General features: G+C 39.8%; 55 protein-coding genes, 1 tRNA gene and 1 pseudogene (1 of these 57 only partly in view). 45 read left to right on the top strand and 12 right to left on the bottom strand.

The genetic code is table 11. The features are described from left to right. From nusG to IC612_RS09765, 8 genes are all read left to right on the top strand, one after another. On the top strand, nt 1-472 hold the 3' portion of the coding sequence (nusG, locus tag IC612_RS09800) for a transcription termination/antitermination protein NusG (RefSeq protein WP_194740012.1). The gene continues 74 nt to the left of window position 1, outside the view; 472 of the gene's 546 nt are visible here — the last part of the coding sequence; its start codon lies beyond the left edge, outside the window; its stop codon occupies nt 470-472. A gap of 206 nt (nt 473-678) precedes the next feature. Continuing rightward, entirely contained in the window at nt 679-1,122 is a 444-nt protein-coding gene (rplK, locus tag IC612_RS09795) for a 50S ribosomal protein L11 (protein WP_194740011.1), read from the top strand. An 11-nt stretch (nt 1,123-1,133) separates the two neighbouring features. Further along, nucleotides 1,134-1,826: a 50S ribosomal protein L1 gene (gene rplA, locus IC612_RS09790; protein WP_194740010.1), complete on the top strand. Its 693-nt coding sequence runs from the start codon at nt 1,134-1,136 to the stop codon at nt 1,824-1,826. A 12-nt stretch (nt 1,827-1,838) separates the two neighbouring features. Further along, entirely contained in the window at nt 1,839-2,411 is a 573-nt protein-coding gene (rplJ, locus tag IC612_RS09785) for a 50S ribosomal protein L10 (RefSeq protein ID WP_194740009.1), read from the top strand. Between the two features lie 48 nt (nt 2,412-2,459). Continuing rightward, nucleotides 2,460-2,828: a 50S ribosomal protein L7/L12 gene (gene rplL / locus IC612_RS09780; RefSeq protein WP_194740008.1), complete on the top strand. Its 369-nt coding sequence runs from the start codon at nt 2,460-2,462 to the stop codon at nt 2,826-2,828. Between the two features lie 407 nt (nt 2,829-3,235). Further along, nucleotides 3,236-7,072: a DNA-directed RNA polymerase subunit beta gene (rpoB, locus tag IC612_RS09775; RefSeq protein ID WP_194740007.1), complete on the top strand. Its 3,837-nt coding sequence runs from the start codon at nt 3,236-3,238 to the stop codon at nt 7,070-7,072. Between the two features lie 68 nt (nt 7,073-7,140). Further along, a complete protein-coding gene (rpoC, locus tag IC612_RS09770) occupies nt 7,141-11,406 on the top strand; it encodes a DNA-directed RNA polymerase subunit beta' (RefSeq protein WP_194740006.1) in 4,266 nt (1,421 codons plus the stop codon). An 81-nt stretch (nt 11,407-11,487) separates the two neighbouring features. Then, nucleotides 11,488-11,793, top strand: a complete 306-nt coding sequence (locus IC612_RS09765) for a DUF3467 domain-containing protein (RefSeq protein WP_194740005.1) — start codon at nt 11,488-11,490, stop codon at nt 11,791-11,793. A gap of 87 nt (nt 11,794-11,880) precedes the next feature. Here IC612_RS09765 and IC612_RS09760 read toward each other — a convergent pair whose 3' ends face one another. Genes IC612_RS09760 through IC612_RS09740 form a run of 5 tightly spaced genes read right to left on the bottom strand, consistent with a single transcriptional unit; the run spans nt 11,881 to nt 15,774 of the window. Further along, nucleotides 11,881-12,486 (bottom strand): fumarylacetoacetate hydrolase family protein, encoded by a 606-nt coding sequence (locus IC612_RS09760; protein WP_194740004.1) that lies wholly within the window; start codon nt 12,484-12,486, stop codon nt 11,881-11,883. 5 nt (nt 12,487-12,491) lie between these two features. Beyond that, nucleotides 12,492-13,256 (bottom strand): 3'-5' exonuclease, encoded by a 765-nt coding sequence (locus IC612_RS09755; RefSeq protein ID WP_194740022.1) that lies wholly within the window; start codon nt 13,254-13,256, stop codon nt 12,492-12,494. Between the two features lie 10 nt (nt 13,257-13,266). Beyond that, on the bottom strand, nt 13,267-13,977 hold the full coding sequence (locus IC612_RS09750; RefSeq protein WP_194740021.1) for a CDP-alcohol phosphatidyltransferase family protein: 711 nt from the start codon (nt 13,975-13,977) through the stop codon (nt 13,267-13,269). Then, nucleotides 13,977-14,888, bottom strand: a complete 912-nt coding sequence (locus tag IC612_RS09745; RefSeq protein WP_194740003.1) for a lysylphosphatidylglycerol synthase transmembrane domain-containing protein — start codon at nt 14,886-14,888, stop codon at nt 13,977-13,979. Before IC612_RS09745 ends, IC612_RS09750 begins: the two co-directional genes overlap by 1 nt. Further along, complete coding sequence (locus tag IC612_RS09740; RefSeq protein WP_194740002.1) at nt 14,821-15,774, bottom strand: glycosyltransferase family 2 protein; 954 nt, start codon at nt 15,772-15,774, stop codon at nt 14,821-14,823. The genes IC612_RS09745 and IC612_RS09740 overlap by 68 nt, the downstream gene beginning before the upstream one ends. Before the next feature lie 67 nt (nt 15,775-15,841). Here IC612_RS09740 and IC612_RS09735 point away from each other — a divergent pair, with 67 nt between their 5' ends. The 9 genes from IC612_RS09735 (at nt 15,842) to IC612_RS09695 (ending at nt 26,058) form a co-directional block, all read left to right on the top strand. Beyond that, a complete protein-coding gene (locus IC612_RS09735) occupies nt 15,842-17,458 on the top strand; it encodes an ArnT family glycosyltransferase (protein WP_194740001.1) in 1,617 nt (538 codons plus the stop codon). Nucleotides 17,459-17,598: 140 nt separating this feature from the next. Beyond that, nucleotides 17,599-18,018, top strand: a complete 420-nt coding sequence (locus IC612_RS09730) for a DUF2147 domain-containing protein (protein ID WP_194740000.1) — start codon at nt 17,599-17,601, stop codon at nt 18,016-18,018. A 153-nt stretch (nt 18,019-18,171) separates the two neighbouring features. Then, nucleotides 18,172-19,155 carry a pyruvate dehydrogenase complex E1 component subunit beta gene (locus tag IC612_RS09725; protein ID WP_194739999.1) on the top strand — a complete coding sequence of 328 codons (984 nt, stop codon included), beginning with the start codon at nt 18,172-18,174 and terminating at the stop codon, nt 19,153-19,155. 93 nt (nt 19,156-19,248) lie between these two features. Continuing rightward, nucleotides 19,249-21,231, top strand: coding sequence for a KUP/HAK/KT family potassium transporter (locus tag IC612_RS09720; RefSeq protein ID WP_194739998.1), 1,983 nt, complete (start codon nt 19,249-19,251; stop codon nt 21,229-21,231). A 74-nt stretch (nt 21,232-21,305) separates the two neighbouring features. Next, a complete protein-coding gene (locus tag IC612_RS09715; RefSeq protein WP_194739997.1) occupies nt 21,306-21,782 on the top strand; it encodes a Fur family transcriptional regulator in 477 nt (158 codons plus the stop codon). Further along, nucleotides 21,779-23,518 carry an OstA-like protein gene (locus IC612_RS09710; RefSeq protein WP_194739996.1) on the top strand — a complete coding sequence of 580 codons (1,740 nt, stop codon included), beginning with the start codon at nt 21,779-21,781 and terminating at the stop codon, nt 23,516-23,518. Before IC612_RS09715 ends, IC612_RS09710 begins: the two co-directional genes overlap by 4 nt. Before the next feature lie 15 nt (nt 23,519-23,533). Next, entirely contained in the window at nt 23,534-24,712 is a 1,179-nt protein-coding gene (locus IC612_RS09705) for an aspartate aminotransferase family protein (RefSeq protein ID WP_194739995.1), read from the top strand. An 84-nt stretch (nt 24,713-24,796) separates the two neighbouring features. Beyond that, on the top strand, nt 24,797-25,183 hold the full coding sequence (locus IC612_RS09700) for an START-like domain-containing protein (protein ID WP_194739994.1): 387 nt from the start codon (nt 24,797-24,799) through the stop codon (nt 25,181-25,183). A gap of 86 nt (nt 25,184-25,269) precedes the next feature. Continuing rightward, nucleotides 25,270-26,058: an aminotransferase class IV gene (locus IC612_RS09695; protein ID WP_194739993.1), complete on the top strand. Its 789-nt coding sequence runs from the start codon at nt 25,270-25,272 to the stop codon at nt 26,056-26,058. A gap of 33 nt (nt 26,059-26,091) precedes the next feature. Here the strand turns inward: IC612_RS09695 and IC612_RS09690 are convergent, their stop codons facing one another. Further along, a complete protein-coding gene (locus IC612_RS09690; protein ID WP_194739992.1) occupies nt 26,092-26,640 on the bottom strand; it encodes a YqgE/AlgH family protein in 549 nt (182 codons plus the stop codon). Nucleotides 26,641-26,659: 19 nt separating this feature from the next. On the opposite strand from IC612_RS09690, the gene pdxH reads away from it, so the two are divergent. Next, nucleotides 26,660-27,304, top strand: a complete 645-nt coding sequence (gene pdxH / locus IC612_RS09685; RefSeq protein WP_194739991.1) for a pyridoxamine 5'-phosphate oxidase — start codon at nt 26,660-26,662, stop codon at nt 27,302-27,304. A 50-nt stretch (nt 27,305-27,354) separates the two neighbouring features. On the opposite strand, the gene IC612_RS09680 is transcribed toward pdxH, so the two are convergent. Continuing rightward, nucleotides 27,355-27,645, bottom strand: coding sequence for an HU family DNA-binding protein (locus tag IC612_RS09680; protein WP_194739990.1), 291 nt, complete (start codon nt 27,643-27,645; stop codon nt 27,355-27,357). A 405-nt stretch (nt 27,646-28,050) separates the two neighbouring features. On the opposite strand from IC612_RS09680, the gene panD reads away from it, so the two are divergent. Both panD and IC612_RS09670 read left to right on the top strand, forming a co-directional pair. Further along, nucleotides 28,051-28,401, top strand: coding sequence for an aspartate 1-decarboxylase (gene panD, locus IC612_RS09675; RefSeq protein WP_194739989.1), 351 nt, complete (start codon nt 28,051-28,053; stop codon nt 28,399-28,401). Nucleotides 28,402-28,405: 4 nt separating this feature from the next. After that, a complete protein-coding gene (locus tag IC612_RS09670) occupies nt 28,406-29,455 on the top strand; it encodes a lysylphosphatidylglycerol synthase transmembrane domain-containing protein (RefSeq protein ID WP_194739988.1) in 1,050 nt (349 codons plus the stop codon). A 3-nt stretch (nt 29,456-29,458) separates the two neighbouring features. On the opposite strand, the gene IC612_RS09665 is transcribed toward IC612_RS09670, so the two are convergent. Then, on the bottom strand, nt 29,459-31,477 hold the full coding sequence (locus tag IC612_RS09665; protein WP_194739987.1) for a M3 family metallopeptidase: 2,019 nt from the start codon (nt 31,475-31,477) through the stop codon (nt 29,459-29,461). Between the two features lie 154 nt (nt 31,478-31,631). On the opposite strand from IC612_RS09665, the gene IC612_RS09660 reads away from it, so the two are divergent. From IC612_RS09660 to IC612_RS09650, 3 genes are all read left to right on the top strand, one after another. After that, on the top strand, nt 31,632-32,513 hold the full coding sequence (locus tag IC612_RS09660; protein WP_194739986.1) for an SDR family oxidoreductase: 882 nt from the start codon (nt 31,632-31,634) through the stop codon (nt 32,511-32,513). Nucleotides 32,514-32,582: 69 nt separating this feature from the next. Next, on the top strand, nt 32,583-33,782 hold the full coding sequence (gene fabV, locus IC612_RS09655) for an enoyl-ACP reductase FabV (RefSeq protein WP_194739985.1): 1,200 nt from the start codon (nt 32,583-32,585) through the stop codon (nt 33,780-33,782). A gap of 89 nt (nt 33,783-33,871) precedes the next feature. Beyond that, a complete protein-coding gene (locus tag IC612_RS09650) occupies nt 33,872-34,633 on the top strand; it encodes an endonuclease/exonuclease/phosphatase family protein (RefSeq protein ID WP_228512967.1) in 762 nt (253 codons plus the stop codon). A 96-nt stretch (nt 34,634-34,729) separates the two neighbouring features. On the opposite strand, the gene clpB is transcribed toward IC612_RS09650, so the two are convergent. Further along, a complete protein-coding gene (gene clpB / locus IC612_RS09645) occupies nt 34,730-37,321 on the bottom strand; it encodes an ATP-dependent chaperone ClpB (RefSeq protein WP_194739983.1) in 2,592 nt (863 codons plus the stop codon). Between the two features lie 279 nt (nt 37,322-37,600). Between clpB and IC612_RS09640 the strand changes: the two genes are divergently transcribed. The 16 genes from IC612_RS09640 to IC612_RS09565 all read left to right on the top strand — a co-directional run bounded on the left by IC612_RS09640 (nt 37,601) and on the right by IC612_RS09565 (nt 50,992). Then, nucleotides 37,601-38,683, top strand: coding sequence for an FAD-binding oxidoreductase (locus tag IC612_RS09640; RefSeq protein WP_194739982.1), 1,083 nt, complete (start codon nt 37,601-37,603; stop codon nt 38,681-38,683). A gap of 12 nt (nt 38,684-38,695) precedes the next feature. After that, nucleotides 38,696-38,953: a hypothetical protein gene (locus tag IC612_RS09635; protein WP_194739981.1), complete on the top strand. Its 258-nt coding sequence runs from the start codon at nt 38,696-38,698 to the stop codon at nt 38,951-38,953. Next, nucleotides 38,950-39,897 (top strand): 1,2-phenylacetyl-CoA epoxidase subunit PaaA, encoded by a 948-nt coding sequence (gene paaA, locus IC612_RS09630; protein ID WP_194739980.1) that lies wholly within the window; start codon nt 38,950-38,952, stop codon nt 39,895-39,897. The genes IC612_RS09635 and paaA overlap by 4 nt, the downstream gene beginning before the upstream one ends. A gap of 7 nt (nt 39,898-39,904) precedes the next feature. After that, nucleotides 39,905-40,186 carry a 1,2-phenylacetyl-CoA epoxidase subunit PaaB gene (paaB, locus tag IC612_RS09625; RefSeq protein WP_194739979.1) on the top strand — a complete coding sequence of 94 codons (282 nt, stop codon included), beginning with the start codon at nt 39,905-39,907 and terminating at the stop codon, nt 40,184-40,186. A 3-nt stretch (nt 40,187-40,189) separates the two neighbouring features. Next, nucleotides 40,190-40,948: a 1,2-phenylacetyl-CoA epoxidase subunit PaaC gene (gene paaC, locus IC612_RS09620; RefSeq protein WP_194739978.1), complete on the top strand. Its 759-nt coding sequence runs from the start codon at nt 40,190-40,192 to the stop codon at nt 40,946-40,948. Nucleotides 40,949-40,964: 16 nt separating this feature from the next. Beyond that, nucleotides 40,965-41,423: a 1,2-phenylacetyl-CoA epoxidase subunit PaaD gene (gene paaD / locus IC612_RS09615; protein ID WP_194739977.1), complete on the top strand. Its 459-nt coding sequence runs from the start codon at nt 40,965-40,967 to the stop codon at nt 41,421-41,423. A 39-nt stretch (nt 41,424-41,462) separates the two neighbouring features. Further along, nucleotides 41,463-42,263 (top strand): enoyl-CoA hydratase-related protein, encoded by an 801-nt coding sequence (locus IC612_RS09610; RefSeq protein ID WP_194740020.1) that lies wholly within the window; start codon nt 41,463-41,465, stop codon nt 42,261-42,263. A gap of 1 nt (nt 42,264) precedes the next feature. Continuing rightward, a complete protein-coding gene (locus tag IC612_RS09605) occupies nt 42,265-43,419 on the top strand; it encodes a 3-hydroxyacyl-CoA dehydrogenase NAD-binding domain-containing protein (protein WP_194739976.1) in 1,155 nt (384 codons plus the stop codon). A gap of 5 nt (nt 43,420-43,424) precedes the next feature. Further along, on the top strand, nt 43,425-43,850 hold the full coding sequence (locus IC612_RS09600) for a PaaI family thioesterase (protein ID WP_194739975.1): 426 nt from the start codon (nt 43,425-43,427) through the stop codon (nt 43,848-43,850). A 5-nt stretch (nt 43,851-43,855) separates the two neighbouring features. Then, nucleotides 43,856-46,351, top strand: a complete 2,496-nt coding sequence (paaZ, locus tag IC612_RS09595; protein ID WP_194739974.1) for a phenylacetic acid degradation bifunctional protein PaaZ — start codon at nt 43,856-43,858, stop codon at nt 46,349-46,351. Nucleotides 46,352-46,360: 9 nt separating this feature from the next. Next, complete coding sequence (locus IC612_RS09590) at nt 46,361-47,062, top strand: uracil-DNA glycosylase family protein (protein WP_194739973.1); 702 nt, start codon at nt 46,361-46,363, stop codon at nt 47,060-47,062. A 16-nt stretch (nt 47,063-47,078) separates the two neighbouring features. Continuing rightward, the gene (locus tag IC612_RS09585; RefSeq protein WP_194739972.1) at nt 47,079-48,350 is read left to right on the top strand and encodes a glycoside hydrolase family 5 protein; all 1,272 of its coding nucleotides are present in this window, start codon (nt 47,079-47,081) and stop codon (nt 48,348-48,350) included. A gap of 6 nt (nt 48,351-48,356) precedes the next feature. After that, nucleotides 48,357-49,118 carry an enoyl-CoA hydratase/isomerase family protein gene (locus IC612_RS09580; RefSeq protein ID WP_194739971.1) on the top strand — a complete coding sequence of 254 codons (762 nt, stop codon included), beginning with the start codon at nt 48,357-48,359 and terminating at the stop codon, nt 49,116-49,118. Between the two features lie 46 nt (nt 49,119-49,164). Further along, nucleotides 49,165-49,779 (top strand): hypothetical protein, encoded by a 615-nt coding sequence (locus IC612_RS09575; RefSeq protein ID WP_194739970.1) that lies wholly within the window; start codon nt 49,165-49,167, stop codon nt 49,777-49,779. Nucleotides 49,780-49,789: 10 nt separating this feature from the next. Next, nucleotides 49,790-50,080: a winged helix-turn-helix domain-containing protein gene (locus tag IC612_RS09570; RefSeq protein WP_194739969.1), complete on the top strand. Its 291-nt coding sequence runs from the start codon at nt 49,790-49,792 to the stop codon at nt 50,078-50,080. Between the two features lie 411 nt (nt 50,081-50,491). Continuing rightward, complete coding sequence (locus IC612_RS09565; protein WP_194739968.1) at nt 50,492-50,992, top strand: hypothetical protein; 501 nt, start codon at nt 50,492-50,494, stop codon at nt 50,990-50,992. Between the two features lie 50 nt (nt 50,993-51,042). Here IC612_RS09565 and dtd read toward each other — a convergent pair whose 3' ends face one another. Both dtd and IC612_RS09555 read right to left on the bottom strand, forming a co-directional pair. Continuing rightward, nucleotides 51,043-51,492, bottom strand: a complete 450-nt coding sequence (gene dtd / locus IC612_RS09560; RefSeq protein ID WP_194739967.1) for a D-aminoacyl-tRNA deacylase — start codon at nt 51,490-51,492, stop codon at nt 51,043-51,045. 3 nt (nt 51,493-51,495) lie between these two features. Then, the gene (locus IC612_RS09555) at nt 51,496-51,936 is read right to left on the bottom strand and encodes a Rieske (2Fe-2S) protein (RefSeq protein ID WP_194739966.1); all 441 of its coding nucleotides are present in this window, start codon (nt 51,934-51,936) and stop codon (nt 51,496-51,498) included. A 100-nt stretch (nt 51,937-52,036) separates the two neighbouring features. Here IC612_RS09555 and greA point away from each other — a divergent pair, with 100 nt between their 5' ends. From greA to IC612_RS09530, 5 genes are all read left to right on the top strand, one after another. After that, the gene (greA, locus tag IC612_RS09550; protein ID WP_194739965.1) at nt 52,037-52,507 is read left to right on the top strand and encodes a transcription elongation factor GreA; all 471 of its coding nucleotides are present in this window, start codon (nt 52,037-52,039) and stop codon (nt 52,505-52,507) included. Beyond that, a complete protein-coding gene (locus tag IC612_RS09545; RefSeq protein ID WP_194739964.1) occupies nt 52,508-52,897 on the top strand; it encodes an HIT family protein in 390 nt (129 codons plus the stop codon). Between the two features lie 60 nt (nt 52,898-52,957). Continuing rightward, on the top strand, nt 52,958-54,142 hold the full coding sequence (clpX, locus tag IC612_RS09540; RefSeq protein WP_194739963.1) for an ATP-dependent Clp protease ATP-binding subunit ClpX: 1,185 nt from the start codon (nt 52,958-52,960) through the stop codon (nt 54,140-54,142). A gap of 15 nt (nt 54,143-54,157) precedes the next feature. Continuing rightward, nucleotides 54,158-55,444: a TlpA family protein disulfide reductase gene (locus IC612_RS09535; protein WP_194739962.1), complete on the top strand. Its 1,287-nt coding sequence runs from the start codon at nt 54,158-54,160 to the stop codon at nt 55,442-55,444. A gap of 44 nt (nt 55,445-55,488) precedes the next feature. Further along, nucleotides 55,489-55,562 (top strand) — tRNA-Met (locus tag IC612_RS09530). Nucleotides 55,563-55,828: 266 nt separating this feature from the next. Here the strand turns inward: IC612_RS09530 and IC612_RS10030 are convergent. After that, nucleotides 55,829-56,008, bottom strand: a pseudogene (locus tag IC612_RS10030) (PRTRC system ThiF family protein); the annotation flags it as partial. Nucleotides 56,009-56,093: 85 nt separating this feature from the next. Between IC612_RS10030 and IC612_RS09525 the strand changes: the two are divergent. Beyond that, a protein-coding gene (locus IC612_RS09525; protein ID WP_228512965.1) for an IS3 family transposase occupies nt 56,094-57,180 on the top strand; the annotation gives its coding sequence in 2 pieces (ribosomal slippage) (nt 56,094-56,355 and nt 56,355-57,180; 1,088 coding nt annotated over the 2 pieces). This gene is flagged as partial in the annotation.

The following is a 57,180-nucleotide window of genomic DNA, read 5'->3' as shown; positions in this document are numbered from 1 at the left end:
TGAAATTCAGAGACTTGGGTTTGATCAATATGTAACGCAGGTAGTAATTCCTATGGAAAAAGTCATTCAATTGAAGAATGGCAAGAAAGTTCCAAAAGAAAGGCCTTATTATCCGGGGTATTTGATGTTGGAAGCTAATTTAACAGGTGAAGTTCCACACGTTATCAAAAATATCCCAGGAGTTATTTCTTTTTTGAGTTTGACCAAAGGAGGGGATCCTGTACCAATGCGTAAATCCGAAGTAGACCGTATGCTTGGTAGAATGGATGAGCTTTCCGAATATGCTACTGAGATGGCAATTCCATATGTAGTTGGAGAAAGTGTGAAAGTAATCGATGGACCTTTTAACGGATTCAATGGTACTGTTGAAAAGATTCTAGAAGATAAGAAGAAAGTAGAAGTGTCTGTTATGATCTTTGGTCGCAAGACTCCAATGGAGTTAAATTTTATGCAAGTGGAGAAAGTTGTGTAGTAAGCGATTGAGAACAAACTAATATGCCGTCTTTTTAAGACGGTTTTTTTATGTAAAGTTTTTGATTTTTAGTTAATTGTATTGTTAATTAAAAAAAATGTTATAATTTTGCAAACCGAAATACCGCTGTGTGAGGTGAGATAAACAAGCGGTATGAATAATAATGCTTCCAAACTCATTCATTATTCAAATTAAAAAAAAATAAAATGGCTAAAAAAGTCTTTAAAATGGTAAAACTTCAGGTGAAGGGTGGCGCTGCTAATCCTTCTCCTCCAGTAGGTCCTGCTTTAGGTTCCGCTGGTGTGAACATCATGGAGTTTTGTAAACAATTTAATGGTAGAACTCAGGACAAGCCAGGACAAGTGTTACCTGTAGTAATTACAGTTTTCGAAGATAAATCGTTTGAATTTGTCATCAAAACACCTCCTGTCGCTATTCAACTTCTTGAGGCTGCCAAGTTAAAAGGTGGTTCTGGAGAACCTAACCGTAACAAGGTTGGCGCTGTATCATGGGATCAGGTGAAGAAAATTGCAGAAGATAAAATGACCGATCTTAACTGTTTCACGATTGACGCTGCTCTATCTATGGTTGCTGGAACTGCAAGATCTATGGGAATTAGAGTAACTGGAGCTAAACCAACTAACGCTTAAATCTGATTGAAATGGCAAAATTGACTAAGAAACAAAAGGAAGCTTTAAGTAAAGTTGAGAAGGGAAGAATCTATAACCTTGAAGAGGGTTCTGCTTTAGTAAAGGAAGTAAATACCGCGAAGTTCGACGCTTCTGTGGACATTGCTGTTCGCCTTGGTGTTGATCCTCGTAAAGCTAATCAGATGGTTCGTGGTGTAGTTTCTCTACCACACGGTACTGGAAAAGATGTTAAAGTACTTGCTCTTGTAACTCCTGATAAAGAAGCTGAAGCTAAAGCTGCTGGAGCAGATTATGTTGGTCTTGACGAGTATCTTGACAAGATTAAGAGCGGTTGGACTGATGTAGATGTAATTGTAACTATGCCGGCTGTAATGGGAAAATTAGGTCCTTTGGGTAGAATATTAGGTCCAAGAGGTCTAATGCCAAATCCAAAATCTGGAACCGTTACTATGGAAGTAGGTAAAGCAGTATCTGAGGTAAAATCAGGTAAAATCGACTTTAAAGTAGACAAATACGGTATTATTCACGCAGCTATTGGTAAAGTGTCGTTCGATGCTGAAAAGATCAAGGAGAACGCTCAGGAACTTATCCAGACCCTTATCAAGCTTAAGCCTACAGCAGCAAAGGGCACCTACGTGAAGAGTATTTATCTATCTTCTACTATGAGTCCTGGAATTGCTATTGATTCTAAATCTGTAAACTAAAATCTGTACAAAATGACTAAAGAAGATAAAGTATTAGTAATACAAGAAATTAAAGATATGCTTCAGGACGCTAAAGTAGTCTATGTTGCAGATCTTGAAGGCTTGAATGCTGCGAAGTCATCAGATTTCAGAAGACAGGCTTTTAAAAACAATATCAAAGTTAAGGTAGTAAAAAACACCCTTCTCCAAAAAGCAATGGAGGGCATGGATGTAGATTACTCTGAAATGTTTGAGTCGTTCAAGGGGAATTCTGCACTTATGATTTCCGAAACCGCGAACGGACCTGCTAAATTAATTAGAGATTTCAGAAAGAAAGAAGAGAAGCCTGCATTGAAAGCTGCTTACCTTCAGGAGACTATTTATGTTGGTGACAACAATCTTGAAGCCCTTGCAAATATCAAGTCCAAGGAAGAAATGCTTGGAGAAATCATCGGACTTCTTCAATCTCCAATCCAAAGATTGGTATCTGCACTTCAGAACAGACCTGATGCAACAGAAGGATCTGAGCAAACTGAGACTGCTGCTGAACAGCCGTCTACAGAGGATGCTGCAGGAGAATCTGCAGAAACAACCTCTGCTGAATAATACACACTCAAAAAATTATAATCGTTCAACATTTAAAACATTATCACAATGTCAGATTTAAAAAACTTAGCTGAAACGCTAGTAAACCTAACAGTAAAAGACGTAAATGAATTAGCTGCAATCCTTAAGGATGAGTACGGAATCGAGCCAGCTGCTGCGGCAGTTGTAGTTTCTGGTGGTGGCGCTGGAGAAGCTGCTGAAGAGAAAACAGAATTCGACGTAATCCTTAAATCTGCAGGTGCTTCTAAGCTAGCCGTAGTTAAATTAGTTAAAGATTTAACAGGTGCAGGTCTTAAAGAAGCTAAAGATATGGTTGATGGAGCTCCTGCTGCAATTAAGGAGGGAATATCCAAAGACGAAGCTGAGGCACTTAAGAAGCAACTTGAAGAAGCTGGAGCTGAAGTAGAATTGAAGTAATTCATTTCGCACGTTCTATATTAATCGCTAGGCTAACGCCTGGCGATTTTTTTGTTGTAGTCACACCTAGGGGGGAGTAACTAAGGGGCTTGTGAAATTAAATTATAAGTCGTACATTTGCAGTCCTTTGAAGTTATCCGTTGTTCAAAACTTTTAAATAGACTTGTAATGCGTCATTATCTATGATAATGAGGCAATTTTTGTTTTGTTCCAGGACAACTTCTAAGCGTTGTAAGAATATTTTGCACTACTCCGTGAAAAGATATACCGGTGTTGCAGTAGGAAAAGACGCCTAAGTAGACAGAATCTTATTGTAACGGATAACACTTTCTTCTATTTATTTCACTCTTTTTCTAATATTTTTAAAATCAAAATATTTTTAACCAACCTATTTTTTTTATTACTTTATGAGTAAATCTAAAGCAACAAAAAGCACCGTAGAGATTAAGGCCACAGAGCGGATTAATTTTGCGGAGTCCAAGGGTAGAGTGGTGTCTCCGGATTTTCTTGACGTGCAAATTGCATCGTTTAAGGAATTTTTCCAACTAGATACGCTGCCTGAATCAAGATTGAATGAAGGTCTTTATAAGACTTTTCAGGAAAACTTTCCAATTACCGATTCTAGGAATCAGTTTGTATTGGAATTTATTGACTACTTGGTTGATTCTCCACGCTATTCCATCGATGAATGTGTTGAGCGAGGATTAACATATTCTGTGCCTTTAAAGGCCAGACTAAAATTGTATTGTACAGATCCGGAACATGAAGATTTCCAGACAGTTATTCAAGACGTTTATTTGGGACCTGTACCTTACATGACTCCTTCAGGATCCTTTATTATAAATGGAGCAGAACGTGTAATAGTTACTCAGTTGCACCGATCTCCTGGTGTATTCTTTGGACAGACCTATCACGCGAATGGAACCAAACTTTATTACTCAAGAATTATTCCTTTCAAAGGGTCTTGGATGGAGTTTACCACGGATATCAATAATGTAATGTATGCATATATTGATCGTAAAAAGAAACTTCCTTTAACGACACTATTAAGAGCAATTGGATACGAGTCGGATAAGGATATCCTTCAAATTTTTGATCTAGCTGAAGAGGTGAAGGTGTCTAAAGCTGCTTTGAAAAAAGTGGAAGGACGTACTTTAGCTGCCAGAGTGCTAAACTCATGGTTTGAAGATTTCGTAGACGAAGATACTGGCGAGGTAGTATCGGTAGAGAGAAACGAGATTATATTAGAGCGCGAAACGGTCCTTGAAAAGGAGCATATCGATATTATACTTGATGCAGGTGTTAAAACAATTCTAATCCACAAGGAAAATTCAAATGAGTTTTCAATAATCCAGAATACTTTACTGAAAGACCCTACCAACTCTGAAATCGAAGCGGTAGAGTACATCTACAGACAGTTAAGGAATGCAGATCCACCCGATACAGAGACAGCGAGAGGTATTATTGATAAATTATTCTTCTCTGAGCAAAGGTACTCTTTAGGAGAGGTAGGACGTTACCGACTCAATAAGAAACTAGGACTTAACATTCCTGAAGATACAGAAGTATTAACCAAGGAAGATATTATAGCGATTGTAAGACACTTGATCGAACTTGCGAATTCTAAGACGGAGGTGGATGACATTGACCACTTATCCAATAGAAGGATCAAAACCGTTGGTGAGCAATTGGCGGGACAGTTTGGAGTAGGTTTGTCGCGTATTGCTAGAACTATTCGTGAAAGAATGAATGTGCGCGATAATGAGATATTTACTCCTACGGATCTAGTAAATGCTAAAACATTAACTTCAGTTATAAACTCTTTCTTTGGTACCAATCAGCTATCTCAGTTTATGGACCAAACCAATCCACTGTCGGAGATTACGCACAAACGTAGATTATCCGCATTAGGACCTGGAGGTCTCTCAAGAGAGCGTGCAGGGTTTGAAGTACGTGACGTTCACCATACACATTATGGTAGAATTTGTCCAATTGAAACCCCTGAAGGTCCAAACATTGGTCTTATTTCGTCATTGGGTATTTATGCCAAGATTAATAGTTTAGGATTTATTGAGACACCATACCGTAAGGTAGAAAATGGGAAGGTTGACCTTCAGTCCGAACCAATTTACTTAAACGCAGAGGATGAAGAAGATAAGGTGATTGCTCAGGCGAACATTGATTTAAATACAGATGGTACAATTCAGACTGAAAGAGTAATTGCCCGTTTAGATGGTGATTACCCAGTAGTGGAACCTTCAGAAGTAAATCTAATCGACGTAGCTCCGAATCAGATTTCAGGTATCTCTGCTTCGTTAATTCCATTCCTAGAGCACGATGATGCTAACCGTGCCTTAATGGGATCCAACATGATGCGTCAGGCAGTACCATTATTGAAGCCGGAAGCACCAGTAGTTGGTACCGGCCTTGAAAAGCAAGTAGCTAAAGATTCGCGTATTCTAATTAATGCAGAAGGACCGGGAGTTGTAGAATATGTAGACGCTGACCGAATTGTTATCAAGTACGAAAGAAGCGAAGATGCTGATCTAGTAAGTTTTGAGAGTGCTACCAAAACCTATAAGCTCACGAAATTCCGTAAAACAAACCAAAGTACTACCATTACTTTACGTCCAAACGTTCGCGTAGGAGATAGAGTTGAGGAAGGACAAGTACTATGTGACGGTTATGCTACAGAAAATGGTGAGCTTGCTTTAGGACGAAACTTGACAGTGGCATTCATGCCTTGGAAAGGTTACAACTTTGAGGATGCAATCGTTATAAATGAAAAAGTTGTAAGAGAGGATTGGTTCACATCTATTCACGTGGACGAGTATTCTCTTGAAGTAAGAGATACCAAACTAGGTATGGAGGAACTTACTGCGGATATCCCGAACGTTTCTGAGGAAGCAACTAAAGACCTTGATGAGAACGGGATGATTCGCATTGGAGCAGAAGTGAAGCCCGGAGACATTATGATTGGTAAGATTACACCTAAAGGTGAGTCTGACCCTACTCCTGAAGAAAAACTTCTTAGAGCAATCTTCGGAGATAAGGCAGGTGATGTAAAAGACGCCTCTTTAAAAGCCGATTCTTCCCTTCGCGGAGTTGTTATTAATAAGAAACTGTTCTCCAGAAATATCAAGGATAAGAAGAAAAGAGCAGAAGAAAAATTAAGACTTGAAGAGATAGAGAACAGCTACAAAGAGAAATTCACTGAATTGCGTAATACACTAATTGAAAAATTAGGAATACTAGTAAATGGTAAAACGTCCCAAGGTGTAAACAATGATCTCAACGAGGAAATAATTGGGAAAGGAGTTAAATTCTCCACTAAGCTTTTACAAAGCGTTGAGGATTATGTAAATGTAAGTGGTGCGGATTGGACTGTTGATTCGGAAAAGAACGAGTTAATTAAGCAATTAATCCACAACTATAAAATCAAGTACAACGACATTGCAGGTATAAAAAACCGTGAAAAGTTTGCTATCTCCATCGGAGATGAGCTTCCTGCGGGAATTATGAAACTTGCTAAAGTCTATATTGCCAAGAAGAGAAAACTCAATGTGGGCGATAAGATGGCAGGACGTCACGGAAACAAGGGTATCGTTTCACGTATAGTGCGTGAAGAAGATATGCCATTCCTAGAGGATGGAACTCCAGTAGATATTGTGCTAAACCCACTAGGGGTACCTTCCAGGATGAATATTGGTCAGATTTACGAGACTGTATTAGGATGGGCAGGGAAAAAGCTTGGTCTTAAATTCGCTACTCCAATTTTTGATGGTGCGTCGCTCGATGATATTACTAAGTATACCGATGAGGCAGGACTTCCTCGCTATGGAAGCACCTACCTGTACGATGGTGGTACTGGAGAACGTTTTGCCCAGCCTGCGACCGTAGGAGTTATTTACATGCTTAAGTTGGGGCATATGGTAGACGATAAAATGCACGCTAGATCCATTGGACCGTACTCTCTTATTACACAGCAACCATTGGGAGGAAAGGCTCAATTTGGTGGTCAAAGATTCGGAGAGATGGAAGTGTGGGCACTGGAAGCTTTCGGTGCATCAAATATTCTAAGAGAGATTCTAACAGTGAAATCGGATGATGTTATTGGACGTGCGAAAACGTACGAAGCAATCGCTAAAGGTGAGGCAATGCCTGAACCAGGAATTCCGGAATCATTTAACGTTTTACTCCATGAATTGCAGGGATTAGGTCTGGATATAAGACTTGAAGAATAATTTTACAGATTATGATGGAATTACCTTCCAGAAGTAAAATTTAACATCCTAAATCTAAAATCTAACAAATGTCAAATAAAAATAAATCAAGTAGATTTAATAAAATCACTATCGGACTTGCAAGCCCGGAGTCTATACTTCAGGAATCAAGAGGAGAAATCCTAAAGCCCGAGACTATCAATTACCGGACGCACAAGCCTGAGCGTGATGGGTTATTTTGTGAAAAAATCTTTGGGCCTATTAAAGACTACGAATGTGCTTGTGGTAAGTACAAGCGTATTCGATATAAAGGTATTGTCTGCGACCGTTGTGGTGTAGAAGTTACAGAGAAAAAAGTACGAAGAGAAAGAATCGGGCATATTAATCTTGTAGTGCCAGTGGCTCATATCTGGTATTTCCGTTCTTTACCGAACAAGATTGGATACTTACTTGGATTACCTTCCAAGAAGCTTGACATGATTATCTACTATGAGAGATACGTTGTGATCCAACAAGGAATTGCTAAGAAAGCCGACGGTTCAGATTTCGATACAATGGAGTTCCTAACAGAAGAGGAATACCTTGATGTTATGGAGACCTTACCAGTGGAAAACCAGTATCTTGACGATTCTGACCCAAATAAGTTTATTGCTAAGATGGGAGCGGAAGCTGTTGAAGAATTGCTGCGTCGTATTGACTTAGATGCTTTGTCTTTTGACTTACGTCACAAAGCGCACAACGAAGGCTCTAAACAGAGAAGAACGGAAGCATTAAAACGTCTTAATGTAGTAGAAGCATTGCGAGGTGCAAATACCAGGATGATTAATAAGCCGGAATGGATGGTTATGCGTGTTCTACCTGTGATTCCACCTGAGCTTAGACCACTTGTTCCACTAGATGGAGGACGTTTTGCAACTTCTGATTTGAACGATCTTTACCGTAGGGTAATTATTCGTAATAATAGACTGAAGAGGCTTCTGGAAATTAAAGCGCCAGAAGTAATCTTACGAAACGAAAAAAGAATGCTGCAGGAAGCAGTGGATTCATTATTCGATAACACGCGTAAATCTTCTGCAGTTAAGTCCGAATCTAATCGTCCATTGAAATCCTTATCGGATTCCCTGAAAGGGAAACAAGGGCGTTTCCGTCAAAACTTGCTTGGTAAAAGGGTTGACTATTCCGCACGTTCCGTAATTGTAGTGGGACCCAACCTTCAATTGCATGAATGTGGACTTCCAAAGGACATGGCAGCTGAATTATACAAGCCATTTATAATAAGGAAGTTAATTGAAAGAGGAATTGTTAAAACAGTAAAGTCTGCAAAACGTATCATTGACCGGAAGGAACCAGTGGTATATGATATATTGGAGAATGTAATGAAAGGTCACCCAGTTTTGTTAAACCGGGCACCTACACTTCACAGATTAGGTATTCAGGCTTTCCAACCAAAAATGATTGAAGGTAAGGCAATCCAGCTTCACCCACTTGTTACCACGGCATTTAATGCCGACTTTGACGGTGACCAGATGGCAGTACACCTCCCATTGGGGCCAGAAGCCATTCTCGAAGCTCAGTTGCTAATGCTTGGTTCGCAAAATATTCTTAACCCTGCAAACGGATCACCAATTACTGTTCCTTCGCAGGACATGGTATTGGGACTGTATTTTATGACCAAAGAAGCTTCTTCAACTGACGAAGTTAAAATAAAAGGTGAAGGTTTGGCTTTCTATTCTCCTGAGGAAGCTGAAATTGCGTACAATGAAGGTAAAGTAAGCTTAAATGCCAAAGTTCGTTGTCGCCTTCCAGTTAAGGAAAATGGTGAGTTAGTTGTTAAGCTCATTGAAACTACAGTAGGTAGAATACTGTTCAACCAAATTGTACCTAAGAAAGTTGGCTTTGTTAATGAATTACTTACTAAGAAGTCACTTCGAAACGTTATTGGTCGCATACTAGCTGATACGGATTTCCCTACTACAGTGAAATTCCTTGATGATATGAAAGACCTTGGATACTCTAATGCATTCAAGGGAGGATTGTCCTTCTCGCTTGGAGACATCGTAATCCCAGCGGAGAAAAAGACCATGATAGCTCAAGCAGTGGAAAGTGTTGATGAAATTAGAGCCAATTACAACATGGGTCTAATTACTGATACTGAGCGTTATAATCAGGTTATTGACGTTTGGACTAATACCAATGCAGGTTTAACAGAGATGATCATGAGCCGAATGAAGACCGATCAAGGTGGGTTTAATTCAGTTTATATGATGCTTGATTCCGGTGCAAGGGGTTCTAAGGAACAGATTAGACAGTTATCCGGTATGAGAGGTTTGATGGCTAAGCCTCAAAAAGCTGGATCTACTGGTGCTGAAATTATTGAAAACCCAATTGTAGCAAACTTTAAGGAGGGACTTTCCATTTTGGAGTACTTCATTTCTACCCACGGTGCTCGTAAAGGTCTTGCGGATACGGCTCTTAAAACTGCGGATGCAGGTTATTTGACACGTAGACTTGTGGACGTTGCCCAGGACGTTATTGTGACGGAAACAGATTGTGGAACGCTCAGAGGAACTGAAGTTGCAGCATTGAAAAAGAACGATGAGATTGTTGAACGAATTTCGGAGAGAATTCTCGGTCGTGTATCCTTACACGATGTGTACCACCCAGAGACCGACGATCTAATCGTTAATGCAGATGAAATTATCGTTGAAGCTGTTGCTAAGGAGATCGAAGATGCAGGTATAGAAGCCGTTGAAGTGCGCTCGCCTCTAACGTGTGAAGCCAAAAGGGGAATTTGCGCAAAATGTTACGGACGTAACCTGGCCACGGGGAAACCAATCCATATGGGTGAGGCTGTAGGAGTTATTGCTGCGCAATCCATTGGGGAACCTGGGACCCAGCTAACCTTAAGAACTTTCCACCAAGGTGGTACTGCTGGTAACGTCTCAGAAAATCCTTCCATAGTTGCCAAAAGAGACGGTATTGTTGAAATGGATGAAGTTCGTACAGTAACTTCAGAGAATGAATTTGGTGAAACACATGAAGTTGTTGTTTCTAGATCTACAGAATTTAGATTAGTAGCGGACAATGAGCTTAGAACACCATTAATGATTGCTAATTTACCGTACGGTGCATCTCTTTCTGTAAAACCAGGAGATAAGGTGAAGAAAGGTGATCTGATTGCTAAATGGGATCCATATAATGCAGTAATTATCGCAGAGTCTGCTGGTAAGGTAGAATATGAAGATATTATTCAAGGTGTATCATTCCAGTTAGAAATTGACGAACAAACCGGATTTGAGGAAAAAGTAATCACAGAATCAAGAAATAAGAAGGCCGTACCTACCCTTAGAGTTGTAGATACTAAAGGTGAGGAACTCAAAGCATATAACCTGCCGGTAGGAGCTCACTTAATGGTAAATGACGGAGAAAAGATTAAGGCTGGAAAAGTTCTAATTAAGATTCCAAGAAAATCTGCAAAAGCAGGGGACATCACCGGTGGTCTTCCAAGGGTGACTGAATTATTTGAAGCCAGAAATCCTTCAAATCCTGCGGTAGTAACTGAAATCGACGGTGTGGTATCCTACGGTAAGATTAAGAGAGGTAATCGCGAACTTATTGTGGAGGCTAAAACGGGTGAAAGACGTATTTACCTAGTAAAGCTCTCCAATCAGATTTTAGTTCAGGAAAATGACTTTGTTCGTGCGGGCTCTCCATTGTCTGACGGATCAGTAACGCCAGACGATATTCTTAAAATCAAGGGACCGACTGCAGTTCAGGAATACTTAGTGAATGAAATCCAAGAGGTATATAGACTTCAGGGGGTGAAAATTGACGATAAACATTTCGAGATAATTGTTCGTCAGATGATGACTAAAGTCGAGATTGTGGACGGTGGAGATACCCAATTCTTGGAAGGTGCCTTAGAGCATAAGTATGACTTCTTGGAGGAGAACAACCGAATATTTGGGCTGAAAGTAGTTACTGACGCCGGCGATTCGAAAGAATTCAAGCCAGGTCAGATGATTAATGCAAGAGAACTAAGAGATGAAAATTCCAAACTAAAGAGAGAGGATCTTCAGCTTGTTGAAGTTCGTGAAGCACTTCCAGCTACTGCTACTCCAGTGCTACAAGGTATTACCCGTGCTGCACTTCAGACCAAATCGTTTATGTCAGCCGCTTCCTTCCAGGAAACAACCAAAGTACTTAATGAAGCTGCGGTTTCAGGTAAGGTAGATGAGCTGAATGGTTTGAAAGAGAACGTAATTGTTGGTCATAGAATTCCAGCCGGTACCGGTCTCAGAGAGTATCAAAATGTGATTGTCGGCTCGAAAAAAGAGTTTGAAGATTTAAATTAATACCAATTAGAATATTTGGGTTTGCAAGGAAACATTAACTTTGTAGACCCAAGATTCTTATAAACTTATAAATAACAGAAAATGGAAAACAACCAGAATCCACAAGATGGAAACCTAAACATTAATTTGAATGAAATGGTAGCAGCGGGCGTATATTGTAACCTAGCACTTGTAAACCATTCTCCTTCAGAATTTGTACTTGATTTTATTCAATTAATGCCAGGAGTACAACAGGCGAATGTGCGTTCAAGAGTAATTCTTGCTCCACTTCATGCCAAGAGAGTACTTACTGCACTTCAGCAGAATATTGCCAATTATGAGCAACAATTCGGAGAAATTAAAGAAGTAGAGCCTTTTGTAGTTGGTCAAAATAATGTGCAAGCTTAAAAAAAATAAGCTTTGATTTAAAAAAAAAATCTGACAGCAATGAACTGCCCCCAAAAAGTTAGACACTTTTTAGGGGCATTTTTTTATTTAATGAACTACAATATCAAGTAATTTTTTATCTTCTAAATATCCTTGCAGTCGGTCGCCTTCTGCGACTTTACCAACACCTGCCGGTGTTCCGGTAAATATAATATCTCCCACTTTTAATGTAAAATAGCGAGAAACAAATGCAATGATGTCCTTAATAGCAAAGAGCATTTGCGTGGTGTTACCCCTTTGCACCACGTTTTTATTTTTCTCCAAATGGAATTCGAGATTTTCTACTTTAAAATCGTTTTTGGGTAAAAATTCACTTAAAACTGCCGAACCGTCAAAGCCTTTCGACAGCTCCCATGGCAGTCCTTTGTTTTTTAATTTAGCTTGCAAATCACGTGCAGTAAAATCAATTCCTAATCCTATATTTTCGTAATGCTTGTCTGCATTTTCTGGTGTAATATATCTTCCCGTCTTACTTATCTTGACAATAAGTTCAAGTTCATAGTGCACATCTTGCGAGAAGTCCGGTAAGTAAAAATCCCGCCCTTTAAGCACCGCAGTGTCGGGTTTCAAAAATATTACTGGATCTTCAGGTACTTCATTTCCAAGTTCCTTAGCGTGCAAAGCATAATTTCTTCCGATGCATATGAGCTTCATATTAATTAAAATTTAGATTTTAAGTAGATTCCTGTTAGTACTTTTTTAGTATATAAGGGGAAATCCGCATTTTGTATCCATCCATAATACCCAGGATCTTTTTTGAATACATCCCGGACTGCTTGATTCTTATATTTTCCGAAAGAGAAGATCTCCTCACCTTGTTCATTGAAAGATACCATTCCGGCTAAATCAGCGCTCTTTTGGTGGTATGAGAATTCGCTCAAATGTCCAATTTCATTTGGCAAATCCTGATAATGAGCTACCTGAGCATCTAAGACCTCAAATGTTGCAAGTACATCATATTCAGCATCATGCGCATTTTCCATTTTTTTTCCACAATAAAATTCGTATGCTGCGCCCAGAGTTCTCGGCTCCATCTTATGGTAAATAACCTGGGCGTCTACCAAACGAAACTTGGAAAGGTCAAAATCAATCCCAGTCCGCAAAAGTTCTTCTGCAAGCAGAGGAACATCAAATTTATTAGAATTAAAACCTGCAAGGTCACATCCGGCGATCATCTCCATTATTTTTCCCGCGATTTCACCAAAAGTAGGACAATCTTTTACCTGTTCATCGTTAATTCCATGCACCGCCGTTGCTGCCGACGGAATGGGTATTTGGGGATTCACAAGCCAGGTGCGGGTTTCCCGCGAAGCGTCTGGATTTACTTTCATGACGCATATTTGCACTATTCTGTCTTTCGCTACATTTATTCCCGTAGTTTCCAGATCAAATACACAAAGAGGTTTATGAAGTTTTAAATTCATCATTTAAATATTAGTTGAATTGACGTTGGAAAACAAGGGATACCAATACGTAATAGACCACACTTAAGGGTATCCCTGCTAATCCAAACATAAAGATTAATAACACACACCCAGCGAGCAAAACTAATTTGGGGATATTGTCCTTTATTCGTAGACTCTTAAATTTTAAGGCAATCATTTTTATAGGGCTTACCAGCAGATAGGAACTTAATAGTGTTATAAATACTAAGTATGCAGCATTATCTGTTATAACCATTGCATCGTCTTGGTATGCAAGATGTGCAAGTGAAAAGATCAATAGTGTATTTGTAGGTGTATTTAAGCCCTTGAAATAATAAGCCTGTTCCGTGTCGATATTAAAAATAGCTAACCTAAGGCATGAGAATAGCGTGATCAAAAGTCCAATATATTTTACTTCAAAAGGTAGTTCGACGTTTAAGAATTGGTGTTGGAATGGACTTAACATTAAGTACATAGCAATGCCAGGCACCACGCCGAAACTTACCATATCGGCTAAAGAGTCCAACTGTATACCAAGGGCAGAGTCAGCCTTTAGAAGCCGTGCTACAAAACCATCGAAAAAGTCCATTACCAATGAAACTATCAGGCAGATGGCTGCAAGTGTGTAATTTCCGTCTAAGAGGGCTATCACACAAACCGTTCCGGCACCAAGATTTAGTAGTGTTAAAAGGTTGGCTAAATTATTCTTGATAAATAACATCATTTTAGCTTTTGTTTTAGAGGAGATTTGAAATGGTAATATAATCCAAAAATGCTGACGGACGCAGTAATAAATGTAAAAAGCAAGGAAGCTGCTATGCTAGCTTGAGGATCAATTTGGAAATACTGGCTGGTTTCAAGAAAAAGCACTTCCCTTGCACCAATTCCTGCGAACGATATTAGACTTAATATAGAACTTGAGAGAAACAGCACACAGTACTCAACGTACTTATCATCGATACCCAAACCTTTCGCTAGAACAATAAAACTTCCCGCCTGAAGCACCTGGATACAAATCGAAAGCACGAACGCTTTAACATGGAGTAATGTTTGGGTTGTAGAAAATCTGTTGAAGTATTTTAATAAATAAGCTAAAAAAAAGAGCACGAGACCGAAAACAATCAGATACGATCTTAGAGTAGGCACTATAAATGCTACACCCACACCAATCAATACCAAAATTGCTGTAAAGCCGTTGAAACGGTCCATTAGTAATGCAAAACCTGACTTTTTTATTCCGTAGCCAAGATGTTGTTTCAGTGAATATACTTTGTACGCATCGCCACCAATTCCTCCGGGAATAAAAAAGTTATAGAACATACCAACCAAATACAACTTTGCATTGGTCCAATAATCAAGTCTAATTCCGTTGCTTTCAAAGTAAATGTTTAATCTAGCAGTGGAAAGTAACTGTGATAAAAGAAAAAGAAATGTACTAAGAATCAAATAGAATAACGAAATTTCTGACCATAAAGATAATAGCTGCTCTGTAGAAATATTGGATATTGCATAGTAGAGTAGTACCACACTAACTACGATCTTAGCGAATCCAATTAACTTCTTTTTAAACGGCTTGCTCTCCAAAGCGACTGATTTTACGGATATTAAACGGTCTTTTACTTTGAGATTCATAATAGGTCTTCATCAACATATCAACTATGATTCCTGTGGTAAAGAATTGAATTCCCATAAATACGAGAAGGACTCCTAGTATAAGAAGGGGGCGCGTTCCGATTTCATTACCCATTATCTTAAGAATAAATAAATAGGCATTAATAAACATCCCTAAAGTAAATGCCGCCATTCCAATGTTTCCAAACAAATATATGGGCTTGGATAAATAACGCTGATTGAAGAGAACTAGCAGTAAGTCATTAATTACTTTGAACGTCCGGTTCATTCCGTATTTGGACTCCCCAAACTGACGTGCATGGTGCTTTACAGGCATTTCAGTAATTCGTGCACCGTTTAGATGCGCTAATAAACTTATAAACCTGTGATTTTCTCCATAAAGATTTAGTTCTTTTGCCGTATCACGGGTGAATACTTTTAGAGCACATCCCTGGTCCGAAATCTGGAGCTTGGTGCTGTGTTTAATTATGAAATTGGCTATCCTTGAGGGCACAGTGCGTAATGAAGAATCTTTTCTTTTTGCACGTTTTCCAACAACCAGGTCGTAATCTCCCTGCTCCAAAAGATTTACCATTGCAGGAATGTCAGATGGATCATTCTGCAAATCACCATCAAGGGTTATAATATAATCTCCTTTCGCTATATCAATGCCAGCCATCATAGCACTGCTCTGCCCATAGTTTTTCTTCAATTCCACAAGAATAACATGGGGGTCATTCTTGGATTTTATTTCTTTTACGGTGCCATCGGTTGAAAAATCATCAATCAAAATAAGTTCGTAAGGGTAGTTATGAAGTACCTCATTAATCCTATCTATTAGTAACGAAGCATTGCCCTGTTCGTTATACATCGGGATAATCAGTGAATAGAATTTATCGGAATTCATAAAATGCCTTTATATTGTTATTTTTGCAAAGATTGTCATGCAAAAATACGAAAAAACAACCACCTTGATGCGCAACAACCCATTTCTCAGCTCACGTCAACTTTGGACCCTCTACATCGGAATCGGACTTATTTACATACTAGGAACGATGGTGCCCTTGATGCAAAACGATTCGGCTCAACATGCATCAATGGCTATGCGAATGACACTTACCGGAGATTATCTTAATCTATTCAAGGGGGAGAACGCTTATTTGGATAAGCCCCATATGCATTTTTGGCTATCCGCATTAGCTATGGAAGTGTTTGGCGTAAACCACATAGCCTATCGCCTACCCGCAATTATATCTTTGGCAATAGGAGCAGTCGCAACCAAGAAATTATTTGATGTCCTTTATCCGCAGCGCCATATAGGGCAAGTGGCTAGTCTAGTGTTTCTTTGCTCTCAATCTATAATTCTGTCAGGTCACGATGTTAGAACGGACGCGGTATTGACGGGGTTTGTTATATTGTCTGTCTATCTCTTTGTTCAATTTTTACAGCGGGGAAAATGGTACTATGGGTTTGTGGCAGGTCTGAGTGCAGCCATCTCTTTTGATGCAAAGGGATTGATGCCGGTGGTGATTATAGGTATAGCAGTTTTATCATACCTCACCTATAGTCGAAAGTGGAGCATTTTCTTTTCTAAAAGGATGATTTATATTGTATCTGGATTCGCTTTGGGCATTGCACCGGTCCTCTATGCCTACTACTCTCAGTTTGGCGCAAAGGGAATAGAATTTATATTGATAGGACAAAGCCTGGGTAGGTTGGATGGAAGTGATTTTGGATCCACGCATTCGGATCCATTCTTTTTCTTTCATGCTTTATTATGGGTGTTTCTTCCGCTCTCTGTTCCCTTGTACTTCGCGGTGTATTTCAGAACTGCAGAGTTGGTTCGCAGTAGATTTAGCATGATTAATTCGCGTGAAGTATTAACGATAGGTTCTTTCTGGGGGGTTATGCTTTTGTTTAGCCTTTCTTCCTTCAAATTGCCTCATTATTTAAACGGTCTTTTACCACTATTATCCATTCTAGTTGTCGCTTATTTATCAGAAGAAAAGACAAAGGGTATTCTAAAGTTTTTAAAGGGTATACAAATATTCGTTGTGATAATCGCTCTACTACTTGTACTAGTTCTACTGCTTGCGTTTACGGGTGTGGTAAGTTGGTTTTTACTAATTCTTGTGGCACTTAGTTTTCTCCTTGTGGCTATTGGTCTTAGGGATTCAAAGGGCGAAGCAGGAAAGATTCTATGGATAGCGTTAATCGGCTCGGTTTCTTTGAACATGTTTCTAAATAGTCATTTTTATCCTATACTTACTCAGTATCAAGGAAGCTATACTCTAGCTCAGTGGGTAAATAGAAAAGAAATGTCAAAAGACAATATTGTAATGTTAGAGGGAAGTGAGTCGTGGGCATTTGATTTTTATACTTCTAGAAATACTCCTAGAATTTCTCCCGAATCCCTCGAGGCGGGGCAGTGGGTAGTGTTGCATGAATCTTCACTGCTTAATTTGAAGCGTTCTTACAAAATAATAAGAGCTGAAAATGACTTTAGAATTACCAGATTGAGTGCTAAGTTTATAAATCCCCAGAGAAGAGCGGAGCAGCTTTCCAAAATGATAATTGTTGAGATTTTATAATGTTCAAAACTGTTTAATAGCTAGTACTGGAGTAAAGTACTGAAATTGATATGGAATGGATAATTAAACATTTGGCGTTTAACATTTTTTATTTACTTTTATCCAAAGTATAGATTAATTAATATTAGAAATAAAATTGTATGAAAAAAATGCTATTTGCCTTTGCGGCACTGTTAATTTCAAGTTTATCTTTTGCACAAATTGAAGGCAAATGGAAAACAATAGACGATGAGACGGGCCAGGCCAAATCCATTGTGGAAGTGTTCAAGAAATCCAATGGGCAGTATTATGGAAAGATTACGCAGCTGATGGCAAAGCCAGAAAACGAGACCTGTGTGAAGTGTACCGACGATAGAAAAAATAAGCCGCTTATAGGTTTAGAGATTATCCGTGGACTAAAGAAATCCGGAAATGAGTTTACAGGAGGAACCATAACCGATCCCAAAACAGGTAAAACATATAAATGTACAATTACAAGGGATGGAAATAAGTTAAATGTGCGTGGTTATGTAGGTTTTTCTCTTATTGGTCGTACACAGACCTGGCATAAAGTAAACTAGATGATTCTCTTATTTATACTTTGAATAATGAATGCACCGTAGGGTGCATTTTTTTTATGACATGAATCATTTTCCAGGAGGCTTTAGATTCTTTCTCTATTAAGTTTTCAATTATATTGTTTAAATTTGTAGACCTAAAAAATACACTTTAAAATGGCAGAATATACTTTTCGCGAAGTAATTGCCCAGGCAATGAGCGAGGAAATGCGTAAGGACGAATCCATATTTCTTATGGGTGAGGAAGTTGCGGAGTACAATGGAGCATATAAAGCTTCCAAAGGGATGCTAACTGAATTTGGTCCAAAAAGAATTATTGACACTCCAATTGCTGAGCTTGGTTTTACGGGTATTTCTGTTGGTGCGGCAATGAATGGAAACCGCCCTATAGTGGAGTTCATGACATTTAATTTTTCGTTGGTCGGTATTGACCAAATTATAAATAATGCTGCAAAAATCCGACAAATGAGTGGAGGGCAATGGAATTGCCCAATAGTATTTAGAGGTCCAACGGCCTCTGCGGGTCAGTTAGGTGCTACGCACTCACAGGCGTTTGAAAGTTGGTATGCCAACTGCCCTGGTCTTAAAGTAGTGGTTCCATCTAATCCTTACGATGCTAAGGGACTTTTAAAATCAGCTATACAGGACAATGATCCTGTAATCTTTATGGAGTCGGAGCAGATGTATGGTGATAAGATGGAAATTCCTGACGAAGAGTATTACATCCCAATCGGCAAGGCAGATATAAAAAAGGAGGGAACGGATGTCACATTAGTTTCTTTCGGAAAGATTATGAAATTGGCTATGCAGGCAGCAGAAGATTTAGAGAAGGAAGGTATTTCTGTGGAAGTTATAGATCTGAGAACTGTACGGCCTTTAGACTATGAAACCGTTTTAGGATCAGTAAAAAAGACCAATCGATTGGTAGTATTGGAGGAAGCGTGGCCGTTTGGTTCTGTAGCTTCTGAAATCACCTACATGGTACAACAGAAAGCTTTTGATTATTTGGATGCTCCCGTGAAGCGAATCACTACGCCTGACGCCCCTGCTCCTTATTCGGCAGCATTGTTCTCAGAGTGGTTCCCTAAACTTGAAAAAGTTAAGGAAGAGCTTAAAAAAGCGATGTATATTAAGGCTTAATATAGATAAAAACTCTCGAAAGAGAGTTTTTTTATTTATAAATAGTTTCATAGTACACTGTTCTAAGGACTAACTTTGCCGAAATTTTCATTCATGCCACGTAACTCAACTGCGCACTCCTTTGATATAAAAAAACTTTCTTTTGTTGGTGTGCTTGTCTCGCTGGGAATTGTATTTGGTGACATTGGAACCTCACCACTTTACGTGATGAAGGCTATTGTGGGAGCATTCCAAGATACACCTCAGCTTCATTTAGAGGAATATATTGAAGGTGCGCTTTCCTGCATCATCTGGACTCTTACATTACAAACTACAGTCAAATATGTACTCATTGCTTTGCGCGCTGATAATAAAGGAGAAGGTGGTATACTGGCATTGTATTCCTTAGTGAAGAAGTTAAAAAAGCCTTGGCTTTATGTTGTAGCATTAATCGGTGCAGCTACTTTGGTGGCAGATAGTGTGATAACACCTTCACTTACGGTGATGTCGGCCGTGGAAGGACTTAAGATTTACCAGCCGGAGACACCTGTAGTCTTAATTACCTGCATTATCCTGCTTGTAGTTTTCGTCGTACAGCAATTTGGAACGAGTTTTATTGGTAAGTTTTTTGGGCCTATTATGGTGTTGTGGTTTGTCGCCCTGGGTGGATTTGGACTTATACATATAACCTCTCATTTGGAAATTCTAAAGGCCTTTAATCCTTATTATGCCTATCAATTAATAACACAGTCTCCCTCCGCTCTTATAATTATGGGGGCAGTATTTCTTTGTACCACTGGTGCGGAAGCTCTTTATTCTGACTTAGGACACTGCGGAAAGCAGAACATTCGTGTGAGTTGGATTTTTGTGAAAGTTATGCTCATTCTGAATTATTTGGGACAAGGCGCCTGGCTTTTGGATAACTTAGATTTGGCACGCTCTGGTATGAATCCCTTTTTTGGCATTATGCCCTCTTATCTAGTTATTCCAGGTGTATTGTTGGCAACGTTAGCAGCTATTATTGCCAGTCAGGCAGTAATTACAGGTTCCTTTACCATGTTTTCTGAGGCGATGTCCATTAACTTCTGGCCCAATCAGAAGATTGATTACCCGTCAGGGGTAAAGGGACAGATGTATATCCCTCGCATCAACTGGACGCTACTGATCATGTGTATTATGGTGGTGCTCTATTTTAAAGAATCAGGAAAGATGGAAGCTGCATACGGGCTGACAATTACAATCACCATGTTAATGACCACCTTGTTGCTTTTATTTTGGTTTCAAAGAAAGCGGGTGCACTGGATATTTGTACTCGGTTTTGCTTTGGTATACCTCTCTATTGAACTTGGTTTTTTCTATGCCAATGTTATTAAATTTTTCGAGGGAGGGTGGTTAACAGTTGTACTTGGTGGTTTTATAGGAATTTGTATGTATGCGTGGTATAACGGCCGACTTATCAAAAATAAATTCATCAAGTTTGTCAAATTGGATAAATATGCTCCGGTGATAAAGGATATGAAGCTAGATGAAACTATTCCCAAGTATGCAACTAATCTTGCATTTCTTTCCAGGGCTAAAAGACAAGATGAATTGGAGGCCAAAATTATATACAGTATAATCCGAAAACAGCCTAAACGAGCGGATCATTATTTTATTCTAAACATTGTAAACCAGGAAGATCCCTATACGTTTAATTACAGTGTGGAAGAAATTGTTCCTGGTACCATTTTTAGAATCAACTTTTATCTTGGCTTTAAAATCGACCGAAGAATTAATGATTATTTCGACCAGGTTCTAGAAGACTTAATGCAGCAAGATGTTATTCCCTCCCGGAGTGCCCATCCTTCATTACGTATGCATAACATTCCACCTGATTTGATGTATATTATTATTGATAACACATACATTAATGACACCTTATTAAGTGTCAAGGAGAAGATAACTCTTAATATCTATAACTTCGTAAAATATATCGGTAGCGATGACTTTAAAGCTTGGGGTGTTTCCCCTCATAATGTTGTTGTTGAATCAGCACCTTTGCTGGATCAGGAAATAATTGTAAAAAAGATACAACAAGTTGCATTTATTAAAACCTGAGTGGCATTTGGTCCGCTTCTTGGCTAACTGTCACTATCGATTAAATTTAATAAATTTGTAGTTAAAATCAATTGATGAACAACCAACAGGGACAATCCAATAATCAGGTAATAAGAGAAGTACTAAGGCAATACCTCCAGGAGAAGGGTTTTAGAAATACACCTGAACGCTATACAATTCTGGAAGAGATTTACGGAATGGAGCACCACTTTAATGTGGATGATCTGTACCTCTTAATGATGCAGAAAAAATACCATGTGTCCAAAGCGACCATATACAATACGATAGAAATATTTTTGGATGCAGGACTAATTAGAAAACATCAGTTCGGCGAAAAAACACTTACTTCCTCGTCGTATGAAAAATCGTACTTTGACAAACAGCATGATCATTTGGTCATCTATAAGAAAGGTTCAGATAAGGAGATAGAAGAAATAATTGAATTTTGCGACCCAAGGATCCAAGGAATTAAGGAAGCCATCGAAAACGCTTTCGGAGTGAATATTGATTCGCATTCATTGTATTTCTATGGAACTAAGAAGGACGAATGAAAAATATCTTCTTATTAATATGTGTTCTTTCGATAGGATTTTATTCTGCGCAGATTAAGACGCAGCCAACTACCCCTTTAACAAAAGATCCATTTTTTAACAATCAAAGTAAGACACCGCAAAATCCTGCAGAGCAGGTGGAGTTGGTTCATTCGGACCTTTTTCAGGTGGATAAAGAACGTTTTCAGGGTAATCCTTTTTTTTCGGGTAATGTGAAATTTTCACATAAAGGTTCTATTTTAACAGCTAATGAAGTCGTACTATATAAGGAGCAGAATTTCATTCGCGCGGTTGGAAATGTGCGGTTGGAAAATGCAGATGGTTCGGTAATTACAGCCCAGGAAATGGAATACGATGGAAATACAGAGAGAGGTATTGCCCGTAAAGATGTAGTGCTTACTGATCCAAAACAAACTATTTCAACACAAACCTTATACTACGATCGTCGCACTAACGAAGCCTATTTTAATACCGGCGGTACTATTCGTAGCGATGGAAATACAATGTATACCAATTCCGCTACGTACGATATATCGTCTAAAATGATAGATTTTAGAGGCAATGTAAGAATTGATAATCCAGAGTATACAGTAGAGGGTATTAATATTAAGCAAAACCAAAATACCAATACGGCTGAATTTTTTGGCCCTACCACCATTAGAAATAAAAAAAATCCCAGCAATTATCTCTATACGGAGAAAGGTCGTTATCTGATGGACCAGAAGGAAGCATATCTCGAAAAGAACTCAAGGATTTACTACAATAATAAAGTACTCACCGGAGATGCGCTTTATTTTAATCAAATTACAGGATACGGGACGGCCCGAGGAAACGTCACTTTGGATGATCCACTTGAGAGTAGGTATCTGAAAGGAGGGTATGCGGAAGTGTACGAAAAAAAGGATTCTGCTATGGTTACAGAAAAGCCCTATGCGGTTAAAATCCTAGAGAAGGATTCTATTTATTTTGCCGCGGAGAGAATATTGGCTTATCAGAAATTGGATTCTATCGGAGTAAAGAAAAGTCATATGCGCGCTTACAACAAAGCAAGGATGTATAAATCCAATGCGCAAGCGCGCGCCGATTCTATTTCATTTAATGAAACTGACGGGATCTTGCACCTAATAGACAAACCTATACTATGGAGTGGCGAAAGGCAAGTGACAGGGCAAAAGATCCTGGCATATTTTAACACAGAGACTGAAGATATAGATTCACTGAAAGTTCTTGAAGATGCTTTTGCTATAAATAAGGTGGATACTTTGAACTTGCGCGATGAATTTAACCAAATTAAAGGGCGCGTTATGACGGTTTATTATAAGGACAGTGAAATTTCTCTTGCCCAAGCGTTAGGTAATGCCCAGGCTATTACCTATGCAGACTCAGAAAATGAGCAAACCAAGGAGATGGAGCGATTAGGAGTTGTACTTTCTACCTGTGGCACTATTGAGGCGGAATTTACCAAGAGAAAGGTGGAAATAATATCATGTAATATTGGAGCAAAATCTGATTTTTATCCCATGTCAAAAATTTCAAAAGAAAGAAGATTTTTCCCTGATTTTAATTGGAATACAAAAGACAGGATACGAAGATGGCAAGATATTTTCCTCGACACACCCAATTACCCGGAAATACAATACGAATCCGACGACAGTCTTTACCAACAGGCCCAGGATGCTTTGGAAGCTAAACGTAGCGAAAGCCAGCCAGCGCGCGTAAGGAGAACAAGGAAATAATTGCAAAGTAACCTAATGAAAGAAGAGTTTTTCACATACCAAGCTCAGACTACCCCATTTGCGTCCGGATTTGAGGTAGAGAAAGCGCAGGGAAGTTATATATATGGTAAGGATGGTAAGGCGTATCTTGATTTTGTAGCGGGCGTCTCCGCAAATACATTAGGTCATTCACATCCCAAAATATTGTCGGCTATATCCGATCAGATGAATAAATATCTTCATGTGATGGTATACGGAGAATTTGCTCAAGATATGCCTGTAGCACTATGTAAGACGTTGGCTGAAAATACTCCCGATCCACTGGCAGTAACCTATTTGGTGAATTCCGGGGCAGAAGCCATTGACGGTAGCCTTAAGCTGGCTAAGCGCCACACCGGTCGTGAAAAAATTATATCGTTTAAAAATTCCTATCATGGAAATACGCATGGCGCACTTTCTGTATCAGGTAATGAAGTTCATAAAAGAGAATTCCGGCCGCTGCTTCCCTTAGTAGAATTCATTGAATTCAATTCTTTAACGGATTTGGATAGTATCGATGAGGAATCTGCATGTGTGATACTGGAAACTATCCAGGGTGCTGCTGGATTTTTACTTCCTGATGTGCAGTATTTGAAAGCTCTTCGTCAAAAATGCACTGATACTGGGACACTTCTTATTCTTGATGAAATCCAACCTGGTTTTGGTAGAACAGGAAAGCTATTTGCCTTCGAACACTATGGTATCGTTCCTGATATTTTGGTCATGGGTAAAGGCATGGGCGGAGGTCTACCCGTGGGAGCATTCATGAGTTCTGCCGAAATCATGAATAGTTTAACACATTCGCCGAAATTAGGACATATTACCACCTTCGGAGGTAATCCACTCATTGCCGCTGCGTCCTATGCAACACTAACGGAAGTGCTTTCGGGAGATTTAATGACTGAGGTTCATATAAAAGAAAAACTATTCAGGGAGTTACTAGTACACCGTCTTATTAAGAATATTAATGGAAGGGGACTGATGTTAGCAGTAGAGCTTGAATCCCCTGAGGTAACACTGGCAGTAGCCAAGAGATGCATGGAAAAGGGTTTAATTGTATTCTGGCAACTTTATAGAAATGAATTTTTAAGGATTTCTCCTCCATTAACTATTTCCAGAGATGAAATCATTGAAGGGTGCTCCATTATTATTGAAGTTTTGGACGAAAGAAGCTAGTTGCGATTGAACAAAAATCAATCTGTTTATTTTGTTTTGATACTGAATTAATTTATATATTGCGGCACATTAAGAAAATAATTTATGGTGAAGCATAAAGTGCAGTATGAGTACCCAATGCACTGCCTTTCTGAAATTTTATATGAATACCTCGCTAGTGCTGAGGGGCTTTCGGAATGGTTTGCTGACGAGGTGGTTGAAAAGGGGGATGATTTTTATTTTAGCTGGGGTGGTGGTCCTTCTGAGAAGGCTACGCTCATCAGATATAAGCCGGAGAGTTTTGTTAGATTTCGTTGGGAGGAAGATGAAGGTACTAAGAATTTCTTTGAGATGACCATTGTAATCGATGAAATTACTGATGATTTGGCTTTGAATATTACCGACTTTTGTTATCCTGGAGACGAAGACGAGAATAGACTTTATTGGGAAAATCTAATAGAGAACTTACGTATTAAACTTGGTGCCTCGTAGAGGTTTTTAGAAATACAATAAATGCTTTATGGACGATTAGTTTCGTTCATTCTTTTTTGGTAAAGGTTATATCTGAAATACTACATATGCATAAAAATACAACTGAAATTAACCGGGCGATGCTCTTAGGCGATGTAGTTCGTGTTTCCTTTTTTGTAAGAAACGGCTCTTTGCAAATGGGAGAGGAATGTTACTTCTTTTTAATGTCTTCAATGCGCAAAATGCGGATGAAAATCCCTTTGAATTTTACGCTAGAATTTTTTGAAGAGTGTATATTGAAGATTGCTAGCGAGCAACAACTCCTGCATGGTATCATTAGTCTGTTTGTTTATCGAAAAGATTTTGATGGACCGATATCGGAGGCACCGGTAGATCTGTTGCATGAAATTCAAAGTATCACTGATCCGTTCTCGATGAAGGAAGGGTACACTATGGATGTTATTAAGGAAATATCAATAGGAACTAACCTTCTTAGTAATATCCAGGTGCCATCACCAGAAAATATTTACGCTAAAGTATATGCTAAAGAGAATGAGCTTAATGATGTCATTTTGTTAAACTCCAACCGCAGAGTAGCAAGGAGTATATATGGTAATCTACTGCTGTTGCAAGATGGGGTGATTAAGGTAGTTCCGCAGTCAGAAGGTGCATATATATCACCGCTCATGGAAAATATGCTCACCTATTTTCTCAGAACGTTGCATGTTAAGCATGAGCAGATAGAAATGAGCGCATTTGAAACGCAAAAAGCGCAGGAGATTCTGGTGGTTTCAGATTCCCATGGAATTACAGCAGTATCCTCGATACGTAACAAAGAATTTGCTTCCGAGAGTTTCCGGCAATGGGTTGGAAAGTGGCAGAGTAGTTTTGTTTAGTACTCTTCTCGATACTTATTTCGATGGAGTACTTCAATTCATTGAAATATCTTCTGGCGTGTTAGCAAAAAGTAAAAATTGTCCCCCTAGATTTTCCATTATTTGTCTCCAAAGGCCTTGGTCGTTAGGCGAGGTGTAGTCTAGGTTAACAAGTTCTACCTGCGTCCAGAATTTCTGCCCAATCTCGGACTCCAACTGGTTTGCAGACCAGCCCGAATAGCCTGAGAAAACCTTGACTTGCTGCAACTCTAGTTCTCCGTCAATAAGTGCTGTGACGATGGTTTCTGCATCCTCAGTTAAGTAGTAATCATTATCTATTTTCATGAAAAATTCGTTCATAGGTGTGCCTTTGACAATAAAAAAAATCTTTTCATTTGAAACGGGGCCACCCTCATAAACGTCAACCGGATAACCGAAGATTTGCGCTATGTTTTGACTTACTTCTACATTTTTTTTATTAAGTATTAAACCAAATGCACCTTCGGGATTATGGTCAATGATTAAAACCACAGAACGTGAAAATACATCTCCTGTCAAATCAGGTGTAGAAATTAATATTTTACCTTTGTAGGAGTTGCTCATATTCAAAAATAATAAAAATATGGAAAATCTGCATGATCGCAGGAAGGTATATGAAAAGCTTGAATTACTAGAAGAAAATTGCAAAGCTAATCCAATGGAGCAATTCCGTGACTGGTTTCTTGATGCAGAGGCTGACTCCTCTGTGACGGAACCTAATGCTATGGCTCTCTCTACAGTAGAGCCTGATGGATGCCCAAGGACCAGAATGGTCTTACTAAAATCCTATACCTGGGAGGGATTTATTTTTTATACCAATTATCATAGTAAAAAGGGTCGTGCTTTGGAGCGCTTTTCAAGCGCGTGCCTGCATTTTTTCTGGCCTGGACTGGAAAGACAAATTATTATAAAATCCGAACTGGAAAAGTTGCCGGAAAATTTAAGTGACGGATACTTTTCACAGCGACCGAAAGGGAGTCAGTTGGGGGCTGTGGTTTCTAATCAGAGCGCAGTGGTGCCGGACAGAAAGTACTTGGAATCTAAATTGAGAGAACTAGAGATGGAATACCGTGATAAGGAAGTTCCGCGACCTTCGCATTGGGGCGGATATATCGCACGGCCCTACGAAATTGAGTTCTGGCAGGGTCGACCTAATAGACTTCATGACCGCATACTATATACCTACGATAAAGATTTTAACTGGAGCTTGCAGAGGCTGGCACCATAAAAAAGCCCCTCAAGAGAGGGGCCAAGAGGTTAATTATAACTGTTGTTTAGTTATTTTTTCTTAGTACCAGCAACTGCATTAGATAAGTCAGCTCCAGCTTTAAATTTCGCAACTTTTTTAGCGGCGATTTTAATTGGCTTTTTGGTTGCAGGGTTAATACCTTGTCTGGCAGCCCTTTCTGCTACTGAAAAAGTTCCAAAACCAACCAAAGAAACTTTACCGTCTTTTTTCTTAAGTGTGTCTTGTACATTGGTCATAAATGATTCAAGAGCAGCTTTCGCGGCAACTTTAGTAATTCCGGCGTCTTTAGCCATTGCGTCAATTAATTCAGACTTGTTCATAATTCTATTTATTAATTAGTTAGGTTGTTGTATACACAAATATAGTACTATTTTGAAATATCGCAAATTTATTTTGATTTATTTCATATAAATTACACTAAAGAGAAGACTATTGTTAAAAATCAATAATTAAGAAGATTACATAAAATAGGGATTTACACAGGGTTACTTTGTGTGTTATTCCTCTATTTATAGTGGTTTTCAAATACTTGTTTAATTGTTACAGCGAATTACGAATTTGTGAATTTACATATCAATTGTTAACTAATAGCTCAAAGTTTTCCAAAATAGGCAAAATTAATTTGATATTATTGATATTTCGGCATTTTATTTAATCATAGATGTTTCATAATCAACGGGTTAATTTAGTATAGATTTTGTTTATTTATTAATAAATTTGTGACCATGTTAATAGAAGTCTTTAAATCTAAAATCCACCGTGTCAGAGTTACCTCCTCTGATCTGGATTATATCGGAAGTATAACCATCGATGAAGATCTTCTGGATGCGTCGGGAATTATTGTAGGCGAACGTGTTTATATCGTTAATGTAAATAATGGCGAACGCTTCGATACTTATGCGATTCGCGGAAAGCGTAAATCAGGTGAAGTATGCTTAAACGGTCCAGCAGCGCGCAAAGTGCAGAAAAACGATATTATTATAATAATTGCATATGCTCAAATGACGCCAGAGGAGGCAAAATCTTTTCAGCCAACCATAATATTCCCTGACGAAAGTACCAATCTCTTACTTTAAGTTAATGGCCGGTTTCTTTGTTGTGCAGCGTAAATCTTTGCTGACCCTTTTAGTTTCGATTTTGATTGCGGGAGTTTTCATGTGGTGGGCACTGCAGGGACTTGATGTCAACGCAGTTTCGGGATATTTTATTCAAGCTGATTTGCGCTATGTACTTCTTGCGGCGTTTTTTGGTCTTCTGGCCTACTGGTTACGGGCTGTACGTTGGAACATTCTATTAGAACCGATGGGATATAAGGTCAAGTCTACAAATGCCCTTTGGAGTATTTCCTTTGGTTATTTAATGAATTTAACGATACCTCGAAGTGGGGAAATAGCCAGAGCCACAGCTTTATACGGTACCGATAAGGTTCCTGCAGACCGTTCCTTTGGTACTATCATTTTAGAACGGGTCGTTGATTTACTATGTATGGTGGTGTTTTTAGTCCTTGTTCTTGTTTTTCGGTATGAGGCTATATTTTCCTTTTATAAGTATGCAAATGTGGAAAGAAACCCGAACATCGGCGGACTGCAATGGTTTATACCCGCTGTACTTGTGGGTGCATTACTAGGTGGAATAGTTTTTATTTGGTTTAGAAATCGATTCACAAATATTCCGATACTAGGAAAGCTGTACGCTTTGTATGATGGTGTTATGGATGGTCTTACAGCCATCGCACGACTTAAGCGTCCAATAATGTTTGTAATCTACACCATTGCTATTTGGGTGTGCTATTTCTTAGCATCGTATATAGTTTGTTTCTCCCTGCCTCAGACTTCTGATTTTCAGCTGGCTGACGGGCTTTTTCTTTTGGTGGTGGGTACATTAGGAATGATTATTCCTGCCAGTGGAGGTATAGGTGCATTCCATCTTGCCATGAAAATAGGTGTTGGTGCACTATTTATATCACAGGGCAAAGATATGCACGAAGGATTTGCTGTCGGTTTGGCGTACGGCTTTATCTCTCATACTTTGCAATTATTCCTATTTCTACTAATGGGATTTCTTTCTATCCCTTTTTTGGCTAAAGCACGTAATTCGGCTAACTTGCAGCAAAGTCAATTTCAAGAGTAGGTGTTACTGACCAAAAGCTCTTTTCATTAAACTGTCTATCGTTGGCTCATCTCCTTTAAATTCGATGTACAGCTGCATAGGATCCTCACTACCTCCTTTAGAGAGTAAAGTTTTAAATTTCTTCGCAGTGGAGTTGTCGTCTAGTCCCTGACTCTTAAAATGATCAAAGGCATCAGCGTCTAAAACTTCTGCCCATTTATAGGAATAATAACCTGAAGCATAACCCCCGTGAAATATATGTGAGAAACTGGTACTGGTGCACATGTCACTATGTATAGGATATACTTGGGTACTCGCGGTCTGCAGAAGTTCAAATTCTCTAATATCTCCTATTGTTTCATTGTGCTGATGATAGCCCATATCCAGTAGTCCAAATCCAATCTGCCGAAGGGTCTGATAGCCTTCCATGAAATTCTTGCTTTGGGTGATTTTGCTAATTTTCTCCAATGGCAATGGCTCCCCAGTTCTATAATGAAATGCGAATGATTGCAGAAAATCAGGTTCATAGCAAAAGTTCTCCATAAACTGCGATGGCAATTCTACAAAATCCCATTTCACATTAGTTCCTGAAAGCGAGGGATATCTTGTATTGGCAAGCATGCCATGTAGAGCGTGTCCAAATTCATGGAAGAGGGTTGTAACCTCTTGAAAAGTCAAGAGACTCGGTACTTGTGCGGTGGGTTTTGTGAAATTGCATACTACTGAGATGTGGGGTCTATGATTTTCTCCATTTTCAATATATTGGTTTTGGTAACTGGTCATCCAAGCCCCCGCTCTTTTTCCTTTCCTAGGATGGTAGTCTGTATATAGAATCGCTTTATAACTTCCCTGCTCGCGTACTTCATAAACCTGTACCTCCTTGTGGTAGACTTCAATGTCTGTTCTTGGAATGAACTCTAACCCAAACAGAGTGTTAATTAGTGTAAAAAGTGCTTTCTCGACGCTTTTTAATGGTAAATACGGTCGAAGTTCCTCGTCGTTAATGTCAAAACGTTCTTTTTTTATCTTTTCTGCATAATAGGAATGGTCCCATGTTTCTACCTGTTTGATTCCGTCCGCCTTTGCCATACGTTGGATTTCTTCCACGTCTCTGTATGCAAAAGGAGTTGCTTTCTCTCGAAGTTCGTGTAGAAAGTTCTCTACGGTAGCGGGTGATTTGGCCATACGTTCTTCAAGTACGTACTCTGCATAATTACGGTAACCCAGAAGAATTGCTTTTTTACTTCTAAGTACTGTAAGCTCGCGAATCAAGTTACGGTTGTCATACATTCCAGGCTGCGCAGCTTTTCTTCCGTTTGCCAGAGCTAACTCCATCCGCAGGTTTCGGTCTTCTAAATACATCATTGCCGGCAGATAACTTGGGTAATCCAACGTTATGACGTACCCATCCAATCCACGGGTTTTGGCCTCTTCAGCAAATTGAAATTTTATCCCTTCAGGTACGCCTTTTAATTCTTCCTCATCCTTTATATGTTTAAAGTATTGGTTTGTGGCAGCGAGAAGGTTCTGGCCAAACTGAAGTGATTTTTTGGCGATATCCTTATTTATTAGCTCAAGTTCTTTCTTTTGTTCCGAAGATAATTTCGCTCCACTGCGTATAAACTCTTTGTAAGTTTCTTCCAATAGCATTTGTTGCTCCTTATCAAGAGTTGAACGATCGGTTAGTTTATGTACGCGGTAAATACGTGCAAAAAGCTGTTCATTCTGCGTAATTTTGGAAGAAAATTCCGTTAATAAGGGAGATATCTGTTGGGCAAGATCTTGCAGTCTATCAGTGGTTTCTGCAGAATTTAAGTTAAAAAATATACTGCTTACTGTATTAAGTTCTTTGCCTGAATAGGCAAGCGCTTCAATAGTGTTTTCATAGTTAGCGGTTTTTGGATTTGTTGCTATTTTCTCAATTTCAGCTGTGGTAACTGAAATTAATTGTGTAATTGCTGGTAGAAAATCTTCTGGGGTGATTCTTTCAAACGGTGTGGTTCCGAATGGCGTATCAAATGCTTTAGTAAGTATGTTTTCCATGTAAAATCGCTAAAAAGTGCAAGTTACATTTTTTGGAATTTGGTGCAAATTCCCCGTTGTGTTAATGTATTATAATTGTTCTATTCGGCAAATAATGAAATAGGTCAAGCGTCCATTCAAAAAACGTAACTTTAACATTTAAACTAGATAAATTATGAAATATAAAGAAGGTATGCTGCGTGAGGACGCACTCTTAAATAAGGTAATTCTTGTTACCGGTGGTGGAAGTGGTCTGGGCAAAGCGATGAGCAGGTATTTCCTTACCCTTGGCGCAAAACTCATTATAACATCGAGGGATCTTTCCAAACTTGAAGATACTGCGAAAGAACTCGTTAATGATGCAGGAGGAGAGGTGCTTCCTTTGGCTTGCGATGTGCGGGATTTTGAGCAAGTAACCCAGATGATGCATGCTGCCATTGCGCACTTTGGTCGAATTGATGTGCTTGTGAACAACGCTGCAGGTAATTTTATATCTCCAACCGAGCGTTTAACACCAAGTGCATTCGACTCCATCTTAGATATTGTTCTAAAAGGCACAAAAAACTGCACTCTTGCGTTAGGCAAATACTGGATTGATAATAAAATTGAAGGAACCGTTCTTAATATTGTAACTACGTATGCATGGACTGGTTCAGCATATGTTGTCCCCTCGGCCTGCGCTAAGGCGGGCGTTTTGGCCATGACCAGGAGTCTTGCGGTCGAATGGGCTAAGTACGGGATTCGATTTAATGCAATTGCTCCTGGTCCATTCCCTACAAAAGGAGCTTGGGAAAGACTACTCCCTGGCGATTTAGCTGAAAAATTTGATATGAGAAAAAAAGTTCCCCTTCGCAGAGTGGGAGAACATCAGGAGTTAGCTAATCTCGCAGCTTACCTTGTATCAGAATATTCTGCGTACATGAATGGTGAAGTAGTAACTATTGACGGAGGAGAGTGGTTGCAAGGTGCCGGTGAATTTAATATGCTAGAGGCGCTTCCTCAGGAGATGTGGGATGCTTTGGAAATGATGGTTAAGGCACGTAAGAATCCAGGGTGATTTTAGCCATTATGATAGGAGAGAATTCTTTAAAAATTGTTTAATTTGCAATGCTTTAAATAAGATACAATGATTATACAACCGCGCACACGAGGCTTTATTTGCCTGACAGCCCATCCTGCAGGAGCACTGCAAACCATGAAGAACCAAATAGCGTACATAAAAGAGAAGGGAACAATAGAAAATGGGCCAAAAAAGGTTTTGGTAATCGGAGCGTCCACTGGTTTTGGAATCGCCTCCCGTATCACTGCAGCTTTTGGAAGTGGAGCAGCCACGATAGGTGTGTTTTTTGAGAAGCCTTCATCTCCTTCTAAACTTGGTACTGCAGGTTGGTACAATAGTGCGGCTTTTGAGCAGTTAGCACATGCAGAGGGTTTGTACGCAAAATCAATTAATGGTGATGCATTTTCAGATGATATTAAGAATCAGACGATTGCTCTTATTAAGGAAGATCTGAAAGAAGTGGACTTGGTGATTTACAGTGTTGCATCACCCCGAAGAACCCATCCAAAGACAGGGGAAACATATTCCTCTGTACTTAAGCCGATAGGAGCTCCGTTCTCAAATAAAACAGTCGATTTTCACACCGGGGTAGTTTCTGACATTACTATACAGCCAGTTGACAAACAAGAGGATATAGATAATACAGTGGCGGTAATGGGAGGGGAGGATTGGATCATGTGGATGGAGGCCCTAAAGGAAGCCGGGGTATTAGCTGCCGGTGTGAAAACAGTGGCGTATTCTTATATTGGTCCAGAATTGACATTCCCGATTTACCGAAATGGAACCATCGGTCAAGCAAAGAATGATCTGGAAGCATCTGTAATTAAAATTAATAAATTACTGGAAGAAAAAAAGGGCGAAGCATACGTTTCGGTGAATAAAGCGCTGGTAACGCAATCCAGTTCTGCCATTCCCGTTGTTCCATTGTATATCTCTTTACTCTTCAAGGTGATGAAGGAGAAGAATATACACGAGGGGACCATTGAACAAATGCAACGACTGTTCGCAGACCGTCTGTATTCCCCTACTGGTTCAGTTCCAGTAGATGATGTAGGACGTATCCGAATTGATGACTGGGAAATGAGAGAAGATGTACAGAAGGAAGTGGCTGAGAAATGGAATAAGGTAACGACTGAGAACCTCAGTGAATTGAGTGATATTGAGGGTTATAGAAAGGAGTTTTTTCAGCTGTTTGGCTTTGAAATCGATGGTATCGATTACGATGCTGATACCGACGAAAATGTTAAAATTCCAAGCATTGACTAATGGGCAGATCCCTGATTTTTTTTATTAAAGTAGCATTTTGCATAGGTCTGTTTTACTGCCACAAGATGTCCGGCCAAGACTTGGGTATTATGACTTACAATATTCGCCTGGATTTGAGCTCAGACGGTAAGAATGCATGGGGTGAAAGAAGTAGAGAGGTAGTAGACTTAATTGAGTATTACCGACCGGAAATATTGGGCGTGCAAGAAGCTCTTCCTTCTCAGATGGATGCCTTATCTACTGCCCTTCCTAAATATAGCTTTGTGGGAGTAGGTCGGGATGATGGAAATCGTGCGGGTGAGTTTAGTGCTATTTTCTACAACAGAGAAAGACTTAAGATCTTGGACTCTGGAACTTTTTGGTTGTCTGATACACCTGAGACCCCCTCAAAAGGTTGGGATGCAGCGTACAATAGGGTGTGTAGTTATGCCTTTTTTAAAGATAAGCACACGGGACGAAAGTTTTGGGCTTTTAACGCGCATTTTGACCATGTGGGCGTACAAGCAAGGATGCGTTCCACTGAACTTATTTTGGATCGTATTCGAGAATTAACCCGTGAAAGAGTTCCTGTGGTTTTAATGGGAGACTTCAATTCTACTCCAGAATCAAAACCCATAAGTAATTTTAATAGTTATCTAACAGACGCTCATTCCGCTTCAGAGCAAAAGCCTTACGGTCCTGCAGGAACGTATAATGCCTTCGACACAGAAAGAAAGGAGTTTGAGAGGATTGATTATATATTTGTGAAGGGATTTAAAGTGAAGAGTCATAGAACAATAGAAGACCGCAGAGATAATTTTCTTTATCCTTCGGACCATTTTCCCGTACTTGTCGTAGTACACCAGAAGTAATTAAGAGAGTAGGTAGGAAAAGTTTTCAAATATATGTTGCCCCTAATTAGAGTAGATTACTCGTTAGGGGCAACATTGTTTTTTAAAGTGACATCGTTATTCAGTTGGCCGGAATATCAGTCCCGCTTCGTCAAAATAATCTAATGTCACTCGGTCTCCTTCTTGTATTTTTCCTGCGAGTATTTCCTTGGAAAGAATATTAAGAACCTCATTTTGCAGTACCCGTTTTAAAGGTCTAGCTCCAAAAGTAGGATCGTACCCTTTGTTCATGATGTAGTTTATTGCATCTTCGGTGGTAGTGAGAATAATATTCTTTTTTTCAAGCATTTTATTAAATCCTCTAAGTTGATATTGGACAATCTTGCCAATTTCCTTTTTGGTAAGCGGCTGGAAAAGTACAATCTCATCTATTCTATTTAAGAACTCAGGACGTAGGGATTGCCGTAGTAAAGCAAAAACTTCCTCTTTAGTTTTGTTAGTAACGTCTTGATAATTAGATTCATTTAAGCTCGAAAAGTTATCTTGGATGATTGCAGATCCCAAATTAGAGGTCATAATGATAATGGAATTCTTGAAGTTAACCACACGACCTTTGTTGTCGGTTAATCGTCCGTCGTCCAAAACCTGTAAAAGTGTATTAAAGACATCGGGATGCGCTTTCTCGATCTCGTCCAGTAAAACTACAGAGTAGGGACGTCTTCGAACTGCTTCCGTTAGTTGTCCTCCCTCATCATAACCTACGTATCCTGGGGGCGCGCCTACTAGCCTTGACACCGAGTGTCTTTCCTGATATTCACTCATGTCTATGCGTGTCATGTTGTTTTCATCATTGAATAAATACTCGGCTAGTGCTTTAGCAAGTTCGGTCTTACCCACACCGGTGGATCCCAAAAACAAGAAGCTACCAATTGGTTTTCTTTCATCATTTAGGCCTGCGCGATTCCGTCGGATGGCGTTGGAAACTGCTTCAATAGCCTCCTGCTGCCCCACAACTCTTCGGTGCAGTTCTTCTTCAAGATGCAATAATTTTTCACGTTCCGTTTGAAGTAATTTTGTGATGGGAATCCCGGTCCATTTAGATATAACTTCAGCAATGTTTTCGGCTGTAACCTCTTCCTTAATTAACTCGTTCTGATTTTCCTGCATTTGCTCCTCAAGGGCCTGCAACTGGGACTCTTTTTCCCTTAGTTTTCCATATTGGATTTCCGCCACTTTTGCATAATCACCTACTCGCGACGCACGTTCTGCCTCAAGTTTTAGCGATTCAATATCTTTTTTGATGAGGGTTAAATCTTCCGATTTTTGTTTTTCAGCAAGCCACTGTGCGTTTATTTCATTTCGCTGCTCGGTGAGTCTGGCAATATCTTCCTTTAAATGATTGACCTTAATTTCGTTCCCTTCACGTGAAATTGCAGCAAGCTCAATTTCCATTTGAATGAGCTTTCTATCCAATTTGTCTAGCTCTTCAGGCTTAGAGTTAATCTCCATGCGTAGCTTGGCCGAAGCTTCGTCAATAAGGTCTATAGCTTTATCTGGTAGAAAGCGGTCTGTGATGTATCGTTGTGACTGCTCCACAGCAGCTATAATAGCTTCATCTTTAATTCGTACTTTATGGTGGGCTTCGTACTTATCTTTTATACCACGAAGTATAGAAATAGCAGATTCTGTATCTGGTTCCTCTACCATGACTTTTTGGAATCGTCTTTCTAGTGCTTTGTCTTTTTCAAAATATTTTTGATATTCATTCAAGGTGGTTGCTCCCACAGCACGAAGTTCCCCACGTGCCAAGGCAGGTTTTAAAATATTGGCGGCATCCATTGCACCTTCTCCTCCGCCAGCACCTACCAATGTGTGTATTTCATCTATAAATAAAATAATTTGACCATCGGACTGTGTTACCTCATTGATTACGGATTTCAAACGCTCCTCAAATTCTCCTTTGTACTTGGCCCCTGCGATGAGTGCTCCCATATCCAAGGAATAGAGGGTCTTGTCCATAAGATTTTCCGGTACGTCACCACTAATAATGCGGTGTGCAATTCCTTCTGCAATTGCAGTCTTTCCCACACCCGGTTCTCCTATTAAAATGGGGTTGTTTTTAGTGCGGCGCGAAAGAATTTGTAAAACTCTTCTAATCTCTTCGTCCCTACCAATAACAGGATCTAATTTGCCTTCACTGGCGAGTGCATTGAAATTTTTGGCATACTTGCTTAAGCTTTGGTAGGTTTCTTCCGAGCTGGCTGAGGTAGCTTTCGCGCCTTTGCGAAGCTCTTTAATAGCCCCCTCCAATGAGGGTTTAGTTAGCCCCATATCGCGTAAAACTTGTGATGTAGGGGACTGGACTTCAAATAAAGCGAGCCATAGGTGCTCTAGAGTTACAAACTCATCAGCCATGCGTTTAGCTATATTTTGTGCCTCTAGAAGAACTTTATTTGCATTTGTGGAAAGGTATAAGTTACCGCCCTCCACCTTTGGAAGTTGCTCTAGGGCATGCTTGTTTTTTTCTCTTAGGCCGGCAGTGTCCACTTCACTCTTTTTCAATAGGAAGTTAGAGATATGGTCGTCACTTTGAAACATACCTTCCAAGATATGTGTAGGTTCAATGCTTTGATGGTTATTTTCCATGGCAATTTGTTGTGCTTTAGAAATAGCCTCTTGCGATTTTACAGTAAATTGATTTAAGTTCATGTCTGCATTTAGTATTTGTATAATTTGTACTCAAAAAGCATTCTTTTACTAAAATACGGACAATTTAGCCGTATTAATTACAATTTACTATATAAAACCTGTCAAAATTTCCGTATTTTTATCTTATTAGTTTACTGTTAAGGGTGGGGCAAGGAAATCAGAGTTGACGTTTGTGTGGTAACTGTTTAAATGTGTGGATTTCAATTATTTAGACCACTGACAAACAGTTTTTTTAATTTATTATATTTGTGTACCACCATTTGGTTATTGAAAGATTTTATGCAACACTTCCATGAGCTTATCGCAACTAAAGTTGAACGCTTGGCTAACCGCTGTACCTATATAGAGTTTGTAATTCCTGAAAAGTTACGCGCAGTTTTCAGATATAAGCAGGGGCAATATTTGACCTTGCGTAAGATGCTCGACGGTCAGGACATTCGTCGATCGTATTCGATTGTCAACGCACCCAATGAGGGTTCCGACACTATTGGGGTTTTGGTTAAACAAATTGAAGGTGGAAAAATGTCGTCATGGCTCTACGACCATTTTAAAGTGGGAGAATCTTTGGAAGTTATGCCTCCAATGGGACATTTCCATACACACCATCATGTAAAAAACAGTAAAACCTATGTGGGAATAGCAGCTGGAAGCGGTATTTCACCTGTTCTTTCTAATCTTAAGCAAGCACTATTTGATGAGCCGAACTCAAGGGGTATTCTTATTTATAGCAATAAATGCTTAGGGGATACTGTGTTTAAACAGGAAATTGACACTCTTGAGAAGCAGTTAGAAGGTCGGTTCAAAGTAGTATATCTAATGACACGAGAGGGATGCAGTAATCCTCTGTTTGAAGGAAGAATATCGCCGACCAAATTAGATCTTATTCTAGAACATTTAGGAATTGAAGTCGCAAAGAGTACCTATTTCCTATGTGGTCCTACCGAAATGATTAAAACAACGTCAAATTATTTGAGTCAAGAGAAAAAGGTACCTTCTCTGCAGGTTATGTATGAGTACTATTCTCCACCGGACGATGAAGACAATGCGGAAAAAAGTGACGAATTTAAAGCGCTTCCTAATTTAGAGAGTATGGTAACACTCATTATTGATGACGATGAATATTCCTTCCATCTAAATTCCAAAAAGAAGAGCATTCTGGATCAAGCGATAGCCGAAAAGTTACCCGTTCCTTTTGCCTGCAAAGGGGGAGTTTGTTGTACCTGCAAGGCGCAGGTTCTTGACGGCGAAGTTTTTATGGAGAAAAACTTTGCCCTTACTAGCCAGGAGGTAGAAAACGGTTATGTATTGACATGCCAATGCCATCCTGTTACCAATGTAGTGCTTCTAAACTACGATGTTTAAAAACTTTTAATTATGGCAAACTGGAAATTTCACTCACTGATCTCGCAAGATACGCCTGCTTTACTGGAGGGGATAAATATTTGGGATTATTACTGGCACTGCCTAGACAAGAAAATACAAGTCTTAGGGCCTTTCGAGGGACAAATTTATTACTTCAAGGCATACCAAATTAAAACTGGAAATGGCACTTTAGATTTTGTAGCGGGTGAATATTCTTCCGGACAAATGGGACTTTATATCAAGGACGATTACAGTGATAGACGATTATGAAAATAATAGATAAAAACACGGAGTTTGAAGCGTACGTAGCGCAAGAGAATAAAATAGAGCCAAAAGACTGGATGCCTGAGGATTATAGAAAGTTGCTTATACGGCAAATATCCCAGCATGCACACTCTGAAGTGGTGGGAATGCTGCCGGAAGCCAATTGGATATCGCGTGCTCCTTCACTTAGAAGGAAAATGGCCTTACTTGCAAAGATTCAAGATGAAGCAGGTCACGGGCTCTACCTTTATGGAGCTTGCGAAACCTTGGGGCAGGAGGGGTTTACAGCACATAGAGATTACACTTACGAACAGATGCTGCAGGGAAAAGCCAAGTATTCCAGCATTTTTAATTACCCTACTTTAAGTTGGGCGGACATTGGTGCCATTGGCTGGTTGGTAGACGGAGCTGCCATAATGAATCAGGTGATGTTGATGGGGAATTCTTACGGTCCTTATGCCCGGGCGATGGTTCGTATATGTAAGGAAGAATCGTTTCATCAGCGGCAAGGATATGAAATATTAATGACACTCTGCCGAGGTACACAAGAACAGAAGGAAATGGCGCAACGTGCCCTGGATAGATTCTGGTGGCCCGCCCTGATGATGTTCGGACCGAATGATGATGCCTCTCCAAATTCTCAAAAGTCTATGAAGTATCGGGTTAAGCGTGAAAGCAATGACAGTCTCAGACAGCGTTTTGTGGATGTCACCGTACCTCAGGCCCAATATCTGGGTCTTAGTATACCCGACCCTAATCTTCACTTTAATGAGACTACAGGACACTATGAATTCTCAGAGCTGCCATGGGATGAATTTCATGAGGTTCTAGCAGGGAATGGACCGGCTAATAAAAAAAGACTGGATACCAAAATTAATGCACAGAAAGAAAATAGGTGGGTCAAGGAGGCAGCACTAGCTTTTGCCGCAAAAGAGGAAAAAACAACGTAATACAGATATGAGTACATTAGATGTATGGGAGGTCTTTATACAGACCAAACCGGGACTATCACACAAACATGCAGGAACGGTGCAAGCTGCTACTGCTGAAACTGCTTTACAAAATGCGAGAGATGTTTATACAAGACGTATGGAAGGAACGTCCATTTGGGTTGTTCCAAGTAAATATCTGGTAACCAGTGAAGGAATGAATAAAGAAGCCTTCTTTGATCCCGCAGACGACAAACTGTACCGTCACCCAACGTTTTACCAAATTCCTAATGATGTTAAGAATATGTAGCCCATGGACGGATCACTAAACTTGAAAAACTATGTCTTGAAATTAGCGGATGACTCGTTGATTTTTGGGCAGCGCTTGGCCGAATGGTGTGGTCAGGGCCCCTATTTGGAAGAGGACATCGCCTTAACCAATATAGCTCTGGACTACTTAGGGCAAAGCTCCAATTTTTACTCTTACATCAGCGAACTTGAATTGGGGGGTCCTACAGAAGATGAACTAGCGTTCTTACGGTATGAACATCAGTATCTAAACTGTCAATTGGTGGAACTTCCCGTGGGAGACTATGCAAATACTATCCTTAAAGTTTATTTCTTTTCGGTGTATCAAAATGTACTGCTGGAGAATTTGCAAAATAGCACAGACGAAAGGCTAAGTGCTTTAAGTGCTAAATCTTTGAAAGAAGCAAAATACCATCTCATTCATGCCAGAACTTGGGTAGAGATCTTTTCTAAAGGTACTCATGAAAGTCGGATGCGTATTGAGAATGCACTATCTGAACTATGGGGATATACGGGGGGTCTATTTGAGATAGTTGAAGGAGAAAAAGGACTTGCCTTATCGGCAGTGGTGCCCGACGCAGATGTATTAAAGGAAAAGTGGTATGTGCAGGTGGTGGAGGACTTTCAGAAATGGGATTTGAAAGTTCCTGAAAATCCTTTTCAGCATTTAGGTGGAAGGCAAGGACGGCATACGGAGTATTTTGGCTATTTGCTTTGCGAACTACAATATATGCAGCGTGCCTACCCTGGCTGCCAATGGTAAAGGGTTATAATAATTCATGGATTTACTGCAACTTTTATCAAAGATACCCGATCCCGAAATACCGGTGGTCAATATTGTGGAACTGGGGATAGTAAGGGATGCGTTTTTTTTGGATGGGGAATCTGTGCAGGTAATCATTACTCCCACCTATACCGCTTGTCCTGCGATGTATGCGATTAAGCAAGATATCGACAAGTTACTTAGAGAGCAGGGGCTAAAGAGCCAGATAAAAACAGTGTACGCCCCAGCCTGGACCACCGATTGGATTACTGCAGATGCCCTGGAGAAGCTCCGGCAGTTTGGAATTTCACCCCCTGGAAAAGTGGATGAAGAATTATCCGGTGTAGGCAAAACCTGTCCCAGATGTGGCTCCAACAATACCCGACAGGTCAGTAGATTTGGTTCAACACTGTGCAAAGCTGCATACCAATGCAACGATTGTCTGGAACCCTTTGATTATTTTAAATGCCATTAATCTGGTATGTAGGATAAATGTTAAAAGAAATTATTTATGATGCCATATAAATATATAGAAACAGAGCATTTAAATGAAGGTAAATTGGTAATGCTTTACCTTAATGACCCCGAGACATTTAACAGTCTGAATGCCGAAATGCTAAAAGAACTGCGTAGAGCGGTAGGAGATGCCAATCGGGATGAGAGCATAAGATGTATTGCGCTTTCCGGCAGAGGGCGTGCGTTCTGCAGTGGTCAAAACCTCAAGGAGGCACTAGGGTTTGGGGACATTGTAAAAGACAGGACTGTGCAAAGGTTTATAATTGACTATTACAATCCCCTTGTAAAGGAAATAATTGGAAGTAAAAAACCGGTCGTTTCTCTTATTAATGGTCCTGCAGTGGGAGCAGGTGCAATACTTGCGCTTCTTTCAGATTTTAGCCTTGCAAGTAGCAGCTCTTATCTTTCTTTCGCATTTGTGAATATTGGTTTAATCCCTGATACCGGAGGTACGTACATTCTGCCCAAATTACTAGGAAGTCAGCGGGCCAGTTACTACAGCTTTACTGGAAAAAAAATACCTGCAGCAAAGGCACTTGAAATGGGTTTAGTAGTTGAAGTCTACAGTGATGAAACTTTTCAATCCGAATCCATGGACGTTCTGTTTGATTTGTGCCAACAGCCGACTAAAGCCATTGGACTGACCAAAAAGGCTTTTAATGAGTCCTATGATAATACATTAAAGGAGCAACTTGATATTGAGGGTATCCTGCAGCAAAGCGCGGCGGAAACAATGGATTTTTCTGAAGGAGTTAGCGCATTTTTAGAAAAGAGAAAACCAGTTTATAAAGGCAACTAGAATGAAGGAATTCAAGGAACCACTTATTGTAGGAGTGGTAGGAGCGGGGACGATGGGTCAGGGAATTGCTCAATTAGCAGCACAAAATGGTTCTTCCGTAGTACTTTATGATCAGCTGGAGTCTCAGTTAACCAAAGCTCGAGTACAGCTTGAAAAATCCTTGGAGCGTTTGAAGGAAAAAAATAAGATTTCTTTTGAACAGCGCATGGAAATCGGTTCACGTATCGCGTATACGAATGTAATTGCTGCTTTCTCAGAATGTGATCTGGTGATTGAGGCTATTGTCGAGGACCGCGAAGCCAAGATGAATTTGCTTAAAGGTTTAGAGAATATTGTTTCAGAGAAATGCATTCTATCCTCCAACACATCGTCTATTTCAATAACAGCTTTGGGCAGTGCTTTATTGCACCCTGAACGATTCTGTGGTATACATTTTTTCAACCCTGCACCGGTAATGCCACTTGTGGAAATTATTCCCGGACTGCGGACTGACCCAAATCTAATTGAAAAATGCCGCTTGTTACTACAGCGATGGAATAAAAATCCCGTTGTAGCAAAAGATGCTCCCGGTTTTATTGTTAATAGAATCGCTAGGCCTTATTACGGAGAAGCATTACGGATTGTCGAAGAAGGAATTGCAACAGAAAATCAAATCGACAGTGTAATGCGCTGTGCAGGAGGCTTCAAGATGGGTCCTTTTGAATTAATGGACCTTATCGGAATTGATGTAAATCTAATGGTTACGCAAACTGTTTATAAGGATTTTTTTTATGATCCTAAGTATAAACCTTCTTTGTTGCAAACCCGGATGGTTGAAGCCGGACTATTAGGGAGAAAGACTGGTGTAGGATTTTATTCTTATCCAGCAAATATAACCAATGTAGCTGTGGACAGCGGTCTGGAAGGACGTATCTTCATGCGTATAATTAGTATGCTGGTAAACGAGGCTGTGGAAGCGTACCGTATAGGTCTTGCTAGTAAGGAGGATATTGAACTCGCGATGATGAAAGGTGTGGGCTATCCAAAAGGCCTATTGGCGTGGGGCCAAGAGATAGGTTTTGAAAAAATTTCTGAGACTTTACAGGACTTATATTTACAGTACCAAGAGGAACGCTACAGACAAAGCCCTTTATTAAAGCAATTAGCTAAATCTTAGATCCAATGAATCAGAATGCAGCAGATGTAGCGCAATTTATGCTAGGCAGAGACAACTTCTCCCAGTGGCTAGGTATTGAGCTTCTTTTAGTAAAAGAGAAATATTGTAAAATACAGATGAGGATCCGTCCAGAAATGATCAATGGATTGGGTACTGTGCATGGCGGAATATTGTTTTCTTTTGCAGACAGTGCACTGGCCTTTTCGTCCAACAATACAGCAGAGGCGTCGGTGGCATTAAACTGCACCATTAATTTCATTAAAGCCTGTAAGACTGCAGATGTATTGATTGCGGAATCCCAGTTGGTTTCAGAGACCAGGCGAACGGGAATTTATGAAATAACAATTCGAAATGAGCAAAAATCGCTGGTTAGTAAGTTTACAGGAACTGTATATAAATTAAATAAGACTATTTACGATTTAGAACTATAGACACTATGCGATTAAGTAATTATATATGTGGAAACTGGGTGCTGGGTAAAGGAGATGAAATACCTGTGCTAGATTCAGTTACTGGCCAAGTCGTTGCAATTTCCGATACTTCTGGGCTGGACTTAGGTCTTGCGACGGATTATGCTCGCACGGTGGGTTATAAAAACCTTTCTGCTTTGACCTTCTACGACAGAGGGCAACTTTTAAAGAAGATCGCTCTGTATTTACTGGAAAGAAAGCAAAAGTATTATGAGCTTTCGTATCGCACTGGTGCGACCAAAGTAGATTCATGGGTAGATATTGAAGGCGGTTTTGGAACTTTTTTTACCTATTCTGGCCTGGCAAAAAGAATGCTTCCAAACACAACCTTTTGGGTAGAGACGGGTGTTGAAAAGCTTTCCGCAGAGGGCTCTCATTTAGGGCTGCATATTCTCACTCCCAGTGAAGGAGTCTCGGTGCAGATTAATGCGTACAATTTCCCAGTGTGGGGTATGATGGAAAAACTCTCTACCTCTTTATTAGCTGGGGTGCCCAGTATCGTAAAGCCAGCCACGCCAGGTTGTTATTTAACACACGCTGTATTTCAAGATATCATTGGAAGTGGACTTTTGCCTGAAGGGGCACTTCAGCTCGTGTGTGGTGATCCAGGAAATTTACTTGAGTATGTGCAGGACGGTGATAGTGTTCTTTTCACCGGTTCAGCAAGTACGGGAAGAAAATTAAAAAGCATGCCTCAAATAGCTGGAAGTACTGTTAGATTTAATATGGAGGCAGATAGTTTGAATTGTTCTATACTTGGCCCAGACGCCAAAGTAGGCACGCCTGAATTTGATTTGTTCATTCGCGAAGTCCGTAATGAAATCACAACCAAAGCCGGACAAAAATGTACCGCAATTCGAAGAATCTTAGTGCCTGAGGATCAGGTAGAGGCCGTTCAAAAGGCATTGTCTTCTGCTTTGGATCAAGTACCCATTGGAAATCCTCTTAATAAGCAGACCAGGATGGGCGCAATTGCTGGGAAAGAGCAGCTTGATACATTGAAGGAGAAAATTCAACTCCTTGCAGGAGGTTCTGAATTGATTTATGAAGGTAAACACCAGTTGATAGATGCGGATTTTACAAATGGATCCTTTATTACGCCGAGACTCTTTTTTAATCCCCGTCCATTAGAATCCGATATTTCACATGAGACGGAGGCTTTTGGTCCGGTTGCAACGATAATGCCTTATACTGATGCGGAACAAGCAGTTAGTATTGCACGAAAAGGCAAAGGAAGTCTTGTGGCTTCGGTGGTGAGTAATAACACCGCTTTTGCTAGTGAAGTGGCATGGAGGTTAGCAACTACACACGGAAGGATATATATTCTCAATCGAGATAATGCGCAAGAGGGAACAGGTCATGGATCTCCTCTTCCTACCATGATGCATGGTGGACCGGGTAGAGCTGGTGGAGGGGAAGAATTAGGAGGCCTTAAAGGACTGCACTTCTTCTTACAGAAAACGGCGGTACAGGGTTCCCCTGACATGCTTAGGGCGGTAAGTAAAATTCACATTCCAGGTGCTCAGTACCGTTTTACCCAAGTCCATCCTTTTCAACTGCACTTTGAAGAAATCCAAGTAGGTGATAGTCTGCAGACCGCCAACCGAACCATTACTGAGGCTGATATTGTGAATTTTTCAAATGTATCATGGGATCATTTTTATGCCCATACAGATTCAACTAGCTTAACTGGAACCATATTCGATAGGGTAGTTGCCCACGGATACTTTTTGCTCTCTGCCGCTGCAGGTCTGTTTGTTTCTGGGAAGAAGGGCCCAGTAATAGCAAACTATGGATTAGAGGACGCTAGCTTTTTCAAACCAGTGTATGCTGGGGATACTATAGGAGTCTTTCTAACCGCAAAAGAAAAGATAAATCGGGGAGTGAAAGGTAGGAATATACCTTCAGGAGTAGTTAAGTGGTTGGTTGAAGTATATAATCAGCGCAACGAACTGGTATGTGTCGCCACTATCCTTACCCTAGTAGCAAAAAAATCCCCATTTATTGCACTTAATTCTATCACTTTAAAAAAAGTGCTAGAAACTCTTTCTGAATCCAGCACGCCAAGGTGGGGGCTGATGACCCCACAAAACATGGTTGAGCACTTAGAACATTTTGTACATTTATCGATGGGTAGGGAAACTGTGGACGAACAAGCCAATCTAGATAGTGAGCAACTTGATAGGCTAAAGGATTGGCTGTACAAGCATAAGCCCATCTCCCAAGGCTTGAAATACCCCGGTTTACCCCTTGAATCCAATGCCCCGCTAAAGTATAAGGATCTATCTAGTGCAAAGAAAGCCCTTATAAAGAGTTTTGAAGATTTTTCTGTATACTATAATGAGGTACCAGAAGCCCAGCATCCCCATCCGCTATTTGGTCCAATAAACAAAGAGATGTGGGAACTGTTTCATGCGAAGCATGTCACTTACCATTTTAATCAGTTTGGAATTTTGGACTAAATAATAGCTATGTCTAATTCGACCTTTGGTCAGCGCGTAACAGAGTTCAATATAAATTTGGATTATCCCGGCCCAATGCCGCCGGGGTACGACTTTATTAATCCTTTTCGAGATAGCCCTACCGCAACAAAAGCTATGGGAGAATTCTATCAGAAGTTTTACAACGATAACATGCCTCGCACTATGCTAATTGGCATTAACCCTAGTCGGCATGGTGCAGGGATAACCGGGGTGCCTTTCACTGATACCAAGAGACTACAATCTCATTGTGGGATTGAACTGGAAGGCCAGCGTACGCATGAAGTTTCGTCGGTATTTATATACGACCTTATTGATGCGTACGGTGGCGTCTCGTCTTTTTACCGTGATTTCTACATCAATTCTCCTTTTCCTCTTGCAATTGTACGCAGAACTAAAAGTGGAGGTGAAGTAAATGCTAACTACTACGACGATCATCAGTTGTATCAAACGGTCGAACCTTTTATGATAGAAATGATGAAGGCTCATTTAGCTATGGGCGTTCGTAGTGACAAAGCCTTTGTCCTGGGAAAAAAGAATGGAGACTTTATAAAACGCCTCAATACAAAGGCTAGATTCTTTGATGAATTGGTAGTTTTAGAACACCCGCGTTTTATTCAACAGTATAAATACAAAGAACGAAGCTTGTACATAGATAAATATCTGTTAAGTTTACATAACCGAATTGAATAATCTTAAAACTTATATTATGAATCGCTACTTGCCCGTATTGAAGATACAAAGTCGCTTGAAGCAATGGCTTGGAATTTTTTTGATACTTCTAACGCTAAGTTTGAATGCCCAGAATGGGAGTGCGAATAAATTTGTGTCCATCTCGGGGCAAAACCTCATTGACACCAAAGGTCAGAAGATCCTAATTCAAGGTACCAATGTTGGGAATTGGTTGAACCCCGAGGGTTATATGTTTTTCTTCAAGGACACTTCTTCCTATCGACTAATAGATCAGGCCTTTAAAGAGATGGTGGGGCCCGATTTCACCAATTGGTTTTGGAGAGAGTTCAAGAATAACTATATCACAGAAAAAGATATTCAGTACATTAAGTCTACTGGAATGAACACGGTTAGGGTGCCCTTTCATTACAAGCAGTTCACAGATGAGGATTTTATGGGGCAAACCGGAAAGCAGGACGGCTTCGTTATATTGGATAACGTAATAAAATGGAGCAAGAAGCATGGATTGTATGTAATCCTAGATATGCATGTGGCTCCAGGTGGTCAGACAGGTGATAATATTGATGATAGCTATGGTTATCCTTGGCTATTCACTGAAAAGGCTTCTCAAAAGCAGTTTGTGGACATCTGGGTACAAATCGCGAAGCGTTACGCAAATGAACCTACAGTGATGGGCTACGATTTGTTAAACGAACCTATTGCACATTATTTCGAGAAGGATTATGCAGTACTGCATCCTAGTTTGGAGGCGCTTTATAAATTGGCAGTTACTGAACTACGAAAGGTAGATAAAAATCATATCGTATTTTTAGGAGGTTCGCAGTGGAATAGTAATTTCAGTATTTTCAATGACTGGAAGTATGACAGTAAGCTAGCCTTCACTGGACACCGTTATTGGAGCGGTACCGATGATAATTCAATTAAGGATTTTCTTGAATTCCGAGCTAAAGTGAACTTGCCGTTTTTTATTGGTGAAACAGGGGAAAACACCGATCAATGGGTTAAGGACTTTAGAGAGACTTTGGAAAGAAACAATGTTGGTTGGACCTTTTGGCCTTACAAGAAAATGGTTGAAACTGCTGGAATGGTCATTATTCCAAAGCCAAAAGACTGGGATTTAATTGTGGAGTATACCAAACAAGATCGAAGTAGTTTCGAAAAGATCCGAAATGCAAGACCGGACCAGCAAAGGGTGAGAAATGCATTAATTGAACTACTTCATAATATGAAATTCGAGAATAACCGTATTAATAAGGGCTATATTGAAGCCTTGGGAATGAATCCCTAGATAGCTATGAAAGAAAGAGTACAGACCACCGAGCATAATTCTATTGTTACTATTGAATTTGCTACCGAGAAAAGTAATTCCTTGCCACTGTCCATTTTGGAAGCCTTGGCCCAAGCCATAATGGAACAAAAGGATCGTCCAGAAGTAAAAGCTATTATCCTCAGCTCCGCTGGTGAGAAGGCTTTTTGCGCCGGAGCAAGTTTTGATGAATTAATTGAGATTCAAGAGTTAGAACGATCCACAAAATTCTTTGGAGGTTTCTCGCAAGTGCTTTCGGCAATGCGAAAATGTGGGAAAATAGTGATTGTGCGCGTACAAGGTAAAACTACAGGAGGTGGAGTAGGGATTGCTTGCGCAGCGGACTACTGTTTTGCTACTTCTGCCGCAAGTCTTGCGTTGACAGAAATTAACCTGGGAATAGGCCCTTTCGTGATAGGGCCGTATGTGGAGCGCAAGATTGGAAAAAGTCAATTTACTGCTATGGCACTTGATGGTGAATTTCGTAATGCGGAATGGGCAATGCAGCACAACATTTACCATCGGGTATTTGAGTCAATCCAGGACATGGATCGAGGGCTGAGCGAATTTACTAGCAGTATTACGAAGAAAAGTGCAAAAGCATTGGAACTCATTAAAAAGGTGAGCTGGGAAGGTACGGAGCACTTTGACAGTCTTATGCCGGAAAGAATTCATATGAGTGCATCACTGATTCTAGAGGATTCTGCAAAAGAAAATATTGAAAAAATCAAAAAACGTTTAAAGAAATAATTTCGGTTTAATAGAAAAGTTATAACTTTGTAATTCAAAGTACTTTATGGAAAAGACAAAGTTAAGCCAGGATGTTCATCATATCCGCGAAATGATGGAGAAATCATCGAAATTCTTATCCCTCAGTGGACTCTCTGGCGTATTTGCAGGTTTTATTGCGCTGCTTGGACTTTATTTCATTAACCAGGTATTAAACTACCATAATTTGGAGTACGCCTTACTTTCAGGTCCTTTGCCCCAGGGTGTAAAGTTGGAGGTAGGTTTTTACGGATTTTTGATGGTTTTATTTTCGTTGGTAGGGGCGTATATTCTCTCTTTGCGTAAAAGTTCCCAATCGAAGACGAGCCTTAAGAATCCTGCTTCCCGAAGATTACTAAAAGCTTTTACGGAGCCTTTTCTACTGGGTGCACTAGTTACAATTGGATTGCTAATAAATGATTTTCCCATTCTTGTTGCGCCCTCGACCTTATTATTTTATGGAATCGCACTTTTTTACGCAGGTCATTTTACGTATAAAGAACTCTCACATTTAGGAATACTTATAGCAGCCACTGGCAGTCTTGCTTTTTTTCTTCCACAATTTGGGTTTTATTTGTGGGGATTTGGCTTTGGAATCCTCCATATCTTATACGGTTCCTATATGCACTATAAATACCGCTAACTGCTGTTGAATGTTGGACTTAACAAAACTTAATAAGAGCTTTGAAAGCCGTATGCGATTGGGCATCATGTCTGTTTTGGCAGTTAACGATGAGGTTGAATTCACAGAGCTGAAAAACTTGCTCGTCGCTTCGGACGGTAATTTGTCTAGCCATTTACAAGCATTGGAGAAAGTAGGGTATGTGAAAACGCATAAGCAGTTTGTGGGTCGTAAACCTAAGACCACTTGTGAGGCAACTTCCGAAGGCATGAAGGCTTTTAAAGCACATCTCAGTGCTCTAGAGGAACTTATTCGTTCCTGATTTTTTTTGGAATTTAACTTTGAATTACAAAGTACGTTATAATACGTATAACCTTAATAATCAAACAATGAACCGTTATCAAATTTTAATTTCAGCTGTTGTGACTTTACTTACCCTACCGTTAGTAGGTACTATTTTTAACTGGCACTTTAATTGGGATGCCTTTGATTTTCTTGTAGGCTTCATTCTGCTATTTTCTGCGGTTTCCCTCATCGAACTATTCCTTAGATTTGTAAAAATAACAAGGTGGAGAGTTGTCCTTATCTCCTTAGTTTTATTTTTACTATTAGTAGTTTGGGCCGAACTAGCAGTAGGTCTTTTCGGTAGTCCCTGGGCCGGAAGCTAGCAAGGTACATTGGTGGCGTAACATGCTATTTGGTACAGTTTGTGCTCTTATTCAAAAAAAAAATTATGAAGAATCTAACTTTTATTTTTGTAGCAGCTGCCACTTTAACGAGCTGTTCTACAGTATCTTCTGTACTTCAGAATAATCTGCCCTTTAATTCAAATTTTGTTGTTACCCAAGGATCTCCAGCGCAGACGCAGCTTTCTGCTGTTGGAACGGGCGCAAGTTTGAATCAAATCGTAGGCGTTAGTAATAATGTGAAGGAGATACGACCGAGTACTGCCACTGTCTCAGTTACTAGCGGTGCACAGGGAATGGGCGTATTTAAGTCGGTCCATGTTTATTTAACTTCTGGTCAAAAGGAAATACTAATAGCCTCTAGAGATCAAATAGCAGACAATATCGGCACCTCTCTTTCTTTAGATGTGCGGTCGCAGATAGTGGATGATGTTATGAAGAGTGGTAGTTCCATTCAGCAACGAGTGGTGTATGTACTTAAAAGTGCACCCACAACTGATATGAATGTTAAGAGCTCCATTACATTTACCAGTTTGCCAATTCAATAAAACCCTTATAGAGCAGCTCAATGATTGAGAACACTGTCTTGAGCTGCTTTTTATGATTTTGTAAAACTATCTAGAACAATGGTCACAGGACCATCGTTTGTGAGAGTGACTTGCATATCCGCACCAAATTGGCCTTTTTCCACCAGCAGTCCTGAATCTTTTAATTTTAGTTGGAAATATTCGAGTAATGGTAGGGCAATAGAAGGAGGTGCGGCCGTTATAAACGAGGGCCTGTTCCCTTTTTTGTAGTCGGCAAAAAGTGTAAATTGACTGATACATAGCACTGCTCCCTGACTATCTTTAATCGAGTGATTCATTTTCTGATTTTCATCGGAGAAAATTCTCAGGTTAACAATTTTATGTGCAAGCCAATCTGCGTCCGATTCCTGATCATCTTGATGTATCCCAATCAGTAAGACGAGTCCTGCTCCAATTTGCCCCACGATTTTGCCTTCCACCGATACCGAAGCTTGCTTTACACGTTGAACTACTATTTTCATTTTTTAGTTTATAATTTGAATGCTCTGCGAGTCATAATTTAAAAATACTCGGTAAATTTTCAGTGGGACATTGCTGCCACTACGGGGTGTTCCTGTCATTAAATCCCACTGTGTGCCGTCTGGTTGATATTCAATTCTGCCGCCATTAACTTCCAGCTTTATTGTGCTGTGCGGACAAATATGAGGCGCAATTCTGTCGTACGCTCGGTATCCCTGTGGCGTATTTACAACTATTAACCCCAATTTTCCAGCTTTAGGGCTTTGGACGTACGCCCATTGACCGGTTTGCTGCAATACTTGAAAAGCTGGTGAGTGTAAATCAACGGAAACATTTATAACTTGCTGGATACTACATGAATCCTGTTCTTGAGCTTGGCGGCAAGATCCTAAAATGCTGAAAACCAGTAAAAGGAAAGCAAGAGTTGTACTGGCATTTTTTTTCATATAAAAATATTTTATATATTTGTCCAATACAAGATGCACAAATATTGTCCGGGCTTTAAGGTCGGATAATTTTTTTTTATAAATTCAAAAATACAAAATTATGGCTACATACGTAACTAAGGAAGGTTTGGAGAGAATGACCAAGGAACTTGAACAGCTTGAGACCATTGAACGACCTAAGATTACGCAGCAGATTGCTGAAGCCCGTGATAAAGGAGATCTCAGTGAGAACGCTGAATACGATGCTGCAAAAGAAGCTCAGGGTATGCTCGAGATGAAAATTTCAAAATTAAAGGACAGCATTGCGACATCGAAAGTAATTGATGAGTCCCAACTTGACACTTCGAAAGTGGCTATTCTTACTACGGTTCGATTGAAAAATCTTACTAGTAAAGGGGAGCAGAAATTCACCATCGTGCCAGATAATGAGAGTGACATAAAAGCCGGAAAGATTTCCGTTAGTACCCCTATTGCAAAAGGTCTTTTAGGGAAAGCTGTAGGTGAGAAGGCTGAGATTGCTTTACCGAATGGAAACCAATTGCACTTTGAAGTTTTAGAAATTACCTTGTAAATGAGTACTATTTTTACAAAAATTATTCAGAGGGAGATTCCGGCATATATTGTCGCTGAAGACGACAATCATATTGCATTTTTAGATGTTAGTCCAATTGCCCTTGGGCATACCTTAGTGGTGCCTAAGCAAGAAACGGACCTCATTTTTGATATAGAAAGTGCACGTTACAGTGAATTATGGCAATTTGCAAAGTTAGTGGAGCGCAAATTACGTGGCGCCGTGCCTTGTAAAAGGGTAGGAATTGCAGTTGTTGGACTTGAAGTTCCTCATGCCCATATCCACCTCGTACCTCTTAACACTATCGAGGATCTAAGCTTTACGAAGCCACGTCTTTCCTTATCAGATAGTCAATACCAAGAAATTGCACGCTCTATAAGAGAAGCATAATAACAATTTGTCAAAGATATTCTTTGGCAATTTTTTTTCACTTTAAAGTTTAGAAATTACATGAACCCTAATCAATGTTCCTTTTGTGGACGCACGAAGAACCAAGTTGAAATATTAATATCGGGCCAGAACGGTTATATCTGTGAATCTTGTATAGAACAAGCGCACTCAATTGTTAAGGAATCTAATAAACAGTCGGATTCCTCCGCAGTATCGGAAGATGTAGATTTGAAAAAGCCCAAACAGATTAAAGAATTTCTTGATCAATATGTAATTGGTCAGGATCAGGCCAAGAAGCAACTTTCTATCGCTGTATACAATCATTATAAGAGGATATTATACAGCCAAAGAGAAAATAAGGAGGTGGAGATTGAGAAATCCAATATAATAATGATTGGCGAGACCGGGACTGGCAAAACCTTGCTTGCAAAAACTATTGCTAAAGAGTTAAATGTACCATTTTGCATTGTCGATGCTACGATTCTTACAGAAGCTGGATACGTTGGTGAAGATGTGGAAAGTATACTTTCACGACTTCTTATGGTCGCAGACTACGATGTACAGAAAGCAGAGCGTGGGATTGTCTTTATTGATGAGATTGATAAAATTGCACGAAAATCAGACAATCCTAGCATTACTAGGGATGTATCCGGAGAAGGAGTTCAGCAGGGGCTACTAAAACTGCTGGAAGGTAGTATTGTAAATGTACCGCCACAAGGAGGGAGAAAGCACCCCGACCAGAAATACATTCAGGTGAATACCCAGAATATTTTGTTTATCGCGGGTGGCGCTTTTGATGGTATGAGTGAGATAATTGAACGCCGACTCAATAAACAAGCAATTGGTTTCAGTAAGGAAAAGTTAAAAAGTACTACAGAAGAAGAGTACATACTAAGTCATATAAATGCGATTGACCTTCGGAAATTTGGATTAATTCCCGAACTTTTGGGGAGGTTTCCTATTATAACGTATCTGGACAAATTACAGAAAGACACTTTAATCCGAATTATGAAAGAGCCTAAAAATTCCATTGTTAATCAATTTGTGGAGCTTTTCAAGATGGATGGGATTGAACTAACCTTTACCGATGGTGCTATTGAAAAGATTGTTAATGAAACCATGGATAAAGGATTAGGTGCCCGGGGACTTAGAGGCACTACGGAAAAAGTGTTGGAAGATTACATGTTCCATATAGGAGAGGAGAAGAAGATTCAGCTTACTAAGAGAAATGTACATTTTAATTAAATTCCAGTGCGAATTATGAGATATAAATTAAGTTCTATTCTATGCTTTTTATTTGCTGTTCCCTTTTATGCGCAGTTTCAGGTTAATGTCAAAGCATATGAAAATTTTCTGCCTAAAGAAGCATATTTATATACCCTATTAGGAACACAAGACGTACTCGTTGCTAAAGCAATTCGCAGCTCTAATGGCTGGAAAGTAAATGTGCCGGATTATTATAAAGGAAAGTTGAAACTCTATTTTCCTGAAAACAATACCGAAATTGCACTAGTAAGTGAAAACACGGATGTGGATTTAACCCTGAAAGTTTCACCGAAAGGAGTTTTGGAGTATGAATTTCGCGATGCACCCAATAATTTTATGCAGGAATGGGAGAGCTTAAGTCAAAAAAAGAGAGAGTTACTCCCAGTGTACTACCAAATACTTAATTATTATTCTCCACAATCTGATTTTTATGTTGCACTACAGAAAGAAATTGCTAAACTTTCTAACCCTTCGGCTGCTAAAACGGATTTTGAATTTATCAACTTTTATATTCAAAACAAGCTCAGGCTGGAGCCTACAGACCAAAGTGCTTCCACTTTTAGCCAAGAACAGCTAGTTGATTTTTTAGTGCGTTCTAATGACTTATTAGAAAGTTCTGGTTTAATGCGTACCGCACTTGTCGGTTATCTTGAAAATGCCACACAGACGGATGCAAAACAAGCTGTTGATTTTCTATTGCAGGAATTGAATGTGGAAAGCGCTCGCGGCCAAATCGTATTATCTGAGTTCATTGAGATATTTGATATCTATGGATTAAAAGATCTAAAGGAGCATTACCTACAGCAAGCTAACAATTTAAAATGCGAACTAAATGATAGGTTACGTCACACACTGTCTGTAAACACTAATACCGCTATTGGGGCGATTCTCCCTGACTACGCATTCGATCGCGTTCACAACACACAAGCTCATAGCGTACATTCAATTAAGGCGCAGAAAAAAGTTCTTGTGTTTTGGTCTTCGGGGTGCTCGCACTGTCAGACGGACCTGCCTAAGCTCATTCCATACTACAGCGAGATGAAAAAACGCGGAATAGAAATAGTGGGTCTGTCATTGGATACGGACCTTACGACATTTACTCAGAAAGCTTCTGCGTATCCGTGGATAAATGCCACGGAATTAAGGGGGTGGAACAGTAGTTTTAATGAGATTTATAATATACACGCCACACCCACTTATATCGTAGTAGACAACGATAATAAAATAGAGGCTAAGCCTAATATGGCGTTGGATGTGGTAGCTTATTTAGGTTTAAAATAATTTTGTGGAAATTTAAATAATTTATATATTTGCACCACTCTAATGGCGAGGTAGCTCAGATGGTTAGAGCGCAGGATTCATAACCCTGAGGTCACGGGTTCAATTCCCGTCTTCGCTACAAACAACGCTGAAAATCAGCGATTTAAAAAGATTAGGGACTAAAGTAGGGACTTTAGTCCCTTTTTTATTTCTTATCCTTTTCAAAGATGACAAAATAATAAAGCTCCAGCTTTCCCAAACAATCCCGCAACCTTTTTTCAAAAACAATAAAGCCAAAGAGAAGGAATGTTCTAGAAATGTGGTTGCTCCAATTATTTGCAAAAATGCGTTTCCGACCGAAGCGAGGAATTGCATTTTTGCCGCCCGATTTTTTGGCGGTTAATTTTACAATTTCAAAGTTTGGGAATTGAAATTTTTCAAATTGAGGAAGAAACCTCTATTTTCTGTCAAACCATTTCGGAAAAGATTCCATAAAAGTGAACTTCCCATTTGTACTAAAGTGGAATTGATATATAAATCTTGTTTTTCCAATGCCTCTGCTAAACTGCAACTTGGCGTATCATCAACATGACCTTCTCCCACAAAACCGTAACACCTAAAAGTAGAGATTTTTCGATAAAGTAATTAACTTTAATACAAGAAAAATCAAATGAAAAAAAGCAGATTTACAGAAAGTCAGATTGTCTTCGCCTTGAAGCAATCCGAGACGGGAGTAAAAGTGGAAGAAGTATGTCGCAAAATGGGTGTCAGCGAGGCAACTTTTTACAATTGGAAAAAAAAATTCGGAGGCTTAGGCATCACGGAACTTCGCCGTTTGCGCCAGCTGGAAGAAGAGAACAGCCAGCTCAAAAAGTTGGTAGCTGATTTAAGTTTGGATAAACAAATTCTTCAGGATGTTCTGAAAAAAAAGTTCTAAAGCCGGTTCAGAGGCGTGAACTGGCGAAAGGGATACAGCAGGATTACCGTGTTTCTCAGCGAAGAAGCTGTCGTTTGGTGTTTTTACAGCCTAGTGTTTATTATTACCATCCACATCGCAGAGATGATAAGGCTTTGAGGATGCGACTTATAGAACTTTCCAACATTCGTGTCCGGTATGGCGTGCAGCGTTTACATATTCTTCTGAGACGGGAAGGATGGAAAGACAATCATAAAAGGATCTACAGAATCTATTGTGAGGAAGGTTTGAACCTAAGGAGAAAACGGAACAAAAGAATAAAATCTGCACGCTCACGGGTTCCTACCAATGGCATTGCTTCTAGTTTACATGAGTGCTGGAGCATGGATTTTATGAGCGATGCCCTGTTTGACGGCAAGAAATTCAGGGTCTTAACTTTAGTGGATAATTATAGCCGTAAATCCTTGGTGCTTCACACCGGAATTTCCATTAAAGGAGAAGATGTTGCTGAAATATTAAAAAAGGTTACCTTTAAGCAGCAAGCCTATCCCAAGCGTATTAAGATTGATAACGGGCCGGAGTTTATCAGTAAAGCATTGGACAGATGGGCTTATGAAAGGAAAATAGAACTGGAATTCTCCAGGCCGGGAAAGCCTACAGATAATGCATTTATAGAGAGTTTTAACGGATCATTAAGAGATGAATGCCTCAATGTGAATTGGTTCTTATCGCTGGAAGATGCTCAGCAAAAGCTGGAGGTATGGAGAGAGGATTATAACAGTTACAGACCCCATAGCTCATTGGGAAATTTAACGCCTAACGAGTTCATTGAAAACAGTCA

It is taken from the genome of Planobacterium oryzisoli (assembly GCF_015354315.1).
GTDB lineage: Bacteria > Bacteroidota > Bacteroidia > Flavobacteriales > Weeksellaceae > Planobacterium_A > Planobacterium_A oryzisoli.
The sequence above is the reverse complement of the archived record's forward strand: the minus strand, read 5'-3'. Positions and strand labels throughout refer to the sequence as shown.

What these genes read in the sequence shown, in the direction of transcription:
- IC612_RS09605 (WP_194739976.1), top strand. Translation starts at nt 42,265, where the DNA reads ATGAAGGAATTCAAGGAACCACTTATTGTAGGAGTGGTAGGAGCGGGG.
- IC612_RS09765 (WP_194740005.1), top strand. Translation starts at nt 11,488, where the DNA reads ATGGAAAACAACCAGAATCCACAAGATGGAAACCTAAACATTAATTTG.
- IC612_RS09650 (WP_228512967.1), top strand. Translation starts at nt 33,872, where the DNA reads ATGACTTACAATATTCGCCTGGATTTGAGCTCAGACGGTAAGAATGCA.
- IC612_RS09545 (WP_194739964.1), top strand. Translation starts at nt 52,508, where the DNA reads ATGAGTACTATTTTTACAAAAATTATTCAGAGGGAGATTCCGGCATAT.
- paaA (WP_194739980.1), top strand. Translation starts at nt 38,950, where the DNA reads ATGAAAATAATAGATAAAAACACGGAGTTTGAAGCGTACGTAGCGCAA.
- clpX (WP_194739963.1), top strand. Translation starts at nt 52,958, where the DNA reads ATGAACCCTAATCAATGTTCCTTTTGTGGACGCACGAAGAACCAAGTT.
- IC612_RS09695 (WP_194739993.1), top strand. Translation starts at nt 25,270, where the DNA reads ATGCATAAAAATACAACTGAAATTAACCGGGCGATGCTCTTAGGCGAT.
- IC612_RS09705 (WP_194739995.1), top strand. Translation starts at nt 23,534, where the DNA reads ATGAAAGAAGAGTTTTTCACATACCAAGCTCAGACTACCCCATTTGCG.
- IC612_RS09710 (WP_194739996.1), top strand. Translation starts at nt 21,779, where the DNA reads ATGAAAAATATCTTCTTATTAATATGTGTTCTTTCGATAGGATTTTAT.
- rpoC (WP_194740006.1), top strand. Translation starts at nt 7,141, where the DNA reads ATGTCAAATAAAAATAAATCAAGTAGATTTAATAAAATCACTATCGGA.
- IC612_RS09660 (WP_194739986.1), top strand. Translation starts at nt 31,632, where the DNA reads ATGAAATATAAAGAAGGTATGCTGCGTGAGGACGCACTCTTAAATAAG.
- paaB (WP_194739979.1), top strand. Translation starts at nt 39,905, where the DNA reads ATGAGTACATTAGATGTATGGGAGGTCTTTATACAGACCAAACCGGGA.
- IC612_RS09665 (WP_194739987.1), bottom strand. Translation starts at nt 31,477, where the DNA reads ATGGAAAACATACTTACTAAAGCATTTGATACGCCATTCGGAACCACA.
- rplK (WP_194740011.1), top strand. Translation starts at nt 679, where the DNA reads ATGGCTAAAAAAGTCTTTAAAATGGTAAAACTTCAGGTGAAGGGTGGC.
- IC612_RS09670 (WP_194739988.1), top strand. Translation starts at nt 28,406, where the DNA reads ATGGCCGGTTTCTTTGTTGTGCAGCGTAAATCTTTGCTGACCCTTTTA.
- clpB (WP_194739983.1), bottom strand. Translation starts at nt 37,321, where the DNA reads ATGAACTTAAATCAATTTACTGTAAAATCGCAAGAGGCTATTTCTAAA.
- IC612_RS09740 (WP_194740002.1), bottom strand. Translation starts at nt 15,774, where the DNA reads ATGAATTCCGATAAATTCTATTCACTGATTATCCCGATGTATAACGAA.
- IC612_RS09610 (WP_194740020.1), top strand. Translation starts at nt 41,463, where the DNA reads ATGCCATATAAATATATAGAAACAGAGCATTTAAATGAAGGTAAATTG.
- IC612_RS09680 (WP_194739990.1), bottom strand. Translation starts at nt 27,645, where the DNA reads ATGAACAAGTCTGAATTAATTGACGCAATGGCTAAAGACGCCGGAATT.
- paaZ (WP_194739974.1), top strand. Translation starts at nt 43,856, where the DNA reads ATGCGATTAAGTAATTATATATGTGGAAACTGGGTGCTGGGTAAAGGA.
- dtd (WP_194739967.1), bottom strand. Translation starts at nt 51,492, where the DNA reads ATGAAAATAGTAGTTCAACGTGTAAAGCAAGCTTCGGTATCGGTGGAA.
- IC612_RS09580 (WP_194739971.1), top strand. Translation starts at nt 48,357, where the DNA reads ATGAAAGAAAGAGTACAGACCACCGAGCATAATTCTATTGTTACTATT.
- IC612_RS09725 (WP_194739999.1), top strand. Translation starts at nt 18,172, where the DNA reads ATGGCAGAATATACTTTTCGCGAAGTAATTGCCCAGGCAATGAGCGAG.
- panD (WP_194739989.1), top strand. Translation starts at nt 28,051, where the DNA reads ATGTTAATAGAAGTCTTTAAATCTAAAATCCACCGTGTCAGAGTTACC.
- IC612_RS09745 (WP_194740003.1), bottom strand. Translation starts at nt 14,888, where the DNA reads ATGAATCTCAAAGTAAAAGACCGTTTAATATCCGTAAAATCAGTCGCT.
- IC612_RS09570 (WP_194739969.1), top strand. Translation starts at nt 49,790, where the DNA reads ATGTTGGACTTAACAAAACTTAATAAGAGCTTTGAAAGCCGTATGCGA.
- IC612_RS09635 (WP_194739981.1), top strand. Translation starts at nt 38,696, where the DNA reads ATGGCAAACTGGAAATTTCACTCACTGATCTCGCAAGATACGCCTGCT.
- IC612_RS09700 (WP_194739994.1), top strand. Translation starts at nt 24,797, where the DNA reads ATGGTGAAGCATAAAGTGCAGTATGAGTACCCAATGCACTGCCTTTCT.
- IC612_RS09585 (WP_194739972.1), top strand. Translation starts at nt 47,079, where the DNA reads ATGAATCGCTACTTGCCCGTATTGAAGATACAAAGTCGCTTGAAGCAA.
- rpoB (WP_194740007.1), top strand. Translation starts at nt 3,236, where the DNA reads ATGAGTAAATCTAAAGCAACAAAAAGCACCGTAGAGATTAAGGCCACA.
- rplA (WP_194740010.1), top strand. Translation starts at nt 1,134, where the DNA reads ATGGCAAAATTGACTAAGAAACAAAAGGAAGCTTTAAGTAAAGTTGAG.
- IC612_RS09690 (WP_194739992.1), bottom strand. Translation starts at nt 26,640, where the DNA reads ATGAGCAACTCCTACAAAGGTAAAATATTAATTTCTACACCTGATTTG.
- IC612_RS09575 (WP_194739970.1), top strand. Translation starts at nt 49,165, where the DNA reads ATGGAAAAGACAAAGTTAAGCCAGGATGTTCATCATATCCGCGAAATG.
- IC612_RS09640 (WP_194739982.1), top strand. Translation starts at nt 37,601, where the DNA reads ATGCAACACTTCCATGAGCTTATCGCAACTAAAGTTGAACGCTTGGCT.
- greA (WP_194739965.1), top strand. Translation starts at nt 52,037, where the DNA reads ATGGCTACATACGTAACTAAGGAAGGTTTGGAGAGAATGACCAAGGAA.
- IC612_RS09720 (WP_194739998.1), top strand. Translation starts at nt 19,249, where the DNA reads ATGCCACGTAACTCAACTGCGCACTCCTTTGATATAAAAAAACTTTCT.
- fabV (WP_194739985.1), top strand. Translation starts at nt 32,583, where the DNA reads ATGATTATACAACCGCGCACACGAGGCTTTATTTGCCTGACAGCCCAT.
- IC612_RS09555 (WP_194739966.1), bottom strand. Translation starts at nt 51,936, where the DNA reads ATGAAAAAAAATGCCAGTACAACTCTTGCTTTCCTTTTACTGGTTTTC.
- paaC (WP_194739978.1), top strand. Translation starts at nt 40,190, where the DNA reads ATGGACGGATCACTAAACTTGAAAAACTATGTCTTGAAATTAGCGGAT.
- IC612_RS09535 (WP_194739962.1), top strand. Translation starts at nt 54,158, where the DNA reads ATGAGATATAAATTAAGTTCTATTCTATGCTTTTTATTTGCTGTTCCC.
- IC612_RS09730 (WP_194740000.1), top strand. Translation starts at nt 17,599, where the DNA reads ATGAAAAAAATGCTATTTGCCTTTGCGGCACTGTTAATTTCAAGTTTA.
- IC612_RS09715 (WP_194739997.1), top strand. Translation starts at nt 21,306, where the DNA reads ATGAACAACCAACAGGGACAATCCAATAATCAGGTAATAAGAGAAGTA.
- IC612_RS09590 (WP_194739973.1), top strand. Translation starts at nt 46,361, where the DNA reads ATGTCTAATTCGACCTTTGGTCAGCGCGTAACAGAGTTCAATATAAAT.
- IC612_RS09750 (WP_194740021.1), bottom strand. Translation starts at nt 13,977, where the DNA reads ATGTTATTTATCAAGAATAATTTAGCCAACCTTTTAACACTACTAAAT.
- IC612_RS09755 (WP_194740022.1), bottom strand. Translation starts at nt 13,256, where the DNA reads ATGAATTTAAAACTTCATAAACCTCTTTGTGTATTTGATCTGGAAACT.
- IC612_RS09735 (WP_194740001.1), top strand. Translation starts at nt 15,842, where the DNA reads ATGCGCAACAACCCATTTCTCAGCTCACGTCAACTTTGGACCCTCTAC.
- IC612_RS09565 (WP_194739968.1), top strand. Translation starts at nt 50,492, where the DNA reads ATGAAGAATCTAACTTTTATTTTTGTAGCAGCTGCCACTTTAACGAGC.
- rplL (WP_194740008.1), top strand. Translation starts at nt 2,460, where the DNA reads ATGTCAGATTTAAAAAACTTAGCTGAAACGCTAGTAAACCTAACAGTA.
- rplJ (WP_194740009.1), top strand. Translation starts at nt 1,839, where the DNA reads ATGACTAAAGAAGATAAAGTATTAGTAATACAAGAAATTAAAGATATG.
- paaD (WP_194739977.1), top strand. Translation starts at nt 40,965, where the DNA reads ATGGATTTACTGCAACTTTTATCAAAGATACCCGATCCCGAAATACCG.
- IC612_RS09600 (WP_194739975.1), top strand. Translation starts at nt 43,425, where the DNA reads ATGAATCAGAATGCAGCAGATGTAGCGCAATTTATGCTAGGCAGAGAC.
- pdxH (WP_194739991.1), top strand. Translation starts at nt 26,660, where the DNA reads ATGGAAAATCTGCATGATCGCAGGAAGGTATATGAAAAGCTTGAATTA.
- IC612_RS09760 (WP_194740004.1), bottom strand. Translation starts at nt 12,486, where the DNA reads ATGAAGCTCATATGCATCGGAAGAAATTATGCTTTGCACGCTAAGGAA.